Origin of the sequence: Erwinia sp. MYb375 (assembly GCF_037479175.1) — a bacterium.
GTDB classification, from domain to species: Bacteria; Pseudomonadota; Gammaproteobacteria; order Enterobacterales; family Enterobacteriaceae; genus Erwinia; species Erwinia rhapontici.
This window is the reverse complement of record NZ_JBBGZS010000011.1, coordinates 57,361-115,031: the sequence shown is the minus strand read 5'-3', so window position 1 is coordinate 115,031 and position 57,671 is coordinate 57,361. Positions and strand designations below refer to the sequence as shown.

General features: G+C 53.1%; 57 protein-coding genes, 6 tRNA genes and 1 pseudogene (2 of these 64 only partly in view). 41 read left to right on the top strand and 23 right to left on the bottom strand.

Features of this window, described 5'->3' with window-relative positions; all coding sequences use genetic code 11:
• Both pgm and seqA read right to left on the bottom strand, forming a co-directional pair.
• Positions 1 to 183: the 5' end (the start) of a phosphoglucomutase (alpha-D-glucose-1,6-bisphosphate-dependent) gene (gene pgm, locus WH279_RS02990; protein WP_200641565.1), read on the bottom strand. 1,458 nt of this gene lie to the left of the window's left edge; only the first 183 of its 1,641 coding nucleotides appear in the window; it begins with the start codon at positions 181 to 183; its stop codon lies off the left edge, out of view.
• A gap of 24 nt (positions 184 to 207) precedes the next feature.
• Positions 208 to 759 carry a replication initiation negative regulator SeqA gene (gene seqA, locus WH279_RS02985; RefSeq protein WP_339454973.1) on the bottom strand — a complete coding sequence of 184 codons (552 nt, stop codon included), beginning with the start codon at positions 757 to 759 and terminating at the stop codon, positions 208 to 210.
• A 261-nt stretch (positions 760 to 1,020) separates the two neighbouring features.
• On the opposite strand from seqA, the gene ybfF reads away from it, so the two are divergent.
• From ybfF to fur, 4 genes are all read left to right on the top strand, one after another.
• Positions 1,021 to 1,785: an esterase gene (ybfF, locus tag WH279_RS02980; RefSeq protein ID WP_339454972.1), complete on the top strand. Its 765-nt coding sequence runs from the start codon at positions 1,021 to 1,023 to the stop codon at positions 1,783 to 1,785.
• Positions 1,786 to 1,897: 112 nt separating this feature from the next.
• Positions 1,898 to 2,179, top strand: coding sequence for a LexA regulated protein (ybfE, locus tag WH279_RS02975; RefSeq protein WP_133845548.1), 282 nt, complete (start codon positions 1,898 to 1,900; stop codon positions 2,177 to 2,179).
• A 141-nt stretch (positions 2,180 to 2,320) separates the two neighbouring features.
• A complete protein-coding gene (gene fldA, locus WH279_RS02970) occupies positions 2,321 to 2,851 on the top strand; it encodes a flavodoxin FldA (protein ID WP_133845550.1) in 531 nt (176 codons plus the stop codon).
• A gap of 397 nt (positions 2,852 to 3,248) precedes the next feature.
• Positions 3,249 to 3,692, top strand: coding sequence for a ferric iron uptake transcriptional regulator (fur, locus tag WH279_RS02965; protein WP_062748415.1), 444 nt, complete (start codon positions 3,249 to 3,251; stop codon positions 3,690 to 3,692).
• Between the two features lie 104 nt (positions 3,693 to 3,796).
• On the opposite strand, the gene mtr is transcribed toward fur, so the two are convergent.
• The 3 genes from mtr to WH279_RS02950 all read right to left on the bottom strand — a co-directional run bounded on the left by mtr (position 3,797) and on the right by WH279_RS02950 (position 6,896).
• Complete coding sequence (mtr, locus tag WH279_RS02960) at positions 3,797 to 5,044, bottom strand: tryptophan permease (protein WP_339454971.1); 1,248 nt, start codon at positions 5,042 to 5,044, stop codon at positions 3,797 to 3,799.
• A gap of 116 nt (positions 5,045 to 5,160) precedes the next feature.
• A complete protein-coding gene (locus tag WH279_RS02955; protein WP_339454970.1) occupies positions 5,161 to 5,550 on the bottom strand; it encodes a hypothetical protein in 390 nt (129 codons plus the stop codon).
• On the bottom strand, positions 5,538 to 6,896 hold the full coding sequence (locus tag WH279_RS02950; RefSeq protein WP_339454969.1) for an MFS transporter: 1,359 nt from the start codon (positions 6,894 to 6,896) through the stop codon (positions 5,538 to 5,540). Before WH279_RS02950 ends, WH279_RS02955 begins: the two co-directional genes overlap by 13 nt.
• A 92-nt stretch (positions 6,897 to 6,988) precedes the next feature.
• On the opposite strand from WH279_RS02950, the gene WH279_RS02945 reads away from it, so the two are divergent.
• Positions 6,989 to 7,867, top strand: a complete 879-nt coding sequence (locus WH279_RS02945) for a LysR family transcriptional regulator (RefSeq protein WP_339454968.1) — start codon at positions 6,989 to 6,991, stop codon at positions 7,865 to 7,867.
• Between the two features lie 53 nt (positions 7,868 to 7,920).
• On the opposite strand, the gene glnS is transcribed toward WH279_RS02945, so the two are convergent.
• Both glnS and nagE read right to left on the bottom strand, forming a co-directional pair.
• Complete coding sequence (glnS, locus tag WH279_RS02940) at positions 7,921 to 9,588, bottom strand: glutamine--tRNA ligase (protein WP_133845560.1); 1,668 nt, start codon at positions 9,586 to 9,588, stop codon at positions 7,921 to 7,923.
• Positions 9,589 to 9,745: 157 nt separating this feature from the next.
• Positions 9,746 to 11,692: a PTS N-acetyl glucosamine transporter subunit IIABC gene (nagE, locus tag WH279_RS02935; RefSeq protein ID WP_339455223.1), complete on the bottom strand. Its 1,947-nt coding sequence runs from the start codon at positions 11,690 to 11,692 to the stop codon at positions 9,746 to 9,748.
• A 335-nt stretch (positions 11,693 to 12,027) separates the two neighbouring features.
• Here nagE and nagB point away from each other — a divergent pair, with 335 nt between their 5' ends.
• The 11 genes from nagB (at position 12,028) to WH279_RS02880 (ending at position 18,837) form a co-directional block, all read left to right on the top strand.
• A complete protein-coding gene (nagB, locus tag WH279_RS02930) occupies positions 12,028 to 12,828 on the top strand; it encodes a glucosamine-6-phosphate deaminase (RefSeq protein ID WP_200641556.1) in 801 nt (266 codons plus the stop codon).
• Between the two features lie 99 nt (positions 12,829 to 12,927).
• Positions 12,928 to 14,076 carry an N-acetylglucosamine-6-phosphate deacetylase gene (gene nagA / locus WH279_RS02925; RefSeq protein ID WP_339454967.1) on the top strand — a complete coding sequence of 383 codons (1,149 nt, stop codon included), beginning with the start codon at positions 12,928 to 12,930 and terminating at the stop codon, positions 14,074 to 14,076.
• 7 nt (positions 14,077 to 14,083) lie between these two features.
• Positions 14,084 to 15,304, top strand: coding sequence for a DNA-binding transcriptional regulator NagC (gene nagC / locus WH279_RS02920; RefSeq protein WP_200641554.1), 1,221 nt, complete (start codon positions 14,084 to 14,086; stop codon positions 15,302 to 15,304).
• 22 nt (positions 15,305 to 15,326) lie between these two features.
• Positions 15,327 to 16,079, top strand: a complete 753-nt coding sequence (locus WH279_RS02915) for an HAD-IIA family hydrolase (RefSeq protein ID WP_133845775.1) — start codon at positions 15,327 to 15,329, stop codon at positions 16,077 to 16,079.
• 261 nt (positions 16,080 to 16,340) lie between these two features.
• Positions 16,341 to 18,005, top strand: a complete 1,665-nt coding sequence (asnB, locus tag WH279_RS02910; protein ID WP_339454966.1) for an asparagine synthase B — start codon at positions 16,341 to 16,343, stop codon at positions 18,003 to 18,005.
• A 220-nt stretch (positions 18,006 to 18,225) separates the two neighbouring features.
• Positions 18,226 to 18,302, top strand: a tRNA-Met gene (locus WH279_RS02905).
• Between the two features lie 10 nt (positions 18,303 to 18,312).
• Positions 18,313 to 18,397 (top strand) — tRNA-Leu (locus tag WH279_RS02900).
• Between the two features lie 23 nt (positions 18,398 to 18,420).
• Positions 18,421 to 18,495, top strand: a tRNA-Gln gene (locus tag WH279_RS02895).
• 41 nt (positions 18,496 to 18,536) lie between these two features.
• Positions 18,537 to 18,613: transfer RNA gene (locus tag WH279_RS02890), tRNA-Met, on the top strand.
• A gap of 7 nt (positions 18,614 to 18,620) precedes the next feature.
• Positions 18,621 to 18,695 (top strand) — tRNA-Gln (locus tag WH279_RS02885).
• A 67-nt stretch (positions 18,696 to 18,762) separates the two neighbouring features.
• Positions 18,763 to 18,837: transfer RNA gene (locus tag WH279_RS02880), tRNA-Gln, on the top strand.
• Positions 18,838 to 18,939: 102 nt separating this feature from the next.
• Here WH279_RS02880 and ubiF read toward each other — a convergent pair.
• A complete protein-coding gene (gene ubiF / locus WH279_RS02875) occupies positions 18,940 to 20,118 on the bottom strand; it encodes a 3-demethoxyubiquinol 3-hydroxylase (RefSeq protein ID WP_339454965.1) in 1,179 nt (392 codons plus the stop codon).
• Positions 20,119 to 20,303: 185 nt separating this feature from the next.
• On the opposite strand from ubiF, the gene miaB reads away from it, so the two are divergent.
• The 9 genes from miaB to WH279_RS02830 all read left to right on the top strand — a co-directional run bounded on the left by miaB (position 20,304) and on the right by WH279_RS02830 (position 29,714).
• Positions 20,304 to 21,728, top strand: a complete 1,425-nt coding sequence (gene miaB, locus WH279_RS02870) for a tRNA (N6-isopentenyl adenosine(37)-C2)-methylthiotransferase MiaB (RefSeq protein ID WP_339454964.1) — start codon at positions 20,304 to 20,306, stop codon at positions 21,726 to 21,728.
• A 196-nt stretch (positions 21,729 to 21,924) separates the two neighbouring features.
• Positions 21,925 to 22,986, top strand: coding sequence for a PhoH family protein (locus WH279_RS02865; protein ID WP_339454963.1), 1,062 nt, complete (start codon positions 21,925 to 21,927; stop codon positions 22,984 to 22,986).
• Complete coding sequence (gene ybeY / locus WH279_RS02860) at positions 22,983 to 23,450, top strand: rRNA maturation RNase YbeY (protein WP_200641550.1); 468 nt, start codon at positions 22,983 to 22,985, stop codon at positions 23,448 to 23,450. Before WH279_RS02865 ends, ybeY begins: the two co-directional genes overlap by 4 nt.
• A gap of 128 nt (positions 23,451 to 23,578) precedes the next feature.
• Positions 23,579 to 24,457, top strand: a complete 879-nt coding sequence (gene corC / locus WH279_RS02855) for a CNNM family magnesium/cobalt transport protein CorC (protein ID WP_339454962.1) — start codon at positions 23,579 to 23,581, stop codon at positions 24,455 to 24,457.
• 7 nt (positions 24,458 to 24,464) lie between these two features.
• A complete protein-coding gene (gene lnt / locus WH279_RS02850; protein WP_339454961.1) occupies positions 24,465 to 26,000 on the top strand; it encodes an apolipoprotein N-acyltransferase in 1,536 nt (511 codons plus the stop codon).
• Positions 26,001 to 26,402: 402 nt separating this feature from the next.
• Positions 26,403 to 27,332 carry an amino acid ABC transporter substrate-binding protein gene (locus WH279_RS02845; RefSeq protein ID WP_339454960.1) on the top strand — a complete coding sequence of 310 codons (930 nt, stop codon included), beginning with the start codon at positions 26,403 to 26,405 and terminating at the stop codon, positions 27,330 to 27,332.
• 243 nt (positions 27,333 to 27,575) lie between these two features.
• A complete protein-coding gene (locus WH279_RS02840; RefSeq protein WP_133845584.1) occupies positions 27,576 to 28,307 on the top strand; it encodes an amino acid ABC transporter permease in 732 nt (243 codons plus the stop codon).
• A gap of 3 nt (positions 28,308 to 28,310) precedes the next feature.
• Positions 28,311 to 28,988, top strand: coding sequence for a glutamate/aspartate ABC transporter permease GltK (gltK, locus tag WH279_RS02835; RefSeq protein ID WP_062745345.1), 678 nt, complete (start codon positions 28,311 to 28,313; stop codon positions 28,986 to 28,988).
• Positions 28,989 to 29,714, top strand: a complete 726-nt coding sequence (locus tag WH279_RS02830) for an amino acid ABC transporter ATP-binding protein (protein WP_133845586.1) — start codon at positions 28,989 to 28,991, stop codon at positions 29,712 to 29,714.
• A gap of 85 nt (positions 29,715 to 29,799) precedes the next feature.
• Here WH279_RS02830 and WH279_RS02825 read toward each other — a convergent pair whose 3' ends face one another.
• On the bottom strand, positions 29,800 to 30,282 hold the full coding sequence (locus WH279_RS02825; protein ID WP_133845588.1) for a zinc ribbon-containing protein: 483 nt from the start codon (positions 30,280 to 30,282) through the stop codon (positions 29,800 to 29,802).
• A 216-nt stretch (positions 30,283 to 30,498) separates the two neighbouring features.
• Here WH279_RS02825 and leuS point away from each other — a divergent pair, with 216 nt between their 5' ends.
• From leuS to lipA, 13 genes are all read left to right on the top strand, one after another.
• On the top strand, positions 30,499 to 33,081 hold the full coding sequence (gene leuS, locus WH279_RS02820) for a leucine--tRNA ligase (RefSeq protein WP_339454959.1): 2,583 nt from the start codon (positions 30,499 to 30,501) through the stop codon (positions 33,079 to 33,081).
• Positions 33,082 to 33,095: 14 nt separating this feature from the next.
• Entirely contained in the window at positions 33,096 to 33,695 is a 600-nt protein-coding gene (gene lptE, locus WH279_RS02815; protein WP_339454958.1) for an LPS assembly lipoprotein LptE, read from the top strand.
• On the top strand, positions 33,692 to 34,723 hold the full coding sequence (holA, locus tag WH279_RS02810) for a DNA polymerase III subunit delta (RefSeq protein ID WP_200641544.1): 1,032 nt from the start codon (positions 33,692 to 33,694) through the stop codon (positions 34,721 to 34,723). The genes lptE and holA overlap by 4 nt, the downstream gene beginning before the upstream one ends.
• The gene (gene nadD / locus WH279_RS02805; RefSeq protein ID WP_339454957.1) at positions 34,716 to 35,372 is read left to right on the top strand and encodes a nicotinate-nucleotide adenylyltransferase; all 657 of its coding nucleotides are present in this window, start codon (positions 34,716 to 34,718) and stop codon (positions 35,370 to 35,372) included. Before holA ends, nadD begins: the two co-directional genes overlap by 8 nt.
• Before the next feature lie 133 nt (positions 35,373 to 35,505).
• Positions 35,506 to 35,823, top strand: a complete 318-nt coding sequence (gene rsfS, locus WH279_RS02800) for a ribosome silencing factor (RefSeq protein ID WP_062745328.1) — start codon at positions 35,506 to 35,508, stop codon at positions 35,821 to 35,823.
• 3 nt (positions 35,824 to 35,826) lie between these two features.
• Entirely contained in the window at positions 35,827 to 36,297 is a 471-nt protein-coding gene (gene rlmH / locus WH279_RS02795; RefSeq protein ID WP_339454956.1) for a 23S rRNA (pseudouridine(1915)-N(3))-methyltransferase RlmH, read from the top strand.
• A gap of 33 nt (positions 36,298 to 36,330) precedes the next feature.
• Entirely contained in the window at positions 36,331 to 38,235 is a 1,905-nt protein-coding gene (gene mrdA / locus WH279_RS02790) for a peptidoglycan DD-transpeptidase MrdA (RefSeq protein ID WP_339454955.1), read from the top strand.
• A gap of 6 nt (positions 38,236 to 38,241) precedes the next feature.
• A complete protein-coding gene (mrdB, locus tag WH279_RS02785; RefSeq protein WP_339454954.1) occupies positions 38,242 to 39,354 on the top strand; it encodes a peptidoglycan glycosyltransferase MrdB in 1,113 nt (370 codons plus the stop codon).
• A gap of 11 nt (positions 39,355 to 39,365) precedes the next feature.
• Entirely contained in the window at positions 39,366 to 40,523 is a 1,158-nt protein-coding gene (rlpA, locus tag WH279_RS02780) for an endolytic peptidoglycan transglycosylase RlpA (RefSeq protein WP_339454953.1), read from the top strand.
• A 99-nt stretch (positions 40,524 to 40,622) separates the two neighbouring features.
• The gene (gene dacA, locus WH279_RS02775) at positions 40,623 to 41,834 is read left to right on the top strand and encodes a D-alanyl-D-alanine carboxypeptidase DacA (protein ID WP_200641539.1); all 1,212 of its coding nucleotides are present in this window, start codon (positions 40,623 to 40,625) and stop codon (positions 41,832 to 41,834) included.
• 137 nt (positions 41,835 to 41,971) lie between these two features.
• Positions 41,972 to 42,235, top strand: coding sequence for a DUF493 family protein YbeD (gene ybeD / locus WH279_RS02770; RefSeq protein ID WP_062745316.1), 264 nt, complete (start codon positions 41,972 to 41,974; stop codon positions 42,233 to 42,235).
• Positions 42,236 to 42,309: 74 nt separating this feature from the next.
• Positions 42,310 to 42,978, top strand: a complete 669-nt coding sequence (gene lipB, locus WH279_RS02765; protein ID WP_445235214.1) for a lipoyl(octanoyl) transferase LipB — start codon at positions 42,310 to 42,312, stop codon at positions 42,976 to 42,978.
• A gap of 190 nt (positions 42,979 to 43,168) precedes the next feature.
• Positions 43,169 to 44,134 (top strand): lipoyl synthase, encoded by a 966-nt coding sequence (gene lipA, locus WH279_RS02760; protein ID WP_339454951.1) that lies wholly within the window; start codon positions 43,169 to 43,171, stop codon positions 44,132 to 44,134.
• Positions 44,135 to 44,192: 58 nt separating this feature from the next.
• Here the strand turns inward: lipA and tatE are convergent, their stop codons facing one another.
• The 12 genes and pseudogenes from tatE to ltnD all read right to left on the bottom strand — a co-directional run bounded on the left by tatE (position 44,193) and on the right by ltnD (position 53,307).
• A complete protein-coding gene (gene tatE / locus WH279_RS02755) occupies positions 44,193 to 44,396 on the bottom strand; it encodes a twin-arginine translocase subunit TatE (RefSeq protein ID WP_339454950.1) in 204 nt (67 codons plus the stop codon).
• Positions 44,397 to 44,521: 125 nt separating this feature from the next.
• A pseudogene (locus WH279_RS02750) lies at positions 44,522 to 44,614 on the bottom strand (ectoine/hydroxyectoine ABC transporter ATP-binding protein EhuA); the annotation flags it as partial.
• Positions 44,615 to 44,647: 33 nt separating this feature from the next.
• Entirely contained in the window at positions 44,648 to 45,451 is an 804-nt protein-coding gene (locus tag WH279_RS02745; RefSeq protein WP_339455222.1) for a deaminated glutathione amidase, read from the bottom strand.
• Positions 45,452 to 45,453: 2 nt separating this feature from the next.
• Entirely contained in the window at positions 45,454 to 45,879 is a 426-nt protein-coding gene (locus WH279_RS02740) for a GNAT family N-acetyltransferase (RefSeq protein WP_339454949.1), read from the bottom strand.
• 402 nt (positions 45,880 to 46,281) lie between these two features.
• Entirely contained in the window at positions 46,282 to 46,491 is a 210-nt protein-coding gene (cspE, locus tag WH279_RS02735) for a transcription antiterminator/RNA stability regulator CspE (protein ID WP_004156612.1), read from the bottom strand.
• Positions 46,492 to 46,641: 150 nt separating this feature from the next.
• Positions 46,642 to 47,211, bottom strand: a complete 570-nt coding sequence (gene pagP, locus WH279_RS02730; protein WP_339454948.1) for a lipid IV(A) palmitoyltransferase PagP — start codon at positions 47,209 to 47,211, stop codon at positions 46,642 to 46,644.
• An 837-nt stretch (positions 47,212 to 48,048) separates the two neighbouring features.
• Complete coding sequence (locus tag WH279_RS22700; protein ID WP_017346848.1) at positions 48,049 to 48,132, bottom strand: membrane protein; 84 nt, start codon at positions 48,130 to 48,132, stop codon at positions 48,049 to 48,051.
• Between the two features lie 97 nt (positions 48,133 to 48,229).
• Entirely contained in the window at positions 48,230 to 49,585 is a 1,356-nt protein-coding gene (locus WH279_RS02725) for a GntP family transporter (protein ID WP_339454947.1), read from the bottom strand.
• 146 nt (positions 49,586 to 49,731) lie between these two features.
• Complete coding sequence (locus tag WH279_RS02720) at positions 49,732 to 50,508, bottom strand: HPr family phosphocarrier protein (RefSeq protein ID WP_339454946.1); 777 nt, start codon at positions 50,506 to 50,508, stop codon at positions 49,732 to 49,734.
• 2 nt (positions 50,509 to 50,510) lie between these two features.
• Positions 50,511 to 51,134, bottom strand: a complete 624-nt coding sequence (gene otnC, locus WH279_RS02715) for a 3-oxo-tetronate 4-phosphate decarboxylase (protein WP_159337445.1) — start codon at positions 51,132 to 51,134, stop codon at positions 50,511 to 50,513.
• Positions 51,131 to 52,393: a 3-oxo-tetronate kinase gene (gene otnK, locus WH279_RS02710; RefSeq protein WP_339454945.1), complete on the bottom strand. Its 1,263-nt coding sequence runs from the start codon at positions 52,391 to 52,393 to the stop codon at positions 51,131 to 51,133. The genes otnC and otnK overlap by 4 nt, the downstream gene beginning before the upstream one ends.
• Positions 52,393 to 53,307 carry an L-threonate dehydrogenase gene (gene ltnD, locus WH279_RS02705; RefSeq protein ID WP_339454944.1) on the bottom strand — a complete coding sequence of 305 codons (915 nt, stop codon included), beginning with the start codon at positions 53,305 to 53,307 and terminating at the stop codon, positions 52,393 to 52,395. The genes otnK and ltnD overlap by 1 nt, the downstream gene beginning before the upstream one ends.
• A gap of 309 nt (positions 53,308 to 53,616) precedes the next feature.
• Here ltnD and ygbI point away from each other — a divergent pair, with 309 nt between their 5' ends.
• Together ygbI and WH279_RS02695 are read left to right on the top strand one after the other, a co-directional pair.
• Positions 53,617 to 54,378 carry a DNA-binding transcriptional repressor YgbI gene (gene ygbI / locus WH279_RS02700; RefSeq protein ID WP_339454943.1) on the top strand — a complete coding sequence of 254 codons (762 nt, stop codon included), beginning with the start codon at positions 53,617 to 53,619 and terminating at the stop codon, positions 54,376 to 54,378.
• Positions 54,379 to 54,553: 175 nt separating this feature from the next.
• Positions 54,554 to 54,799 carry a hypothetical protein gene (locus WH279_RS02695; protein ID WP_339454942.1) on the top strand — a complete coding sequence of 82 codons (246 nt, stop codon included), beginning with the start codon at positions 54,554 to 54,556 and terminating at the stop codon, positions 54,797 to 54,799.
• Between the two features lie 221 nt (positions 54,800 to 55,020).
• On the opposite strand, the gene WH279_RS02690 is transcribed toward WH279_RS02695, so the two are convergent.
• On the bottom strand, positions 55,021 to 56,130 hold the full coding sequence (locus WH279_RS02690; RefSeq protein WP_339454941.1) for a hypothetical protein: 1,110 nt from the start codon (positions 56,128 to 56,130) through the stop codon (positions 55,021 to 55,023).
• Positions 56,131 to 56,368: 238 nt separating this feature from the next.
• Here WH279_RS02690 and WH279_RS02685 point away from each other — a divergent pair, with 238 nt between their 5' ends.
• Positions 56,369 to 57,457: a malate/lactate/ureidoglycolate dehydrogenase gene (locus WH279_RS02685; RefSeq protein ID WP_339454940.1), complete on the top strand. Its 1,089-nt coding sequence runs from the start codon at positions 56,369 to 56,371 to the stop codon at positions 57,455 to 57,457.
• A gap of 25 nt (positions 57,458 to 57,482) precedes the next feature.
• Here WH279_RS02685 and WH279_RS02680 read toward each other — a convergent pair whose 3' ends face one another.
• Positions 57,483 to 57,671 carry the 3' portion of a LysE family translocator gene (locus tag WH279_RS02680; RefSeq protein ID WP_339454939.1) on the bottom strand. 435 nt of this gene lie beyond the right edge of the window, so 189 of the gene's 624 nt are visible here — the last part of the coding sequence; the start codon falls outside the window, past its right edge; it ends in the stop codon at positions 57,483 to 57,485.

Below are 57,671 nucleotides of genomic sequence, written 5' to 3'. Positions count from 1 at the left end.
AATGTGCGTCTCGTTGAAGCTATGACGGCCTGCGCTACCGCGATGGCCGGAAGTGCCAAATTTCACCGCATGCTCTGCGTTACCCAGTTCAGGCTGCAGGACATAATATTGAGATGTTAATTGTGCAACGTTAATCAAATCGCTCTGCTGGGCGGGTTGCCCGGCACGGGGGTGATTGGCCATTGGCGCTTCTCCCTGACGCTTCAGTTAGAGGGTACCGCAAACTTTCTCTGTCAGCTCCACCGGGAACTGCATCGACAACATAATGTGTTCCACCATGCTGCGCTTACGGTCAGTATTTGTGTTGGTGATCACCCAATACGGTGTGCCCGGAACATGCTGCGGCTTGGTATGGGTGCCATTCTCTACCAACGTTTGCTGGTTGCCCGCGAAGTAAACACGCGTACGACCTTGCAGAGACTCAGTCGCTGCGCCAAACGTTTTGGCATCCAGACTGTATAAAGTCGATAGAATCAGCATAAAGCGATTCACTGCGCGTTTCTGCTCTGCGTACTCGTCCGAAAGCAACAGTTCACGCACCGCACGAACACGATCCTGCGGTCGGGATTCAGATTTAATACCTGCAGCAGCAGGTTCTTTTGCTGCCGCAGCAGCAGAGGTATTCGCCGCCACAGGAGCAGTTTGACCCGCAGTGAACTTCAGCATACGGCGCAAAATATCGGATGCGCTTTCACCAATATGCTGAGTGTGGCTGGCAATATAACGGTATAGCTCTTCGTCGACTTCTATCGTTTTCATCTTTATCCAGTACGGTTGTTGCTAGTATCAGAACCGGTCTTTCGGGGACAACAATCCACGCAACCATCATGACGTTGAGCCGATCCAGTTCTAACATCAGGATTATAAAGTTAAATCCCGCCAGGGTGTAGCGCCAGACCCGTTTCAGGGCAAAAGTCGGAATATGCCGCAAAAAGATCATACCCGCTATTCGCGCCAGCGGCAGAAATTGTGGGATCCATGATACCCTAAGCCTTGGTGCCAACTGTAAGAACTTTCTCTATGAATTTGAATTTTCGCCTGCAATCTGAACAATCTGCCACTGACGGGCTTCCACTGGTATTGATCCACGGTCTGTTTGGTAGCCTGGACAACCTCGGCGTACTGGCCCGGGGATTAAAAGACGATCGTCGTTTGATTCAACTCGATGTCCGCAATCACGGTTTGTCTCCGCGTGCGCAACAGATGGATTATGCGTTAATGGCTCAGGATGTCCTGGACACCCTTGATGCGATGCAGGTCGATCGTTTCAGCGTGATCGGGCACTCGATGGGGGGGAAGATCGCCATGGCTATTACCGCGCTGGCACCCAGTCGTGGTGAGGAGATCGTGGTGATTGTTATCGCTCCTGTGGCCTACACCACGCGTCATCACGACGATATTTTTGCTGCACTGAATTCGGTGACTGAGGCCGGTATCACCACGCGCAGCGAAGCCACAGCCCTGATGCGTCAGATGATCAGCGAAGAAGGTGTGATCCAGTTTCTACTCAAATCGTTCCACGAGGGTGTTTGGCGTTTCAACGTCCCGGCGCTGCTGGCATGTTATGAAAACATCATTGGCTGGCAACCGTTGGCCCCCTGGTCACATCCTGTGCTGTTCATCCGTGGGGAACGTTCTCCCTATCTGGCCGACGCGCATCGCGAAGCACTGTTAACCCAGTTCCCGCAGGCGCGGGCCCATGTCATCACTGGCGCAGGGCATTGGGTACATGCTGAGAAACCCGATGCGGTATTACGTGCAATCCGACGTTTTTTAGCGCTGTGAAAACCATTTTCGCTGGGGTATGATGGCGCGCTAAAATTTTGCCGCTGCTGATTATCAGACGGCATAACGGCCCTATTCATCAGCAATCCAGCCTTTCAGTATTACGATTCCTATGGCAAAAGAGAACACGGACCGCACAACGATCGATCTGTTTGCAGATGAACGACGTCCGGGACGACCCAAGACTAATCCGCTGACGCGTGATGAGCAGTTGCGTATCAACAAACGCAATCAGCTCAAGCGCGATAAAGTGCGCGGCCTGAAGCGTGTCGAACTGAAAATGAACAGCGACGCGGTTGATGTCCTGAATCAGTTAGCTTTCGAGCGCAATATCAGCCGCAGCGAACTGATCGAAGAAATGCTGCTGGAACAGTTGCAACGTCATCCGTCCTGAGGGTTCGGATACCTTAGCACTCAGCGACAAAACCGGCAGCATTACTCATTTATCCGCTCACGACGGTCTGTTATCATTAGCGATATCTGCGAAAAAATCAGCAGTCACCATATCATTAAGATTCAAGAGGTTATTAAACTCATGGCACTCGTCGGCATTTTCTTTGGTAGCGATACAGGTAATACCGAAAACATTGCAAAAATGATCCAGAAGCAACTGGGGAAAGATGTTGCAGAAGTTCGTGATATTGCTAAAAGCAGCAAAGAAGACCTTGAAGCCTTTGATATTCTGCTGCTTGGCATCCCAACCTGGTACTACGGTGAAGCTCAGTGCGACTGGGATGACTTCTTCCCAACGCTGGAAGAAATTGACTTCAACGGTAAACTGGTTGCACTGTTTGGTTGCGGCGATCAGGAAGACTATTCCGAGTATTTCTGCGATGCAATGGGCACCATCCGCGACATCATTGAGCCGAACGGCGCTGTGATTGTGGGTCACTGGCCGAGCGAAGGTTACCATTTCGAAGCCTCGAAAGGCATGGCAGATGATAACCACTTCCTGGGCCTGGCCATTGATGAAGATCGCCAGCCAGAACTCACCAACGAACGCGTTGAAAAGTGGGTAAAACAAATTTTTGATGAACTTCAGCTTAAAGATATCATCGAAGCATAACCATAGCCGCTTGATGTGGGAGCTATCTCACATCAAGTAAGTGGTTTTTCCTATAGAAGTAATAGATACATGTTTGTAACTTTCATCTGCAAAACTGTACAATAACCCCATCGGTTACCCGCTTACTCAGCACCTGCCCCACTCTTTGAGGATGTGAGTCGCCCAAAGAGCGGTGAAGATGATGCAGATTGAAATGTTAACCCAACCTAATTCGGGCGTGCGCTTCCCTGGATGTAACGACACTTATCCTTACATCCCATGCGGTTTAAGGCACCCCTTATGGTTTTCATTTCGGAGTATCAGTTCTATACTGAGACGCACTCATCTTTTAGCGTCGACCGATGTTCAGGGCTTTTCAGCCACTAAGTGACTAGCAAAGTAACAGGACAATATCCGCATGACTGACAATAACACCGCATTAAAGAAGGCCGGCCTGAAAGTCACGCTTCCCCGACTGAAAATTCTGGAAGTGCTTCAGGAACCAGAGGGCCATCATGTCAGTGCGGAAGACTTGTACAAACGCCTGATTGATATGGGCGAAGAAATTGGTCTGGCCACGGTTTACCGCGTGCTGAACCAATTTGATGATGCGGGGATCGTTACCCGTCATAACTTTGAAGGCGGTAAATCCGTTTTCGAACTGACTCAGCAGCACCATCACGATCACCTGATCTGCCTGGACTGCGGTAAAGTTATTGAGTTCAGAGACGAATACATTGAGGAACGTCAGCGTGAAATCGCCACGCGTCACGGTATCAAACTGAGCAACCATAGCCTGTATCTTTATGGCCATTGTTCTCTGGGTGACTGCCGTGAAGACGAGACTCTGCACGACAAATAATCTGCACTGTTCAGTGTAAAAACCGGTGGCTTGCCACCGGTTTTTTTATGCCTGCGTTATAGCGATTCCTCCCGACTATAACGCTGTCCATCGGTCTCCAAAGGCTATCGCGTATAGAGCGGCAACCAGCCACCATATGAAAGCAACGAGACCACGGCATTCAATGCACCAAACAGCAGAACCAGCACAATCGGTGCCATCCCCCCCCTGACTCGCCACGTGGAAATGGCAAAACGCCGACGTGACTGCCAGGCCAGTAGCGCTGGCGTGACAACAGCCCAAAGTGTCGCGGCCAGGCCGGCATAACCGATCGCCAGCAGAAAACCGTTGGGCCAGATCATCGCGGCCGTTAGCGGCAGAATAAACGTCAGCAGCGTGGTTTTTAATCTTCCGGACGCGGAGTTATCCAGTTTAAATAAGTCGGCAAGGTAATCAAAAAAGCCGAGGCTGACACCGAGGAATGAACAGGCAACGGCGAAGTTAGAGAAGATATCCAGCAACAGATTCAGAGAGCGATTGTGCAGTACACCAGATAACGCCCCCACCAGCACGTCAATATTACCGCCTTGCGCAGCAATCGCTTTAAATTCGCTGCGGGGAATATTGCCCATCGTGCCGATGATCCAGATAAAGTAAATCATCAGAGCCAGCAGCGTGCCGTAAATCAGGCAACGGCTCACGCGGCCTGCATTCTTATGGTAGTAAGTCGTCAACCCGGCAATGTTGCCATGGTAGCCGAAGGAGGCCAGACAAAACGGCACCACTATCCAGAGATATCGCAGATAATCGCGATCGGCTCCCTGGCTGTCGAGCAGAATAGCCGGCTGAACATGCCACAGCAGGCCGCCAAAAATCATCAGAAAGGTGAGGATCTTCGCGCCGAGAAAAATCAGCGTCATCCGGCTGACAACCGCTGTTCCCAGCCAGATAAACAGCGCCACCAATAGTGTAAAGAGCAGCCCGGCCATACGCGCCGATATACCGACATTTAACTGGTTGAGGCTGTGCTGAATAATCGCGCCACTGGCAGAAATGTACGCATAGGTGAGGATCCCCAGAACAAAGACCACTGACAGACCGTTGATCAGGTTCCAGCCACGCCCAAGTAAATCGCGCGTGACCGTATCAAAACTCGCCCCGACGGGATAATGCAGGCTGGCTTCCAGGTACAGTAATCCGGACAGCAGCATACAGAACCAGGTCACGATCAGCAGCGCGGAGGACCAGGCAAACCAGGCACCGGACATCACCACTGGTAGCGAGAACATCCCGGCACCAATAATGGTGCCACTGATAATCAACGACCCCCAGAGTGTTGAAGGCAAACGAACAGCAGAAGCAGGTGTAGCCATGAAATCCCTTAGCGAATGCAATAAATAACATGCCATAAACCGGGATAATCCACTGGCTGAACGGCAAGAATGCCGCATAGTCTACACAGAATCACACTCGCGAACTAGTACAGTAATCAACTGACCACCATTGTTTCCTGCAAATAGCGCCAGCGAGGTGGCGTACAACCACAATCAATCACCGCCAGTGAAATACGGTGGGTATGATTATCCCCCTGCTGTTGTAGCTCGTGATACTGGATCGCCACTTCCTGGCCAAACTGAGAGATCACTTTGCAGTGTTCAATCGTGATAGCAACACCCTGCCGTTCGCCGACCAGACGAGTGAACAGCGCAGTCACCTCATCCATCGACAGACTTTTTCCGCTGGGCGCGACCATGACAAAATCGGGTTCAAAATGTCGCAACAGCTCAGGGACAAAGCTCCCGTCGCCGTGAAACACTTTCTCAATAAGCTGATGGAGTACAATGATACTTTCACAGGCTTTTTCGGTTAACGCTGACATACAACATCCTTATGACGGGCGTGGCGATAAATCATCCACAAGGGGAACAGGCCGGTAACTGCGGCAACAACAAAGACCTGATGATAAGACTGAGCAACAGAATAGTGGCGGCTCATCAACGTAAACAGCAGTGTAAAGAATGCTGCGCCGAGGCTGAATGAAAGCTGACGATTAATATTCCATATCACACTGGCCCGCGTCATCTGCTCATCGTGAAAATCAGTCAGAGCACTGGTCTGTGCCGTATTGGCACTGATTCCACCGCCAATCCCCATCAGCAGATAAGCCGCATTCAATAGCATCACCTGTTCGGGACTCTGTACCAGCGCCAGCAGCACGATGCCGCCTGCATGTAAGACCAACCCACAGCTGAACAGGGTCAGTGCGCCCAGACAATGGTAAAGACGACCACATACCAGCATCGCCACCAGTGCCCCGCCACCATACAGCAGCATAAATGCTCCACAGCGTTCGGCAGAAAAATGCAGGCACTGTTGCAGATAAAAAATGTTGAGCAGGTTCACACCGGTGAAGATGCCCGGCACGGCGTAGTAAATGACCACCGCCAGCTTTAGCCGGGAATTACGCAACAGGTTCAAATCAATCACCGCCTGGGGTTGACGATGGTAATGGCGCAAATAGCCGATAGCCAGGCCCAATGCGGCCAGCAGCCATAACGATGCAGAAATAAGAGACCCCGTCTCCGCAAGTTGCGACAACCCAAGCAGAACGGCAGCCAGCGCCAGGCACACCAGCAAAATGCCACGGATATCAGGCCGGACTGCCACCCGCGTTTCACGCCGCACCCACAGCGCGGCCAGCGCAGCGGCCATCAAGCTGAACGGAATATTGCACCAGAAAATCCAGCGCCATGAGAGGCTGTCGACAATCATGCCGCCCAGCAGCGGCGACAGTGCCGGCGCAATCAGCGCCACACTCATAATCAGGGTCGATATGGTTGCTCGTTCCTTGCCCTTAAACAGATTAAATGTCAGTGCCTGCCCCACCGGGATGAGCAACCCTCCCGCCATACCCTGCACAAAACGCCACATTACCAGCGTGATAAACGTATCTGCCAGACCGCAGCCCAGGGCAGCCAGGCTGAACAGCAGCATTGAGGCCACCAACACCCGGCGAGCACCATAGTGCCCGGCAAGCCAGCCGCTGATCGGGATAATCACCGTCAAGCCGAGAATATAGCTGTTGGCCACCCAGCCGAGCGAACCGCTGGAAATACTCAGTTCACCCGCCATCTGCGGCAGCGCAATCGCCGACATAAAAATATTAATACAATCAATAAAGAAGCCGAGCAGGAAAATTACTGCTATGCGGTAGCGATAGCTCATAGTCATACCTCCGGGCGCAGCATAGCGGCGATTGACCACAGAGATCGACTGGCATACAGTGAAAAGATTGTTCAATATAAGTAAACAATCCCATGCATGCTCAACTGGATAAAATTCACACTTTTTTTGCGGTCGTGGAAAGCGGCAGTTTTACCCGTGCCGCCGATAATCTCGGCTTAAGTAAGGCGATGGTCAGCATGCATATTAAGACACTGGAACAGGTACTCGGCGTCGCCCTGCTGACGCGCAATACCCGTAACCTGGCGCTGACAGAGAGCGGAAGCCAGCTCTACCAGGATTTTAAGGGGATCTTCTGCGATATCGACCTTGCCGTCAGTCGCATCACCGATGACAGCCAGCCGCTATCGGGGGAACTGCGTATCACCTCCACCTGGGAGTATGGCCAGCAGTTCCTGATGCCACCCGTAGCCCGTTTTTGCCAGCGTCACCCCGGTCTGACTCTGAGCTATAACGTCGGTGCCTCGCTTGACGACCTGGTGAGCAACAAACTGGATGTGGCAATCCGCCTCGGCACACTGCGCGACTCCTCGCTAAAGAGCCGCAAATTGGGGGAATACCGGATTGTACTGGTGGCTTCGCCGCTGCTGATGGCACGCTATCCGCTGCAACAGCTTAGCGAGGTGGCCACCCTGCCATGGATACACAACAGTAATCTCCCCCATCCCGGCCGCTGGCATTTCCAGTGCGGGCAGGATCGTTGTGACGTGAAAAGCGAAGCACGTTACAGCGCCAATTCTGCGCAGATTATGCGCCAGATGGCACTGGCCGGAATGGGCGTGGCGGTGCTGCCTGAATGGCTGGTGACAGACGATCTGGCCAGCGGAGAATTACAGCTTCTGTTCAATGACTGGCAGCTACCGGTACAGCCCGTCAGCGCTGTCTTTGCCACCCGCACCGCTCTGCCGCGTAAAACGCGGATGTTTATTGATTATCTGTGTGCCGAATTATAAGTAGCAGACGAAAAAAAGGCCGCATCGGCGGCCTTTTATCAGCAAATAGCGGCTTACTCGCCCACTTTTGCCCAGGTATCACGCAGGCCTACGGTGCGGTTAAACACCAGATTGCTGGCACTGGAATACACGCTATCGGCACAGAAATAACCTTCGCGCTCAAACTGATACGGCGCAGAGGCTTCCGCCTGCTGCATACCCGGCTCAACAAAGCCCTGGCGGATCACTAAAGAATCCGGGTTGATGCTGGCGAGGAAGTCTTCTGCCGCTGCCGGGTTCGGCACGCTGAACAGGCGATCATAAAGACGGAACTCCGCTGGCAGCGCATGAACAGCCGATACCCAGTGGATCACGCCCTTCACTTTACGGCCGTCAGCCGGATCTTTGCTCAGGGTATCCACATCGCAGGTACAGAACAGGCAGGTAATGTTGCCTTCGTCATCTTTCGCCACACGCTCAGCTTTGATCACGTAGGCGTTACGCAGGCGGACTTCTTTACCCAGCACCAGACGTTTGTACTGCTTGTTCGCTTCTTCACGGAAATCAGCGCGGTCGATATAGATCTCACGGCTGAACGGCACTTCACGTGTTCCCATTTCTGGCTTGTTCGGATGATTCGGCATGCTAATCATCTCGTCATGATGCGCAGGCAGGTTTTCAATCACCACTTTAACCGGATCCATCACCGCCATCGCGCGCGGTGCATTTTCGTTCAGGTCGTCACGAATACAGGATTCCAGCGCAGCCATCTCAACGATATTATCCTGTTTTGTCACGCCGATACGGCGGCAAAACTCACGGATAGATTCAGCACTGTAACCACGGCGACGCAGACCAGAAACAGTCAGCATGCGCGGATCGTCCCAGCCTTCCACCACATTCTCAGACACCAGCTGGCTCAATTTACGCTTAGACATAATGGCGTATTCGAGATTCAGACGGGAGAACTCATACTGACGCGGGTGAACGGGAATAGTGATGTTATCCAGCACCCAGTCGTACAGACGACGGTTGTCCTGGAACTCCAGCGTACACAGGGAGTGAGTAATGCCTTCCAGCGCATCCGAGATGCAGTGGGTGAAGTCGTACATCGGATAGATGCACCAGGCGTTACCGGTCTGATGATGTTCAGCAAATTTAATACGGTAAATCACCGGATCGCGCAGCACGATAAAGTTGGAAGCCATATCGATCTTGGCGCGTAAGCAGGCAGTGCCTTCGGCAAAGCCACCGGCACGCATTTTGGCAAACAGCGCCAGGTTCTCTTCCACACTGCGATCGCGGTAGGGGCTGTTTTTACCCGCTGACGTCAGGCTGCCACGGTATTCACGGATCTGCTCAGGCGACAGTTCGTCAACATAAGCCAGCCCTTTGGTGATCAGTTCCACAGCATAGTTATGCAGCTGTTCAAAATAATCAGATGAGTAGCGTACTTCACCGCTCCACGTGAAACCCAGCCATTGCACATCGCGCTTGATCGACTCAACAAACTCCAGATCTTCTTTCACCGGGTTGGTGTCATCGAAGCGCAGGTTGCACTGCCCCTGATAATCCTGCGCGATGCCAAAGTTCAGGCAGATCGATTTCGCATGACCAATATGCAGATAGCCATTCGGCTCAGGCGGGAAGCGGGTATGCACTGAGCTGTGCTTGCCGTTCGCCAGATCTTCGTCGATGATCTGACGAATAAAGTTAGTTGGGCGGGCTTCAGCCTCACTCATCTCAATTTCCTCAATAGTGCATGGCTTAAATTAGCTATGAAATAACGGAGTATGATCCACAAAGCAGAGAGGGGAAACAACCGTTTGTTGCGGGAATCACATAAAAAAAGGGCGGGAATCGCTTCCCGCCCTGTCACAGTCGCATCAGTCGACGGTGTTAGCCATTAATTTCAACGATTCGGGTCTCACCCGCTACCACGGTTTCACCGGCCAGCAGCGTTAATCCCGCGAAATCATCAATGTTGCTGATCACCACCGGACTGATCATCGAACGGGCATTCGCATTCAGGAAGACAAGGTCCATTTCCAGTACTGGCTGACCCGCCACTACCGTTGAGCCTTCTTCAGCCAGACGCGTAAACCCTTTCCCTTCCAGGGCGACCGTATCCAGCCCCATGTGCACTACAATTTCGACGCCGTTTTCAGTTTCAAGACAGAACGCATGGTTGGTATTGAAGATTTTCACCAGCGTACCGGAAGCCGGAGCGACAACGGTGCTGCCGGTTGGCAAGATGGCGAGGCCGTCGCCCACGGCTTTGCTGGCGAAGGCTTCATCAGGCACTTGGTCAATGGCAACAACCTTACCGCTAACCGGTGCAACCAGTGTACCGATCACCCTTTTAGCCGCATTCGGTATTGCCTGCGGAGCGGCGACTGGCGCAACAGGTTTCGGGCTCGCCGCTGCGGCAGCAACCGGGCCTTTGGCAATCTGCTTTTTCATCTCTTCGGCGATGGATTCTGCTTTCGCACCCACAATCACCTGAATGGTCTGCTTGTTCAGTTTCACCACCCCGGAAGCCCCCAGGCGTTTACACTGTGCATCATTCACCAGCGATGCATCTTTAACGGACAGACGCAGGCGAGTGATGCAGGCATCAATAACATTAAGGTTATCCGAGCCACCAATCGCACCAATATATTGGCGGGACAGGTCTGCCAGGCCCTCTTCGGTATTGCTGTTCGCTTCATCTTTTACCAGCAGGTCGCCTTCATCTTCGCGGCCTGGCGTTTTCAGATTGAGCATACGGATCACTGCGCTGAACAGAACGAAGTAGACCACAAAGGCCACCAGCCCCATCACCAGCAGCAACCACACATTCTGGCTGGCCGCAGGCAATTTATACATCAATACATAGTCGATGGCGCCCGCAGAGAAAGAGAACCCGGCATGAATACCCAGCGTTGTCGCCACAAACAGACTGATACCCGTCAGCAAGGCGTGGATCAGATACAGCATCGGTGCCAGGAACATAAACAGGAATTCCAGCGGCTCGGTCACCCCCGTCAGGAATGCGGTCACCGCAACAGAAAGCAGCATACCGCCAACCATTGGACGGCGTGCTTTCGGTGCAGCCAGATACATCGCCAGTGCAGCACCCGGCAGACCAAACATCATGATCGGGAAGAACCCGGACATAAACATCCCTGCCGTGCCGTCACCCGCATAGAAGCGGTTGATATCACCATGGACCACAGCACCGGCCGCATTGGTGAACTCACCAATCTGGAACCAGGCAATCGTGTTCAGTACCTGATGCAAACCGGTTGGGATCAGCAGACGGTTAACGAAACCGAAGATACCCGCACCGAAAGCCCCCTCAGAGACAATCCACTCACCGCCGGAATGAATTGCCGCCTGAACCGGAGGCCAGACATAACCAAACACCGCCGCCAGCACCAGACAGAAAAAGCCCGTCGCGATAGGTACGAAGCGTTTACCGCCAAAGAAGCTCAGGAAGTCAGGCAGTTTGATGTCAGCCCAGCGGTTGTAGGTCATACCGGCAATCAGGCCCGTGATAATCCCCGCCAGCACCCCCATATTGACCGTTGGGTTGATGGTCACCATCGCTTTGGTCAGAATAAAATAACCCACAGCACCAGCCAACGCGGCAGCACCGGCGTTGTCTTTAGACCAGGTCGACGCCACACCGATAGCAAAAATCAGTGCGAGGTTGTCAAAAATGGCCCCGCCGCCCTGTGCAATAAACGGCATATTGAGTAAATCAGGCTGGCCGAAGCGCAGCATCAGTGCAGCGACAGGCAGCACGGCTATTGGCAGCTGTAACGACCGCCCTAATCTTTGAAAGAATCCTAAAATATTCACCATTTCCCCCTATGAGACCCGTTAAGGCGGCAAAAACCGTCTGTTTTTTTTCACGGTTTTTTTTGTCAGCCCGACACTACACACCACGAAACGAAGTGTAAAAAAAAATTAATTCGCTTCGCAAATTAAATCGCCATATATGTGATTAAAATCACCTAAAAACGCATTATTCTTAGCATATGGCTGGTCAACAGCACAAACTTATTTTATGATTCGAAAAATCAAAGCGGACAAATCCCTCTGTTGCAAGATGGTAATCGCGTTACGCTTACCAGAACAACAACAGAGCACCGTTTTAACTTAATACCTAACTCTGCTTATATACGAGGTGCAACATGAGACTGATTCCTCTGGCAACACCAGCCCAGGTCGGAAAATGGGCGGCACGCCATATTGTTAATCGCATCAATGCGTTCAATCCTACTGCCGATCGTCCGTTTGTCCTGGGCTTACCCACTGGCGGCACACCGCTGGAAGCCTATAAACATCTTATTGATATGCACAAAGCGGGCCAGGTCAGCTTCAAGCATGTTGTGACCTTCAATATGGATGAATATGTCGGCCTGCCGAAAGAGCACCCGGAAAGTTACCACAGTTTTATGTATCGTAACTTTTTTGATCATGTTGATATTTCAAGTGAAAACATCAACCTTCTTAATGGTAATGCACCGGATATTGACGCAGAATGTCGCCAATATGAGGAAAAAATCCGTTCTTACGGCAAAATTCACCTGTTCATGGGTGGCGTAGGAAATGACGGACACATTGCCTTTAACGAACCCGCTTCCTCTCTGGCGTCTCGTACCCGTATTAAAACGCTGACTCACGATACCCGCATCGCCAACTCACGCTTCTTTGGTGGCGACGTCGACCAGGTGCCAAAATATGCCCTGACGGTGGGTGTGGGTACATTGCTGGATGCAGAAGAAGTGATGATTCTGGTCACGGGTCATCTGAAAGCTCAGGCGCTGCAAGCCGCAGTAGAAGGCAACGTGAATCATATGTGGACCATCAGCTGTTTGCAGCTGCACGCGAAAGCGGTCGTGGTGTGTGATGAACCCTCCACGATGGAGCTGAAGATGAAAACCGTGAAGTATTTCCGCGAGATGGAAGCTGGAAATATTAAAGATCTGTGATCATCCCTGGTCGCTGTCGTCATTTCAGACCGGTGCCAGCCGGAGGGTTAGCGCCCTGCCGGCAGGACAAGAAATATCAGGAAAGTCAGGAGAACTACTATGTACGCATTAACCCAGGGCCGCATCTATACAGGCCATAAAATCCTCGATCGGCATGCAGTCGTGGTTGCCAATGGCCTGATCGACCGTATCTGCCCGCTAGAGGATCTGCCCGCTGGCATTGAAACTCGTCAGGTCGGCGGTGCGATTATTGCCCCTGGCTTTATTGACCTGCAGCTGAATGGCTGCGGCGGCGTGCAGTTTAACGATGATATTTCAGCGATCAGCGTAGAAACCCTGCAAATCATGCAGAAAGCCAATGAGAAGTCAGGCTGCACCAGCTTTCTGCCTACGCTTATCACCAGCACCGATGAGCTGATGAAACGTGCCGTTGAAGTGATGCGTGCCTGGCTGGCGCAGAACAGCAACCAGGCGCTCGGCCTGCATCTGGAAGGCCCCTGGCTCAATCCGTTGAAAAAAGGCACCCACAATCCGGAGCTCATCCGTGCTCCGGATAATGCGCTGGTCGATTTCCTGTGTGCCAACGCCGATGTCATCAGTAAGATTACCCTCGCGCCAGAAAAAGTAGACGCCGCGGTTATTCGTCAACTGCGTGATGCCGGGATTATCATCTCTGCGGGCCATTCCCACGGTACTTATGACGAAGCGCTTGCCGGGATTGATGCCGGGGTCTCCTTTGCCACGCATTTATATAACGCTATGCCGACCACCAGCGGTCGTGAACCTGGATTAATCGGTGCGTTGTTTGATTCACCGGATGTCTGGTGCGGTATCATCGCCGACGGTTTACATGTCCATTACGCTAACATTCGCAATGCTAAACGAATCAAAGGCGACAAACTGATCCTCGTTACCGATGCCACGGCACCAGCGGGTGCTTCTATTGATCGGTTCATTTTTGCTGGTAAAACAATATACTATCGCAACGGGCTGTGTGTTGATGAGAACGGCACTCTGAGCGGATCTGCGCTAACTATGATTGAAGCTGTCGCAAACAGCGTCGAACACGTGGGCATTTCCCTTGACGAGGCGCTGCGTATGGCAACACTTTATCCGGCCCGCGCAATGGGGGTAGACACGCATTTAGGGTCAATTGAAGCCGGGAAAGTGGCTAATCTGACGGTGTTCACCCGCGATTACAAAATCACCCGGACCATCGTTAATGGTAACGAGGTCTTAAGCGAGTAGATATTTAATGACCACTGGCGGCCAGGCTCAAATTGGAAATGTTGATCTTGTTAAACAACTTAATGGTGCAGCCGTCTACCGGCTCATCGATCAGCAGGGCCCTATCTCACGAATCCAGATTGCCGAGCACAGTCAGCTCGCCCCCGCCAGTGTCACCAAGATCACGCGTCAGCTTATTGAGCGTGGTCTGATTAAAGAAGTTGACCAACAGGCTTCTACCGGGGGGCGCCGGGCGATTTCTATCATTACGGAAACCCGCGGATTTAATACCATTGGCGTGCGCCTTGGTCGCAACGATGCCACCGTCACCCTGTTTGATTTAAGCGGAAAATCGCTGGCGGAAGAGCACTACCCACTGCCCGAACGCACGCAGGAAACCCTCGAAAACGCGCTGTTTAAGGCCATTGCTGACTTTAGCGAGCTGCATCAGCGCAAGCTGCGCGAACTGATTGCGATCTCCGTCATTCTGCCAGGCCTGGTCGACCCGAAAAACGGCATTATTCGTTATATGCCACACATCAGCGTCAGCCACTGGCCGCTGGTCGCCAACCTGGAAAAACGATTCAATGTCACCAGTTTTGTCGGCCATGACATCCGTAGCCTGGCCCTGGCAGAGCACTATTTTGGCGCATCGCGCGATTGTGCTGACTCCATTTTGGTGCGTGTTCATCGGGGAACAGGTGCCGGGATTATTGCTAACGGTCAGATTTTCCTCGGCAGCAACGGCAACGTGGGTGAGCTGGGGCACATCCAGGTGGATCCGTTAGGCGAGCGTTGCCACTGCGGCAACTTTGGCTGTCTTGAAACTATCGCCGCCAACAGCGCCATTGAACATCGCGTGCGCCATCTGCTCACGCAGGGTTATCCCAGCAGCCTCACCCTTGATGATTGTCAGATTCAACTTATCTGCCGTGCCGCCAATCGCGGAGATGCGCTATCAACTGAAGTGATTGAACATGTTGGCCGTCACCTCGGCAAAGCGATCGCCATTGCCATTAATCTGTTCAATCCACAAAAAATTGTCATTGCCGGTGAAATTACGGAAGCAGATAAAGTGCTGCTGCCGGCAATTGAAGGCTGCATTAATACTCAGGCACTCAAAGCTTTCCGTAAAAATTTGCCCGTTGTACGCTCGGAGATCGACCACCGATCGGCCATTGGTGCTTTTGCACTGGTAAAACGCGCCATGCTCAACGGAATTCTGCTTCAGCGCCTGCTGGAAGGTTAATTGAATGATGGACTCTGAACGCATGACGATAAAGAACGTAATCTGTGATATCGACGGCGTGCTGATGCACGACAATACTGCCGTCCCCGGTGCGCGTGAGTTTTTACAACGCATCGTCGGCAATAATATGCCGCTGGTGGTGTTAACAAACTACCCTTCCCAAACCGCGATGGACCTGTCTAATCGCTTTGCCTCTGCCGGCATTGAACTGCCGGACAGCGTGTTCTATACCTCTGCCATGGCCACCGCCGACTTCCTGAAGCGTCAGGAAGGGAAGAAAGCCTATGTGGTCGGAGAGGGCGCGCTGATCCATGAGCTATACAAAGCCGGATTTACGATTACCGATATCAATCCTGACTTTGTTATCGTTGGAGAAACCCGTTCGTTTAACTGGGACATGATGCATAAAGCTGCCTTCTTCGTGGCCAATGGCGCACGATTCATCGCGACTAACCCGGACAGCCGTGGGCATGGCTTCTCACCAGCCTGTGGTGCGCTTTGCGCAGGCATCGAAAAAATATCCGGCCGTCAGCCTTTTTACGTCGGTAAACCCAGTCCGTGGATTATGCGTGCAGCACTGAATAAGATTCAGGCGCACTCAGAAGAAACGGTGATTGTGGGTGATAACCTGCGCACCGATATTCTTGCTGGCTTCCAGGCCGGGCTGGAAACCATTCTGGTTCTGTCGGGAGTCTCCAGCCTGAGTGACGTTGACGCGATGCCGTTCCGTCCTACCTGGATCTACCCTTCCGTTGCCGATATCGACATTATCTAGTTCGCTGCCCGGTCCGCCGGGCATCTCCCCCACGGTGTGCACTTCTTGTTCACTTTTCACCATTCATTATCGATTCATCAATAAAACTCTATTTAATTTGCATATCCACTAAGAATTCACCCTGGTCAACAGGCTATTTTTCACCTCATGACTAAATTACTTGCATCACCTCACTGGTTAGCGCATTTTCTTATACATCACGCGATATAGTCGCTTTAAACCAATATCATCACCGCAAGGTAAGTCGTTAGGGAGCTGTTTATGTGTTCTATTTTTGGTGTACTCGATCTGAAAAGCGATCCTGTTGAACTGCGCAAGAAAGCCCTGGAGCTTTCACGTCTGATGCGCCACCGTGGCCCGGACTGGTCCGGTGTTTATGCCGATGACAAAGCGATCCTCGTCCATGAACGTCTGTCGATCGTTGACGTTAACAACGGCGCACAGCCGCTGTACAACGCAGCGCATACCCACGTACTTGCGGTGAACGGTGAAATCTACAACCATCAGGCGCTGCGCGCTGAACTGAGCGATCGCTATGAGTTCCAGACTGAGTCTGACTGCGAAGTGATCCTCGCGCTGTATCAGGAAAAGGGCATCGACTTCCTCGATGACCTGCAAGGCATGTTCGCCTTCATCCTGTATGACAGCGTGAAAAACACCTGGTTAATCGGCCGTGACCATATCGGGATTATCCCGCTGTATATGGGCAACGACGAGCACGGTAACCTGTATGTCGCTTCCGAAATGAAAGCGTTGGTACCAGTGTGCCGTAGCATTAAAGAATTCCCTGCGGGAAGCTATCTGTCCAGCACCGATGGCGAGATCCGCCGCTACTGGCAGCGTGACTGGTTTGACTATGCCGCAGTAGAAGACAACGTCACTGATGCAGCGGCGTTGAAAAATGCACTTGAAGAGTCCGTTAAAAGCCATCTGATGTCAGATGTCCCTTATGGTGTACTGCTGTCCGGTGGCCTGGATTCTTCTATTATCTCTGCCGTGACCAAACGTTTTGCGGCGAAGCGCGTAGAAGATCAGGATAAGAGCGAAGCCTGGTGGCCACAGCTGCACTCCTTTGCCGTTGGCCTGGAAGGATCGCCGGACCTGACGGCGGCGAAAGCTGTGGCAGAACATCTGGGTACCGTGCACCACGAAATTCATTTCACCGTGCAGGAAGGTCTGGATGCGATTCGCGATGTGATTTACCACATCGAAACCTATGATGTGACCACCATCCGCGCGTCTACGCCAATGTACCTGATGTCACGTAAAATCAAGGCAATGGGCATTAAGATGGTGCTGTCCGGTGAAGGTGCTGACGAAGTGTTCGGCGGCTACCTTTACTTCCATAAAGCGCCGAACGCCCGTGAATTCCACGAAGAGAACGTGCGTAAACTGCATGCGCTGCATATGTTTGACTGTGCTCGCGCTAACAAGGCGATGTCAGCCTGGGGCGTGGAAGCGCGTGTACCGTTCCTGGATAAAAAATTCCTGGATGTGGCAATGCGCATCAACCCACAGGACAAAATGTGTGGCAGCAACGGTAAAATGGAGAAACACATCCTGCGTGAGTGTTTTGAATCTTACCTGCCAGCCAGCGTCGCATGGCGCCAGAAAGAGCAGTTCTCTGATGGTGTGGGCTACAGCTGGATTGATACGCTGAAAGAAGTGGCTGCAGAGCAGATCAGCGATCAACAGCTGCAAACCGCCCACTTCCGTTTCGCGTACAACACGCCAACGTCTAAAGAAGCGTATTTGTACCGTGAAATCTTTGAAGAGCTGTTCCCGCTGCCAAGCGCAGCAGAATGCGTCCCTGGCGGCCCATCAGTGGCCTGTTCGTCTGCTAAGGCAATAGAATGGGATGAAGCGTTCAAAAACATGGACGATCCATCAGGTCGCGCCGTAGGTGTGCACCAGTCCGCCTACTAATACGTTCTGGTAAATCACCGCTAACGGGCCCTTGTGGCCCGTTTTTATTTAGCCGTTGCGTCTGTTAGCATCAGAATTCGTTGATTTTATCGTCATCCTGCTCACAAGGCAGTCAAACAACACGATTGTGACAAAAAACGGGAAAAAACTTGTTGACGCTTTTAGGCCAACTCCGCATAATGCGCCCCGCAACGCCGCAGAAGGTTACGCGAAAAAAGAAGGCTACTTAGCTCAGCTGGTTAGAGCACAGCACTCATAATGCTGGGGTCACAGGTTCGATTCCCGTAGTAGCCACCATCTTTTTTGCGCGGGAGTGGCGAAATTGGTAGACGCACCAGATTTAGGTTCTGGCGCCGCAAGGTGTGCGAGTTCAAGTCTCGCCTCCCGCACCATTTCCATAAGCGGTTTGCACGGATGGGGTATCGCCAAGCGGTAAGGCACCGGTTTTTGATACCGGCATTCCCTGGTTCGAATCCAGGTACCCCAGCCATTTTTTTAGAAGTATGTTAGTATTGTAAAGCAGTAAAATTAGGCTACTTAGCTCAGCTGGTTAGAGCACAGCACTCATAATGCTGGGGTCACAGGTTCGATTCCCGTAGTAGCCACCAATTTTATTGGGGTGTCGCCAAGTGGTAAGGCTCTGGTTTCTGATACCAGCATTCCGGGGTTCGAATCCCTGCACCCCAGCCATATAAAGACGGCTGGTAGTACGAGTCGCAAAGAAGAAGACGCCTGGTTCGCCAGTCGCATAAAAAATTGGGGTGTCGCCAAGCGGTAAGGCACTGGTTTCTGATACCAGCATTCCGGGGTTCGAATCCCTGCACCCCAGCCATAAAGTAAAAAAGCCTGCGCAAGCGGGCTTTTTTACGTCTGTAGAAAATCCAAACCAACGATCATGCAGGGGTTGACCTTCTGTTCCGGTCACCCCGCAATCTTACAACCCCAATGCGTACTTCAGCGCCTGCCGTTTTAACACACCAGAATGCTGCGCCACTATCAGCCCCAGATTACGCACCACTTTAAGCGGCGCAGACTGATTACTGAAGGCGAAATAGAACAGGTCCATACCACTTTGCATCAGCAGGTTATCTTTCTGTCGTTTACGCTGGTAACGCTGTAATACCGCCGTCGACGCCCAATCCTCTGCCCGCAGACGCGATTCGCTTAATACACTGATTAATGCATCAACATCACGGTATCCCAGGTTTACGCCCTGTCCGGCCAGCGGATTAATGGTGTGCGCTGCATCCCCCACCAGCGCCAGGCCAGGGAGAACATAACGCGTGGCGTGGCGACGAACCAGCGGGAAGGATCCGGCCGCAAACGGCGTAACCAGGCCGAGACGTGCCGGGAAATGCGCCTGAATCTCTTTTTGCAGCTGTGGCATTGTCATCGCCTGATGTTGGCTAATACGCGCCGGGCTGTCGTACCACACCAGTGACGCCCAACGGTCGAACAGCGGCAGGAAAGCACGCGGCCCCTCTGGTGTAAACTGCTGCCAGGTGGTATCCCCGGCATCCTGTTCACAGCGAACGCTGATTAGCATACAGGACTGAGCATAGTTCCAGCCGTGAATACCAATCCCCGCTAACTGACGTACCTGAGAATTGGCACCATCGGCCCCCACTACCAGCCTGGCGGTGACGGTCTCACCGCTCTCCAACGCCAATTGCCAGCCACCGTTAACTTGCTGTAAATCGCGCAGGCGGGCCGGGCATAACAGCGCCACCTCCTGTTGTTGCAAACGCTGCCACAGCGCACGCTGCAATACGCTGTTTTCAACCATATAACCGAGCTCAGGTAAGCCGAGCGATTCAGCATCGAATCCGACATGCGCGGCCTGCCACTCCCAGGTCTCCAGCTTACGATAAGGTACGCAGCGCATACCGAGCACCGCAGGCCAGACATCCAGCTGCTTCAGCAGTGCAACAGAGGCCGCACCAATGGCCGAAATTCGCACGTCAGGGGGGCTGGCTGCATCAACCGCGGCCGGTGCCGCCTGCTCCAGTACCGCGACCTGAAAACCCTGCTGTGCCAGCCCACTTGCCAGCGCAGCGCCCACCATGCCGCCTCCGACAATGGCCACATCCACTTTATGTTTTTTTTCCGTCATTTTTTTTCCTTCTCCGGCCGTATCACGCGTGCTGTGCAGCTACACCTCACCGGCAGAATTCTGTTATCCTGATCGTTCGTAAGTGTACCGGATTTTTCTGTGACATTCAGAACACCGGCCTCACTGGCAGCGAAGCACTACAATACGCGCCCCGCACTCCTTTCTGCATGACAAATGGCAAGTCGATGACAAAAAAACTACATATTAAAACCTGGGGCTGTCAGATGAATGAGTATGACTCATCCAAAATGGCAGACCTGTTAAACAGCACTCATGGTTATACCCTGACCGATGCGGCAGAAGATGCCGATGTCCTGCTGCTCAACACCTGTTCGATTCGTGAAAAGGCCCAGGAAAAAGTTTTCGCTTTGCTTGGCCGCTGGAGAAAACTGAAGGAATCAAATCCCGATGTAATTATCGGCGTCGGCGGCTGTGTGGCGTCACAGGAAGGCGATCAGCTGCGCCAGCGCGCCAGCTGTGTGGATATTGTTTTTGGCCCGCAGACCCTGCATCGTTTGCCGGAGATGATTAATACGGTGCGTGGCACGAAAAGCCCGGTCGTGGGTGTCAGCTTCCCGGAAATCGAAAAATTTTACCGCATGCCCGAGCCGCGTGCTGATGGGCCGACCGCATTTGTCTCGATCATGGAAGGCTGCAATAAATACTGCACCTTCTGCGTGGTGCCTTATACGCGCGGTGAGGAAGTCAGCCGCCCTTCGGATGATATTCTGTTCGAGATCGCCCAACTGGCCGCACAGGGCGTGCGTGAAGTGAACCTATTGGGTCAGAACGTCAATGCGTATCGCGGTGAGACGTTCGACGGCGGCATCTGCTCATTCGCTGAACTACTGCGCCTGGTTGCCGCCATTGATGGTATTGACCGCATTCGCTTTACCACCAGCCACCCTATCGAATTTACCGACGATATCATTGATGTCTACCGCGACACACCAGAGCTGGTGAGCTTCCTGCACCTGCCGGTACAAAGCGGTGCCGACCGCATCCTGACGTTGATGAAGCGTGCGCACACGGCGCTGGAATACAAAGCGATTATTCGCAAGCTGGTCGCTGCCCGCCCGGATATCCAAATCAGCTCTGACTTTATCATCGGTTTTCCTGGCGAAACGCAGGCAGACTTCGAGCAGACCATGAAATTGGTCGGTGAAATCAATTTCGACACCAGCTACAGCTTTATCTATTCAGCCCGCCCGGGAACGCCCGCTGCCGATCTGCCGGATGATGTCTCCGACGATGAGAAAAAACAGCGCCTCTATATTTTGCAGGATCGCCTTAATCAGCAGGTGATGGCCTGGAGCCGTCGTAAGCTTGGCACTGTGCAACGCATTCTCGTCGAAGGCACCTCACGTAAAAATGTGATGGAGCTGTCCGGCCGTACTGCATGTAATCGCGTGGTGAATTTTGAAGGCTCGCCAGAACACATTGGCAAATTCGTTGATGTAGACATCGTCGATGTCTATGCTAACTCACTACGCGGCATTTTTGTTCGTGGTGAAGATCAAATGGACCTGCGCAGCATCGAAACTCCAGCCTCCGTCATTGCGCGTACGCGTAAAGAGAACGAACTGGGCGTCGGCACCTTCCAACCTTGATCCCTCAATAATGCGGCGAGCCTTCCGGGTTCGCCGTATGATTTCATTGCGTTACACTTGCTTTCTGAAAGACGCGCCCAAATATCCACTCAGACGCTTGCAGCTTTATGTGCTGCCATAAATAATTCGTTTATGGCGCTGAAGCCGGACAGTCATCCATTTCTCAACCTGGCCCTGTGTGACCCAAAGGATTAGTTTGAATATTGAAACACGTGAAGTAACGCTGGAACCTATTGATAACGCGCGGCTGCTGAGCCTGTGCGGCCCATTTGATGACAATATCAAACAGCTGGAACGCCGACTGGGTATTGAGATCAACCGCCGTGAAAACGCCTTTAAGCTGGTGGGACGTGCGCTGAGCGTTCATGCTGGCGTAGACATTCTGCGTCATCTTTATGTGGATACCGCACCAGTACGTGGCCATATCCCGGATATCGACCCGGAACAGATTCATCTGGCTATCAAAGAGAGCGGCGTGCTTGAACAGACCGCCGACAGCGTGCCCGAGTTCGGTAAAGCGATTCATATTAAAACCAACCGCGGCGTGATCAAACCGCGGACGCCAAACCAGGCGCAGTATGTCGCCAACATTCTCGACCATGATGTCACATTTGGTATTGGCCCTGCGGGAACCGGTAAAACGTATCTGGCGGTCGCGGCCGCGGTGGATGCCCTGGAGCGCCAGGAGATCCGTCGCATTATGCTGACCCGTCCTGCGGTTGAGGCCGGTGAAAAACTCGGCTTCCTGCCCGGGGACCTCAGCCAGAAGGTAGACCCCTACCTGCGCCCTCTGTACGACGCACTGTTCGAGATGCTGGGCTTTGAACGCGTTGAGAAGCTGATCGAACGTAACGTAATTGAAGTGGCACCGCTGGCCTATATGCGCGGCCGTACACTGAACGATGCATTTATCATTCTCGATGAAAGTCAGAACACCACCATTGAACAGATGAAGATGTTCCTGACGCGTATTGGATTTAACTCGAAAGCGGTGATCACCGGTGATGTGACGCAGATTGACCTGCCACGTAACCTGAAATCCGGCCTGCGCCATGCTATTGAGGTGCTGTCCGATGTGGATGAACTGAGTTTTAACTTCTTCCACAGTGAAGACGTGGTGCGCCACCCTGTCGTTGCGCGCATTGTCGTTGCCTATGAAGCCTGGGAAGCTGCCGACCAAAAACGGCGAGATACCCAGGCAGAAGAACGGAAACGTGAAGCTCTGGCTGCCCAGCAAGCTTCACAGGAGAACAAATGAGTAATGTTATTCTGGACCTGCAACTCGCCTGTGAAAGCGAGCAGGGTCTGCCGGTTGAAGCCGATTTTCAACGCTGGCTGGAGGCGGTACTGCCGCAGTTCCAGCCAGAAAGCGAAGTCACTATCCGTCTGGTTGATGAAGCGGAAAGCCGTGAGTTAAACCACACCTATCGCGCGAAAGACAAGCCGACTAACGTGCTGTCCTTCCCATTTGAAGCCCCTCCGGGCATCGAACTTCCCCTGCTGGGCGATTTGATTATCTGTCGCCAGGTGGTGGAAGCGGAAGCCGCCGATCAGGAAAAAACACTTGAGGCCCACTGGGCGCACATGGTGATCCACGGTAGCCTGCATCTGTTAGGTTATGATCACATTGAAGATGACGAAGCCGAAGAGATGGAATCGCTGGAGACCGAGATAATGCTTGCTCTTGGCTATCCCGATCCGTACATTTCGGAGAAAGAATAAGTACCTGGCTTGTATCGCCTGAAAATGAAGGCCACTGCGGCTTTAGATGACAGATTTGTACAAGCCATCACGCCTGCCCCAACTGGGGCAGCCGATTTTATTGATAGAGAGACAAACTCAAAAACGCCATGAGCGATGACCATTCACAAAACAATGACAGTCCCAGTACCAAAAAGGGATTTTTTACGCTGATTCTCAACCAATTGTTCCACGGTGAGCCGAAAAACCGCGATGACCTGCTGGAGTTGATCCGTGATTCTGAACAGAATGACCTGATCGACCCGGATACCAGGGACATGCTGGAAGGTGTGATGGATATCGCCGAACAGCGTGTACGCGACATCATGATCCCTCGCTCTCAGATGGTCACGCTCAAGCGTAACCAGACGCTGGAAGAGTGCCTGGCGGTGATTATTGAGTCTGCCCACTCGCGTTTCCCGGTGATCAGCGAAGACAAGGACCATGTTGAAGGCATCCTGATGGCCAAGGACCTGCTGCCATTTATGAGCAGTGAGTCCGAGCCGTTCAGTATGGAAAAGGTACTGCGTCAAGCGGTGGTGGTGCCGGAAAGTAAGCGTGTCGACCGGATGCTGAAAGAGTTCCGTTCACAGCGCTATCATATGGCTATTGTGATTGATGAATTTGGTGGCGTGTCCGGCCTGGTGACTATCGAGGATATCCTTGAGCTGATCGTCGGTGAAATTGAAGATGAGTATGACGATGAAGAAGATCGCGATATTCGTCAGCTCAGTCGCCACACTTACACCATTCGCGCCCTGACGCCGATCGAAGATTTCAACGAAGTCTTCAATACCCACTTCAGCGATGAAGAGGTGGATACCATCGGCGGCCTGGTGATGCAGGGCTTTGGCCATCTGCCGGCACGGGGTGAAAGCATTGAGATCGATGGCTACCAGTTTAAAGTCGCGATGGCAGACAGCCGCCGTATTATTCAGGTCCATGTCAAAATCCCGGAAAATTCGCCGCAACCGACTCTGGAAGAGTAACCGACTTATGGCACTTGCCTTATTCTGCCAGCGCCAGCGGGTTCGCCTGCTTTTAGCGCTTATCACGGGTGCCGTTGGCACCCTTTCTTTCTCCCCCTATGATTTCTGGCCTGCAGCACTCGTTTCTCTGATGGGCTTACAGGCCCTGACGTTAAACCGTACCACGCGTCAGGCAAGCGCCATCGGCTTTGTCTGGGGCATGGGACTGTTTGGTAGCGGCATAAACTGGGTATACGTCAGCATTGCCACCTTCGGCGGAATGCCTGGCCCGGTCAATGTGTTCCTTGTGATCCTGCTGGCAGCCTGGCTGTCGCTCTACACCCTGTTGTTTGCCGCTCTGCTCAACCGCCTGAGCCCGAAAGCCACGCTGCTGCGCCTGGCGCTGGCAGCTCCGGTGCTGTGGCAAATGACGGAGTTCCTGCGCGGCTGGGTACTGACCGGTTTCCCGTGGTTGCAGTTTGGCTACAGCCAGATTAATGGCCCGCTGAAAGGCCTGGCGCCGTTACTGGGTGTGGAAGGCATCACCTTCCTGCTGATGATTATCGCCGGCCTGGCGGTGTATGCCGTACTGAAACGCCGTCTGGCTGTTGGCGTCGCCGCCCTGGCATTACTGCTGCTCCCCTGGCCACTGCGTCAGATCAGTTGGTTCCAGCCTTTACCTGAGCGGGCAGTGGATGTGGCGCTGGTACAGGGCAATATTGAACAATCGATGAAGTGGGATCCGGATCAGCTGGTAAATACGCTGAAGACCTATACCGCGCTCAGCCGTCCGTTTGTAGGAAAAGCGCCGATCATCATCTGGCCAGAGTCGGCAATTCCTGACCTGGAAACTCGCCAGCAGCCGTTCCTGAAAGCCGTGGATGAACAACTACGTGCGGGAGGCAGTAGCCTGGTGACCGGCATTGTTGACTCACGCCTCGAGGGCAATCGCTACCACGACTACAACTCCATCATCGTGCTGGGCGGACCGCAGCCTTACAACTATTTCAACAAGAACCGCTATCAGAAGAACCATCTGGTGCCCTTTGGTGAGTTTGTTCCGTTGGAAACTCTGCTGCGTCCACTGGCACCGTTATTCGATCTGCCGATGTCCTCCTTTAGTCGGGGTGACTACGTGCAACCACAGCTCCAGGTTGCGGGTTACAATCTGACAGCCGCCATCTGCTACGAAATCGTACTGGGCCAGCAGGTGCGTGACAACTTCAGGCCGGATACCAACTTCCTGCTGACGATCTCGAACGATGCCTGGTTCGGTCACTCCATTGGCCCGTGGCAGCATCTGCAAATGGCGCGTATGCGTGCACTGGAACTCGGCCGCCCACTGCTGCGCAGCACCAATAACGGTGTGACAGCAGTGGTGAATGCTGACGGTGAGATTGCACAGATTATTCCGCAGTTCAAAGCGGAAGTGCTGGCAGCCAAAGTCACGCCGACGACCGGGCTGACACCTTATGCCCGAATCGGCAACTGGGGTATCTGGGCTATCTCATTATTATTTGCCCTTGCTGGTGTCCTCTGCGCCTGGCGTTCACGCCGTTCATAACGCCCTCCGGGCGAGGCATGCCTCGCCCGTGCATTTTTACAGCGCCCCCCAACAGCTTATGCTGCATTTCTGTTAAAAAACCGCCGTTGGCACGATGATTGCAAAATATTTCCGTGAAACGTGTGTCAGCCCGATAGCAAGTCGCTACGAAATCGTTCGTGCACCGTCATGGCGCAGATACTGCACCTGTGCGAAGCATTGCCGAAAGAATCGCACTTAATTGGTGCGGGGTGCATCGCAAAAAAAGAAACTTTTCCGCATCAACCTATTAACATTCAGCTATGTTATGGGGGAATGACACCGCTTTCGCTGTGAATAAAACAGATAACTAGCAGGAAATACACACATCACATCACGTCGGCGTGGGTTTATTTAGCGCCACAACTGCAAAGGAGTTGGAACATGAAATTACGGAAACTGGGGCTTTGCCTTGCACTGGCAGGATTCGCCTCTGGTATCGCTCACGCTGAGGACGCAAAACCACAGGCCGCAGCTGATGCACAACAGCAAGCATCGACTCTGGAAAAGATTGCTAAAAACGGCGTGATCGTCGTTGGCCACCGTGAATCCTCCGTCCCGTTCTCCTACTATGACAACCAGCAAAAAGTTGTGGGTTACTCTCAGGATTATTCCAACGCGATTGTTGAAGCTATCAAGAAAAAGCTGAACAAACCGGACCTTCAAGTCAAAATGCTGCCGATTACCTCGCAGAACCGTATTCCGCTGTTGCAGAACGGCACCTACGATTTTGAATGTGGCTCCACGACCAATAACCTTGAGCGTCAGAAACAGGCCAGCTTCTCCGACAGCATCTTCGTCGTGGGTACGCGCCTGCTGGTGAAAAAAGGCGGCGCGATTAAAGACTTCGCCGATTTGAAAGGCAAAAGTGTTGTTGTGACTTCAGGTACCACGTCAGAGATTCTGCTGAACAAGCTGAACGACGAGAAGAAACTCGGCATGCGTATCATCAGTGCAAAAGATCACGGTGACTCTTTCCGTACCCTGGAAAGTGGCCGCGCTGTTGCGTTTATGATGGATGATGCTCTGCTGGCAGGCGAACGTGCTAAGGCGAAAAAACCGGCTAACTGGGAAATTCTTGGCACCCCACAGTCTCACGAAGCTTACGGCTGTATGCTGAGAAAAGGTGATGGCGAGTTTAAAAAACTGATGGACGACACGATTGCCCAGGCACAAACGTCTGGCGAAGCGACTAAGTGGTTCGACAAATGGTTTAAACAACCTATCCCACCAAAAAATATGACGATGGACTTTGACCTGTCTGACGACATGAAGGCATTGTTCAAAGCGCCTAACGACAAGGCAATGAATTAACAAAGAAAAAACACGCACTGATTCGCGTGTCAACAGGGCGGTACGCTGCCCTACGATTGTTGAACACAGGCTCGGACAGACACAGTCAGGCGGACAGGGCTTAAGTCCTGGCGCCTGACGAAGATGCAAACCGGTCGTTCCCCGGTGCGCATATCAAAAGACTCTCCCGAAACAGGGAGAATCTTTGAGCCTCTCATCAATCTTCAGGGTAGCGGTCGCTACCCTTTTTTTCCGGAGTCTTTTATGTCTATTGATTGGAACTGGGGAATATTCCTGCAAGAGGCCCCATTCGGTAATACAACCTATCTTGGTTGGCTGTGGTCCGGTTTTCAGGTCACCATCGCCGTCTCCGTTTGTGCCTGGATTATCGCCCTGTTAGTCGGTTCCCTGTTCGGTATTTTACGAACCGTGCCTAACCGTCTGCTTTCAGGTCTTGGCACCTGCTACGTTGAGTTGTTCCGTAACGTGCCGCTGATCGTGCAATTCTTTATCTGGTATCTGGTGGTGCCGGAGCTGCTGCCGGAAGGTCTCGGCATGTGGTTTAAATCGGAAATCGATCCGAACATCCAGTTCTTCACCTGCTCAGTGCTGTGCCTCGGTCTGTTCACCGCCGCCCGTGTTTGTGAACAGGTTCGTGCCGCCATTCAGTCACTCCCCAGCGGCCAAAAAAATGCCGGCCTGGCCATGGGGCTGACGCTGCCACAAACCTATCGCTACGTGTTGCTGCCTAACGCCTACCGCGTGATTGTGCCGCCGATGACCTCGGAGATGCTCAACCTGGTCAAAAACTCAGCCATTGCTTCCACCATCGGGCTGGTTGATATGGCGGCTCAGGCGGGAAAACTGCTGGACTACTCCGCACACGCCTATGAATCTTTCACGGCAATTACCCTCGCCTACATCGCTATCAACGCGGTGATCATGCTGCTGATGGGACTGGTTGAACGTAAAGTCCGCTTACCGGGGGGCAAATAAACAATGTATGAATTTGACTGGAGTACCATCGTCCCCAATCTGCCTTACCTGTGGGCAGGGATGGTTGTTACGCTGAAAATCACCGTGACGGCGGTTATTTTTGGCATCATCTGGGGCACCTTGCTGGCGGTCATGCGCCTGTCATCCTTCAAACCTATCAGCTGGTTCGCCAAGATCTACGTCAACCTGTTCCGCTCCGTTCCGCTGGTGATGGTGTTGCTGTGGTTCTACCTGGTGGTGCCCAGCTTCCTGCAGCAAGTGCTGGGGCTGTCGCCAAAGACAGATATCCGCCTGATCTCTGCGATGGTGGCCTTCTCGCTATTCGAAGCTGCTTATTACTCAGAAATCATCCGTGCGGGTATTCTGAGCATTGCTCGTGGTCAGGGTAGCGCTGCACTGGCACTGGGTATGACGCAGTGGCAATCGATGCGGTTAATCATCCTGCCTCAGGCGTTTCGCGCCATGGTGCCGCTGCTGCTTACCCAGGGCATTGTTTTATTCCAGGACACCTCGCTGGTCTATGTTCTGAGCCTGGCGGACTTCTTCCGTACTGCCGATACCATCGGTGTGAATAACGGTACTGAGATTGAAATGGTGCTGTTTGCCGGTGCGATTTACTTCGTTATCAGCCTTAGCGCTTCGCTGTTGGTCAGCTATTTAAAGAAAAAAAGGACTGCGTAAATGATTACCCTGAAAAATGTTTCTAAGTGGTATGGTCACTTTCAGGTGCTGACCGACTGCTCAACCGAAGTCAAAAAAGGTGAAGTGGTGGTGGTGTGTGGTCCTTCAGGTTCAGGGAAGTCGACGCTGATCAAAACGGTGAACGGTCTTGAGCCTATCCAAAAAGGGCTGATTGAAGTGAATGGCACCCCCGTCAACGACAAGAAGACCAACCTTGCCCAACTGCGTTCTAAAGTTGGCATGGTGTTTCAGCATTTTGAGCTGTTCCCACATCTGTCGATCGTCGAGAACCTGACACTGGCACAGGTAAAAGTCCTGAAACGTAATAAAGAAGAAGCGCGTCAGAAAGGGCTTAAGCTACTCGAGCGCGTTGGCCTGTCCGCCCATGCCAATAAGTTCCCTGGACAGCTCTCCGGTGGTCAGCAGCAACGTGTAGCAATTGCCCGCGCGCTGTGTATGGATCCTATCGCCATGTTGTTCGACGAACCCACTTCAGCGCTGGACCCGGAAATGATCAATGAAGTGCTGGACGTCATGGTCGAACTGGCGAATGAAGGCATGACAATGATGGTGGTGACGCACGAAATGGGCTTCGCCCGTAAAGTGGCCAACCGGGTGATCTTTATGGATGAAGGAAAGATTGTCGAAGATTCACCGAAGGATGAGTTCTTCAACAATCCACAGTCTGAGCGTGCTAAAGACTTCCTGGCGAAGATTCTGCATTAATCCGTAGGGAGCCAGGTATGCCTGGCTCTGGGTCGGGCATGCCCGACCCCTACATTAATCCGTTGTGCCATTGTCCTGCGTTCATTTATGGCTCAAAGGGCTGACGTACAAACTGGTCATGACTGCACTCCGGGCAACGTTTCAGAACCTCGGGTGTGTAAATCGCCCGCGTATACTGACAGTTCTCACACACCAGATTGCCCAATCCCACCACTTCACCGCTTTGATAGACGCCATGATGGTTAAGGTCCTGGAAGACTTCGCGCCACTCAAGCTGACTCTTATCGGTAATATCAGCCAGCTCTTTCCACAGGCTCTGACGGATAACCCGCATAAACACGCTATCGCTTAATTCTTCCTGGTTCTCCGCATAGCTGCGGGCAAACTCTTCCAGGTCACGACGAACGGCACGGCTGACTTCATCAATTTCGCTACGGGTCAATTCCCCCCTGTTTTGCATGCGCTGTCGGGCACTCTCCACCAGGGTATCGATGTCACGTTCCCCGCGCTCCAGGCGTTGAGTCAGAGAAGACACCAGCTCGCGATAATACTGAGCAACCTTGTTCATAGACACTCCTTATTGATAACGAAAGCGTTTCTCCTCATTCTAGTTGCTGATGGCAAATACCCACATTTTCGCACTAAAATTTGCCGCCGCGCTTCCAGCTTGCAGAGAAATGCCCCCCGGCAGGACGCTTACTGTTGTTGCCTCGGGGCCGAATCAGCTATGCTATGCGGATCTGAACGAATACGAAAAAATTGATACAAAGGATTACTGGCTACTATGCAAGAGCAATATCGCCCGGAAGAGATAGAATCCCATGTTCAGCAGCAATGGGATAACAAGCAAACGTTCAAAGTGACCGAAGAAGAAGGTAAAGAGAAGTACTACTGCCTCTCCATGCTGCCCTATCCTTCTGGCCGCCTGCACATGGGCCACGTACGTAACTATACTATTGGCGATGTGATCTCCCGCTATCAGCGCATGCTGGGTAAAAACGTCTTACAGCCCATCGGTTGGGATGCATTCGGCCTGCCCGCTGAAGGAGCCGCAGTAAAAAACAACACTGCGCCTGCGCCATGGACTTACTCCAATATCGACTACATGAAGAACCAGCTTAAACTGCTGGGCTTCGGCTACGACTGGAACCGTGAACTGGCGACCTGTCAGCCAGAATACTATCGCTGGGAACAGTGGTTCTTTACCAAGCTGTATGAAAAAGGCCTGGTTTACAAAAAGACCTCCGCGGTTAACTGGTGTCCACACGATCTGACCGTTCTGGCTAACGAGCAGGTCATCGATGGCTGCTGCTGGCGTTGTGATACCAAAGTTGAACGTAAAGAGATCCCACAGTGGTTTGTGAAAATCACTGATTATGCCGACGAACTGCTGAATGACCTCGACACGCTGGAAAGCTGGCCTGAGCAGGTTAAAACCATGCAGCGTAACTGGATTGGCCGCTCTGAAGGCGTGGAAATCGAGTTTGATGTCAGTAACAGCCAGGAAAAGCTACGTGTGTACACCACGCGTCCTGACACGTTCATGGGCGTTACGTACCTCGCTGTGGCAGCAGGCCATCCTCTGGCTGCACAAGCAGCAGCAAGCAACCCAGCGCTGGCTGACTTTATAGCTGAGTGCCGTAACACCAAGGTTGCTGAAGCAGAAATGGCAACCATGGAGAAAAAAGGCATGGCCACCGGCCTGTACGCGCAACACCCGCTGACGGGTGAGGACGTGCCGGTATGGGTCGCTAACTTCGTGCTGATGGAATACGGCACAGGCGCCGTGATGGCCGTTCCTGGCCACGACCAGCGCGACTGGGAGTTCGCCACTAAATACGACCTGCATATCAAACCGGTTATCCTGGCCGCAGACGGCAGCGCACCGGACCTGAGCGAAGCGGCAATGACCGAAAAAGGCACGCTGTTTAACTCTGGTGAGTTTGACGGTTTGTCTTATGAAGAAGGCTTCAACGCCATCGCGACGAAACTGGCCGATAAAGGCGTCGGTGAACGTAAAGTGAACTACCGCCTGCGCGACTGGGGTGTGTCTCGTCAGCGTTACTGGGGCGCCCCGATCCCAATGGTCACCCTGGAAGATGGCACCGTTATGCCAACCCCGGAAGACCAGCTGCCGGTGATCCTGCCGGAAGACGTGGTGATGGATGGCATTACCAGCCCGATTAAAGCCGATCCTGAATGGGCAAAGACCACCGTCAACGGCCAGCCTGCGCTGCGTGAAACCGACACCTTTGACACCTTTATGGAATCCTCATGGTATTACGCGCGTTATACCTGCCCGGATTACGATAAAGGCATGCTGGACCCGGCTGCCGCCAACTACTGGCTGCCAGTGGACCAATATGTTGGCGGCATTGAACACGCCATCATGCACCTGCTTTATTTCCGTTTCTTCCATAAACTGCTGCGTGATGCAGGGTTGGTGAACTCGGATGAACCCGCAAAACGCCTGCTGTGTCAGGGAATGGTACTGGCAGACGCCTTCTATTATCTCGGCACCAGCGGAGAACGTAACTGGGTTTCACCGGTTGACGTGACCGTTGAGCGTGATGAGAAGGGCCGTATCACCAAAGCCAGCGATGCCGAAGGCCATGAGCTGGTGTATGCCGGCATGAGCAAAATGTCGAAGTCGAAAAACAACGGCATCGACCCGCAGATCATGGTCGAGCGTTACGGTGCAGATACCGTTCGCCTGTTTATGATGTTTGCTTCACCAGCAGAAATGACGCTGGAATGGCAGGAATCCGGCGTGGAAGGGGCTAACCGCTTCCTGAAACGTGTCTGGAAGCTGGCGTTCGAACACACAGAAAAAGGCGCAACAGTTGCCCTGAACGTTGATGAACTCAACGACGATCAAAAAAGCCTGCGTCGTGACTTGCATAAAACCATCAGTAAAGTGTCTGATGATATCGGCCGTCGTCAGACCTTCAACACCGCGATTGCGGCAATTATGGAGCTGATGAACAAACTGGCACGCGCCCCGCAGGAGAGCGAACAGGATCGTGCGCTGATGCAGGAAGCGCTGCTGGCCGTAGTACGTATGCTTAACCCGTTTACGCCGCACGCCAGCTTCGTGCTGTGGCAGGCGCTGGGTGGTGCTGGTGATATTGACAACGCACCGTGGCCGCAGGCAGACGACGCTGCGATGGTGGAAGATTCACTGCTGGTTGTGGTACAGGTTAACGGCAAGGTGCGCGGTAAAATCACCGTTCCCGCTGACGCTAATCAAGAACAGGTGCAGGCTCGCGCTGCGCAGGAGCATCTGGTGGCCAAATATCTCGATGGCGTCACCATTCGTAAAGTGATTTACGTACCGGGCAAGCTGCTTAACCTGGTCGTTGGCTGATGTCTGGAGGAATCGTGCGACATCCTATAGTCTCTCTGTTACTCAGCCTGGCGGTGTTGATCACCGCCGGTTGTGGTTACCATCTGCGCGGCACCACTTCGGTGCCGCCGGAAATGAAAACCTTGATTCTCGATACCGCTGACCCGTACGGTCCGCTGACGCGCGAGGTGCGTGAGCAGTTAAGACTGAACGATGTCAATATTATTGATAATCCGCAAGAGCGTACCGATGTCCCTTCCCTGCGCCTGATGGGGGAAACTCGGGGTCGCGATACCGCCTCTATTTTCCAGGACGGGAAAACAGCTGAGTATTCAATGATGATGACCATCAATGCTCAGGTACTGGTGCCCAATAAAGGCATCTATCCAATCAGCGCCACGGTATATCGTTCATTCTTCGATAACCCGCTGGCAGCGTTGGCCAAAGACTCTGAACAGCAGATCATTGTCAATGAAATGCGAACTCAGGCCGTGCAGCAGTTGGTGCGCAAGCTTCTCACCGTGCATGCGGCTGAGAACGATGCGTCAATCAATACGCTTGGCAATACCCCTTCAGCAGTCGACCGTTTGCCAACTGACCCGGGCAGTATGTCGGACAGTTCTTACACACGATGATCAGGATTTACCCTGAACAGCTAGGCGCGCAACTCCGGGAGGGGCTGCGCGCCTGTTATTTATTGAGTGGTAATGAACCGCTGCTGCTGCAGGAAGCACAGGATGAGATTCGCGCCGCCGCCCAGCAGCAGGGCTTTACCGAACACTTCAGTGTCACACTGGAAGCGGGCACCGACTGGCAGGATATTTTTGCCATCTGCCAGGCGCTCAGTCTGTTTTCCAGCCGCCAGACGCTGCAACTGACGCTGCCAGAAAATGGCCCCAATGCCGCGACAGGTGAACAACTGCTCACCCTGTCAACGCTGCTGCACAGCGATATTCTGCTGGTGCTGCGAGCCGCTAAACTGACCAAAGCGCAGGAAAACAGCGCCTGGTATAAAGCGCTCAGCGCAAAAGGTGCGGTGGTTCCCTGCCAGACGCCGGAACAGGCGCAACTGCCGCGCTGGGTGTCTGCACGCGCCAAAAAGCATCAACTCACGCTGGATGATGCCGCTAATCAGCTGTTGTGTTACTGCTACGAAGGCAATCTGCTGGCCTTGTCGCAGGCCCTGGAGCGGCTGTCGCTGCTGTGGCCGGACGGAAAGCTGACGCTACCCCGGGTTGAGCAGGCGGTAAACGATGCCGCGCACTTTACCCCTTTCCACTGGGTAGACGCCCTGCTGGCAGGGAAAAGCAAGCGCGCCCTGCACATCCTGCACCAGATGCATTCAGAAGATAGCGAGCCGGTGATCCTGATGCGAACCCTGCAACGCGATCTGTTGCTGCTGGTGACGTTACAGCGACAAATGGCACAGACGCCGCTCCGCACGCTGTTCGATCAGCATCGTGTCTGGCAGAACCGCCGTACGCTGTTCAGCGATGCATTACAGCGCCTGAGTGCCATGCAACTCGCCCAGGCGGTACGGCTGCTAACGCAGATTGAGTTAACACTGAAGCAGGATTACGGCCAGTCCGTTTGGTCTGAGCTGGAAACCCTGGTGCTGATGTTATGCCATCCGTCATTCCCGGCGAGTTTTTGTGATGTCTGATCGCTACGCGCTCCATGCCCTGTTCGGCGGCACATTTGACCCGATTCATTACGGTCACCTGAAACCAGCAGAAGCACTGGCCCAACTCACCGGACTGGAAAAAGTGACGTTACTGCCGAACAACGTCCCCCCACATCGCCCGCAGCCGGAAGCGACATCAGAACAGCGTGTGGCGATGGTAAAACTGGCGATTAGCGATAACCCGCTGTTTGACCTTGATCTGCGGGAAATGCAGCGCGACACGCCGTCTTATACTATCGACACGCTGGCAGCCCTGCGTCGTGAACGCGGTGACCGACAGCCACTCGCCTTTATCATTGGTCAGGATTCCCTGCTCACCTTACACAAATGGCATCGCTGGCAGGATTTACTGTCGCTTTGCCATCTGCTGGTCTGTCAGCGACCCAGCTATCGCAGTGAAATGGAGACACCTGAGCTACAACGCTGGCTTGATCGTCATCTGACAACGCAGCCACAGGTGCTGCAACAATCCCCTGCCGGTAACATTCTTCTGGCTGAAACACCGCTGATTGATATTTCCGCCACGGAAATCCGCGCGCGCCGCCATCGGGGCGAGTCGGATGTCGACCTGCTGCCCCCGGCAGTTAGCGACTACATCGATCGCGAGGGTTTATATCGTAACCTCTAACAGCGTGATATACTGCGCCGCTCAAATTTTCAGGGCGTAAGCCCCGCAAACACACAATGTTACGGTTATCATTTCAGCTCACGTGGCTTATATGAGATAACCCATCAGACTTAAAATCCCAAGGGGGAACCTTTTGCAAGGTCAAGCACTCCAAGACTTCGTCATTGATAAATGTGACGATTTAAAAGCTCAGGACATCATTGCTATCGACGTTCAGGGCAAATCAAGCATCACCAGCTGCATGGTTATCTGCACCGGTACTTCAACACGTCATCTGGTTTCAATCGCAGAACACGTGGTACAGGAAGCCAAGCTGATCGGTCTGGATGCATTTCGAGTGAACAGCCGTGCCCCAAGTGACTGGGTAGTGGTTGATCTCGGTGAAGTCATCGTTCACGTGATGGAAGCTGAGAGCCGCAAGCTCTACGAACTGGAAAAGCTCTGGAGTTAAACCGTGAAGCTTCAACTGGTCGCCGTCGGCACCAAAATGCCTGACTGGGTACAAACTGGTTTTATGGAATATCTGCGGCGTTTTCCCAAAGATATGCCCTTTGAACTGGTTGAAGTGCCCGCCGGAAAGCGCGGTAAAAATGCGGATATCAAACGCATTCTGGAAAAAGAAGGCGAACTGATGCTGGCCGCCTCAGGAAAAGGCAACCGCATCGTCACGCTGGATATACCCGGCCAGCCGTGGGAAACCCCGCAGCTTGCCAGCCAGTTGGAACGCTGGAAGCAGGATGGCCGTGATGTCAGCCTGTTTATTGGCGGACCGGAAGGCTTGTCACCCGCCTGCAAGGCTGCGGCGGAACAAAGCTGGTCACTCTCAGCGCTAACCCTGCCCCATCCGCTGGTACGCGTATTGGTTGCAGAGAGTTTATATCGTGCATGGAGCATTACTGCGAATCATCCTTATCACCGCGAATAGCGAATAAGGCTAACCGGACTGACAAAGCAGCGGATGAAATTACAACGTAACTCCTTTCGTGACTACACCGCAGAGCAGACACTGTTTGTTCGCAGGGCTCTGATTGCATTTTTTGGCATTATCACACTTTCCGGTGTTCTGGTGGCCAATCTGTACCACCTGCAAATCATCCGCTTTGATGACTACAGCACGCGCTCCAATGAAAACCGCATCAAACTGGTTCCTGTCGCCCCGAGTCGCGGTATTATTTACGATCGTAATGGCATCCCGCTGGCGCTTAACCGCACCATTTATCAGCTTGAGCTGATGCCAGAAAAAGTGGAGAACCTGCAGCAGACGTTGCAGGAACTTAAACCGATTATCGATCTCACCGATGACGACATAGAAGCCTTTCAAAAAGAGCGTAAACGCTCGCGTCGCTTTACCTCTATCGCCGTGAAAACCAGCCTGAACGATGTCCAGGTGGCGCGTTTCGCCGTGAACCAATATCGCTTCCCCGGCGCTGAAGTCAAAGGCTACCAGCGTCGCTATTATCCCTACGGATCTGCCCTGACCCATGTACTGGGTTACGTGTCTAAAATTAACGACCGTGACGTCGAGCGCCTCGACAAAGAGGGTAAATGGCCGAACTATGCCGCCACCCATGATATCGGTAAGCTGGGTATTGAACGCTACTACGAAGATGTATTGCACGGTAAAACCGGCTACGAAGAAGTGGAAGTGAACAACCGTGGCCGCGTGATCCGCCAGTTGCATGAGCAATCACCCCAGGCCGGGCGTGATATCTATCTGACTATCGACCTTAAACTTCAGCAATATATTGAAACCTTGCTGGCGGGTAGCCGTGCCGCAGTGGTGGTGACGGATCCACGTAATGGCGAAATCCTGTCGATGGTTTCCATGCCAAGCTATGATCCGAATCTGTTTGTCGACGGTATCTCCAGTAAAGATTACAACGGCTTGCTGCATGACGAAAACCGCCCATTGATTAATCGTGCGACCCAGGGAGCCTACCCTCCTGCCTCGACGGTGAAACCGTATATTGCGGTCTCCGCCCTGACGGCAGGTGTTATTACTCGCAATACCAGCCTTTTCGACCCCGGCTGGTGGCAACTGCCCGGTTCTGAAAAGCGCTTCCGTGACTGGAAACGCTGGGGGCATGGTCGTCTGAATGTCACCAAATCGCTGGAAGAGTCTGCCGATACCTTCTTCTACCAGGTCGCCTATGATATGGGCATTGACCGTCTGGGCGAATGGATGAGCAAATTAGGTTATGGTCATCTTTCGGGCATCGATCTGATCGAAGAAACCCCGGGTAACATGCCCACGCGCGAATGGAAAATGAAGCGCTTTAAGAAACCCTGGTACCAGGGCGACACCATTCCGGTGGGCATCGGCCAGGGTTACTGGACCGCGACACCAGTGCAGATGAACAAAGCGCTGATGATCCTGATTAACGACGGTGTGATTAAAACGCCACACCTGATGATGGACACCATGCAAGGTTCGGTGAAAGTGCCATGGCGTCAGCCACCGGCTCCGCCTATCGCGGATATTCACACCGGATACTGGGAAATTGCGAAAGACGGAATGTATGGCGTTGCGAACCGTCCAAACGGTACGGCGCGTAAAAGCTTTGACGATGCGCCCTATAAAATTGCCGCCAAGTCCGGTACCGCGCAGGTATTTGGCCTGAAAGCGAACGAAACCTACAACGCCCACAAACTGACTGAGCGCCTGCGTGACCATAAACTGATGACCGCGTTTGCGCCTTATGACCACCCTCGCGTGGCCGTCAGTATTATTCTCGAAAACGGCGGCGCAGGCCCGGCAGTCGGTACGATCATGCGCCAGATACTCGACCATATTATTCTTGGCGATAACAATACCAACCTGCCTGACGCTGCACCAACGCCGCCAGGCTATGAAGGCGAATAACCGGTTATGAATGATAGCCATCAGAAACGGACAATCTGGACTCGCATCCACGTTGATCCTCTATTTTGCCTCATCATTACCGCGCTGCTGATCTACAGCGCGCTGGTGATGTGGAGTGCCAGCGGCCAGGATCCCGGCATGATGGAGCGCAAGCTCGGTCAGATCGCTATGGGCGTGATTGTCATGCTGGTGATGGCGCAGATCCCACCGCGCGTCTACGAAGGCTGGGCACCCTATCTGTATATTGTCTGCGTGATCCTGCTGATTGCGGTCGATGCGTTCGGTCATATCAGTAAAGGCGCACAGCGCTGGCTGGATCTCGGCGTGGTACGATTCCAGCCATCGGAAATCGCTAAAATAGCCGTACCGCTGATGGTGGCGCGCTTTATTAACCGTGATGTCTGCCCGCCTACGCTGAAAAATACCGCTATCGCGCTGGTACTGATCTTTATGCCGACCCTGCTGGTGGCCGCACAGCCCGATCTGGGAACGTCGATCCTGATTGCCGCATCCGGGCTTTTTGTCCTTTTCCTGTCTGGCATGAGCTGGAAACTGATCGCTGTTGCGGTGCTGCTGGTCGCTGCGTTTATCCCGATCCTGTGGTTCTTCCTGATGCACGACTATCAGCGCGATCGCGTGATGATGTTGCTGGACCCGGAAACTGACCCGTTGGGCGCGGGTTACCATATTATTCAATCGAAGATAGCCATCGGCTCTGGTGGCCTGCGTGGGAAGGGCTGGCTACATGGAACTCAGTCGCAGCTGGAGTTTTTACCCGAGCGTCATACGGACTTTATTTTCGCTGTCCTTGCGGAAGAATTAGGATTAGTCGGGGTGCTGGTTCTGCTGATACTCTACGTGCTGCTGATTATGCGCGGCCTGATGATGGCCGCCCGCGCGCAGACAACCTTTGGTCGCGTGATGGCTGGCGGTATGATGCTGATCTTCTTTGTTTATGTTTTTGTTAACATTGGCATGGTCAGCGGCATTCTGCCCGTTGTTGGGGTACCGTTACCGCTGGTCAGCTACGGGGGGTCCGCGCTGATCGTCCTGATGGCCGGGTTCGGGATCATTATGTCGATTCACACCCATCGAAAACTGTTGTCGAAGAGCGTTTAAGAGGCATAAACATGCGTAAGGATTGGCTTTGGATTGCCCTGGCTTCAGCACTGCTGGCGGCCTGTACTACTGACAGCGACCAGCAGGCGCCCGTCACCCAACAGCAAGCGACCTATAACGGGCCGGTGGTTGAAATTGGCGGTGCGGAACCTCGCTATGAACCGATTAATCCCGGCACCAGCCAGGATTACTCGGTCAACGGCAAAAATTATAAAATTGTCAAAGACCCATCGAACTTCAGTCAGGTTGGTCTGGCTGCCTGGTATGGCGAAGAAGCCAGCGGCAATCGTACTGCAACGGGCGAAACCTTCGATCCGAACGCCATGACGGCCGCACACCCGACGCTACCTCTGCCCAGCTACGTCCGTGTGACCAACATCGCCAATGGCCGCATGATTGTGGTGCGCGTCAACGATCGTGGCCCTTACACGCCAGGCCGTATTATTGACCTGTCCCGTGCGGCAGGCGACCGCCTGAATATCTCCAATAACAGCAAAGTCCGCGTTGATTACATTGCTGTCGCACCGGATGGCAGCCTGTCAGGCCCGGGGACGGTTGGCACCACCGTGGCGAAACAAAGCTATGCGCTGCCCTCGCGCCCGGAGATTGGTGGCGGAATGACAATGGGCGGTGCTGCTGCGTCCCCACCGATGATGTCATCACCACCATCACAGCCCGCACAATACTCCAGCCCGCAACCACAGGAAATGGAACAGCAACAGTCACGTCCGGTGGATAACAGCTCGCTGAACAGTGATAACACTATGGGCGCTCCCGTGCGCAGCAGTGGTTTCCTTGGCGCAGCACAACCCTTACCGGGCGGCGTACTGGAAAGCAGTGAACCCGTCGCGGCAACACCTTCCGCTTCTTCAGCCCCTGCTGCTGTCGCGGCCCCAACCGCAGCGGGGATTTCACGCCCTGCAACAGGTGCCACCGGCAATTATGTGGTGCAGGTTGGCGCACTGAGCGATGGCCCACGCGCACGCCAGCTCGCCACCAGTTTGGGCAAACAGTTCGGCGTTCCCGGCTCAGTAGACAGCCGTGGCAATGTGTATCGCGTTCAGCTTGGTCGTTTCACTTCGCGCCAGCAGGCCGCCGCATTACAGCAGCGACTGGCGAGTGAAGCACAGCAACAATCGTTTATTACTGTCGCACCTGACGCAATGTAATTCTCTACTGACCCGCCAGATTTGGCGGGTCGTGGCAGGATGATTTTGTTATAGTGAGTCACTTTTTTTAACCTAGCCCATGGATGTTGTCGTCCTTACATGAACACTCTGAAGCCATCCCGACTGCTCAAACGCCTGACTACAGGCACGCTTATTGCCCTCAGCCTCAATGTTGTCGCTTATGCTGACGACCTGAACATCAAGACAATGATCCCCGGCGTACCGGAAATTGATGCTGAAGCCTATATCCTGATCGATTACAACTCCGGGAAAGTCCTGGCTGAGAAGAATGCCGATGCGCGGCGTGACCCGGCGAGTCTGACAAAAATGATGACCAGCTATGTCATCGGCCAGGCGGTCAAAGCCGGTAAAATCCATCAGGATGATATCGTCACCGTCGGGAAAGATGCCTGGGCAACTGGCAACCCCGTTTTCAAAGGCTCGTCTCTGATGTTCCTGAAGCCTGGCGACCGCGTACCGGTCTCTCAGCTGACGCGCGGTATCGTACTGCAATCAGGCAATGATGCCTGTGTGGCCATGGCCGACTATGTTGCCGGCAGTCAGGATGCGTTCGTGGGCCTGATGAACAACTACGTGAAAGCGCTGGGCCTGCAAAACACCCACTTCCAGACGGTCCACGGTCTGGACGCTGAAGGGCAGTACAGCTCGGCGCGCGATATGGCGCTGATTGGCCGCTCACTGATCCGTGATGTGCCGGACGAATACGCCGTTTATCACGAGAAAGAGTTCACCTTTAATAATATTCGCCAGACCAACCGTAACGGTTTGTTGTGGGATACCAGCCTCAACGTTGATGGTATTAAAACCGGCCACACCGATGCGGCAGGTTATAACCTGGTGGCCTCAGCAACCGAAGGCCAGATGCGTTTGATCTCCACCGTGATGGGCGGCCACACCTACAAAGGGCGTGAAACCGAGAGTAAGAAATTGCTGACCTGGGGCTTCCGCTTCTTCGAAACAGTGGCACCACTGAAAGCCGGGAAAGAGTTTGCCTCTGAGCCGGTGTGGTTTGGTAACAGCGATCGTGTGCAGCTGGGCGTGGAAAAAGATGTGTTCCTGACCATCCCTCGTGGCCGCATGAAAGACCTGAAAGCCAGCTATACCCTTAGCAATACCGAGCTGCATGCTCCCTTGCAGAAAAACCAGGTCGTCGGCAGCATCAACTTCCAGTTGGATGGCAAAACTATTGAACAGCACCCGCTGGTGGTGCTGAATGATATGCCAGAAGGCGGCTTCTTTGGCCGCATCATTGACTATATCAAACTGATGTTCCACCACTGGTTCGGTTAACCACAGATCCGGGTTGGGCATGCCCAACCCCTACGCGATCGCCCACTACTTGAAATTATTCTGCAATATCCCCATATTGTGAGTATCTGTGAACTCCCGCTACGGCGGGAGTCCTTGTTGGTGTCACCGGAGTCCATATGAAAACCAATCTTAAAGAACTGCTCGAATTCCCCACCTCTTTTACCTATAAAGTGATGGGTCTGGCACAGCCGGAGCTGGTCGATCAAGTGGTTGAAGTGGTGCAGCGTCATGCACCAGGTGACTACTCTCCGGATGTAAAACCAAGCAGCAAAGGCAATTATCATTCGGTGTCGATTACCATCACCGCAACCCACATCGAACAGGTCGAAACCCTGTATGACGAGTTGGGTAAAATTGAAATTGTCCGCATGGTGCTGTAACCCTGACGTTGGCGGGGCAAGCTAGCTCTTGCCCTGTGCCAACGTTATACTGTTCCCCTCGTTACCCAACCGGATTGTCCGTTTTGCCTCACACTAGCCTGATTATCCGCCAACTCGGCATGCAGCCCTGGGCGCCTGTTTCTCTCGCCATGCATCAGTTCACCGACCAGCGTGACGATAATACGCCGGATGAGATCTGGCTGGTGGAACACCCCCCGGTGTTTACTCAGGGGCAGGCAGGAAAAAGCGAACACCTGTTAATGCCCGGCGATATTCCAGTCATGCAGAGCGATCGTGGCGGCCAGGTGACTTATCATGGCCCCGGCCAGCAGATCATGTATGTGATGGTGAATCTGAAGCGCCGTAAAACGGGCGTACGCCAGTTGGTTACCGCCCTTGAACAAACGGTGATCGATACACTGGCCCATTTTTCCGTCACGGCCAATGCGCGCCCCGATGCCCCTGGTGTCTATGTTAACGGTAAAAAAATCTGCTCATTAGGGCTGCGGATCCGCAACGGCTGCTCTTTTCATGGACTGGCGCTGAATATCGATATGGATTTAACCCCCTTCCTGCGCATTAACCCCTGTGGCTATGCCGGAATGGAGATGACGCAGCTGGCGGCACTCACTGCCTCTGTGACGCCTGACGATATCCAGCCATTGCTGATCAAAAATTTTGCCCTTCAACTGGCAATAACTGACGTTTCCTGGAGCGAAAGTACTGAACTCCCGCTAAGATAGGGAGCAAATGCGCATGTTGCTTTACAATTCTGCAACGCTTTCTCGCACTGGCAGGCTGAATCTGCTGCGAGGAGATGATATAATTTTTGCGCTTTATCAAAAAAAGTTGAAAATCACCAACTCATTGAGTGTTAGCGGCTGTTTTGTATACGAATAGATTGCCGCAATCCAACCTGGAACCTGCAAGAATATGAGTAAACCGATCGTGATGGAACGCGGTGTTAAATACCGCGACGCAGACAAAATGGCACTGATCCCGGTGAAAACCGTGATGACCGAGCGTACGGAGATTTTACGTAAGCCAGACTGGATGCGTATTAAACTTCCTGCCGATTCCAGCCGTATTCAGGGCATCAAAGCCGCGATGCGTAAAAATGGTCTGCACTCCGTTTGCGAAGAGGCTTCCTGCCCTAACCTGTCTGAATGTTTTAACCACGGAACGGCCACCTTTATGATTCTGGGTGCCATTTGTACACGCCGCTGCCCGTTCTGCGATGTGGCCCACGGCCGCCCGGTAACACCTGATGCCAACGAACCCGGCAAACTGGCACAGACCATCGCTGATATGGCACTGCGCTACGTGGTGATCACCTCGGTTGACCGTGATGACCTGCGCGATGGCGGAGCACAGCACTTTGCTGACTGTATCCGTGCTATCCGTGAAAAAAGCCCCACGATTAAAATCGAAACCCTGGTGCCTGATTTCCGTGGTCGTATGGACCGCGCACTGGAAATTCTGATTGATACACCACCGGATGTGTTTAACCACAACCTGGAAAACGTGCCACGCGTTTACCGCCAGGTCCGTCCGGGTGCTAACTATGACTGGTCACTGAAATTGCTGGAACGCTTTAAAGAAGCTCATCCGGACGTGCCGACCAAGTCAGGTCTGATGGTGGGATTAGGCGAAACTAACGCAGAAATCGTTGAAGTGATGCGTGATCTGCGTCGCCACGGCGTGACCATGCTGACTCTCGGGCAGTATCTGTCGCCAAGCCGCCATCATTTACCCGTACAGCGCTATGTCAGCCCTGCTGAGTTCGACGAAATGAAAGAAGCCGCAATGGATATGGGCTTCACCCATGCAGCCTGCGGCCCGTTCGTACGTTCGTCATACCATGCTGACCTCCAGGCGAAAGGCTTAGAAGTAAAGTAATCCTCGTGCCCGGAACAAAAAAACGGATGACAATGTCATCCGTTTTTTTTGAGCAGCGTTACTCTTTGTGTGAGATCTGCCCGGCGCTTTTTTCTTCTGACGCGGCTTTCTGCGCGGAAGAATCATCGTCATTCATGGCCTTCTTAAATCCCTTAATGGCCGAACCTAAATCCCCGCCCAGGGTCCGCAGCTTTTTGGTTCCGAATAACAGGACGATTAACGCGCCAACAATCAGCAGTTTGGCGAGACTAAAACCTTCCATACTTACCTTCTTTGATTTATCTGACCGTCACAACGGTCGGTAACAGGTGTGTATTAACGCGCTGATGGCGTGAAAATACAACTGCAATCTGTAACAGAATATGCGCTGTATTAGCGTAATCCCTGTCAGATAAAGCGGCTCAGAAAAGCCTGCGTACATGGGTGTTGGGGATTCACCAGAACCTCCTCCGACGCCCCCTGCTCAACCACGCCTTCCCCAGCATCAGCGCCAGCGTAATAGCGTTTTTTTCATTATTGACTCCCCCCGCCATCAAGTTCAGGGCGGGCAAAGCGACGATTCGCTAACACCGGCAATGCGCGACGCGCATCGGCAATACGCTGTGGGTCGATCTCGGCAAACACCAGTGCCGGGCCTTCTGCGGCTTTGGCGATCGCCACACCGAGCGGATCAACGACCAGACTGTTGCCAATATTGCGCGGACCGCATTCGCCCACTGCTGCCATATAGCAGGTATTTTCCAGCGCACGAGCGGTGACCAGCACCTCCCAGTGCATCTCCTTCAGTGGCCCGCGCACCCACGCAGCGGGCAGCACCAGCAGGTCGGCACCGTCCAGTACCAGGCGACGAGCCAGCTCCGGGAAACGCACGTCATAGCAGGTCATCAATCCAACCTTAAGCCCGTCAACATCTACCAGCGGGGGTATCCGGTCGCCAGCACTCACATTACGTGACTCCTGCACGGCGAAAGCATCATACAGATGCAGCTTGTCATAGCGGGCGATAATCTCTCCGCCACGGAGAACGACCAGCACATTCAGCACGCGACCATCATCAGCCGGCACATGCAGGGTCAGCACCGTCGTCAGCGTATTACCACGACTGACGGCCAATAGCTGGCACAGGAAGGGACCATCCAGCTTTTGTGCGGATTTTACTGCCAGATCCGGGTCGGCAATATCCCTTGCCAGCACCGCTTCCGGCAGCACTAACAGACGCGCTCCCTGTTGCTGTGCCTGCTGCATAAAACCCACACAGGTCTGTGCATTGTCCTGCCACTCACGGCTGACCGCAAACTGCCCTAAAGCGACTTTCATCATCAGCCCAGCTCTTTAATATGGTAACGAGGGGATTCTTTGTAGCCCTCACGGGCATAAAACGCATTCGCTTTTTCACGCCGTTCATGGCAGTGCACCTCTACCCGGTCACAGCCACGCTCCATTGCCAGCTGCTCTGCATATTGTAACAACTGCTGCCCGGCCCCTTTGCTGCGCTCACCTTCGGCAATGCAGAAATAGCTGATACGGGCAAAATCTCCTGCCAGCGCAAGCTGTGGAATAAAATGCAGTGACAAAAACCCCAGTACCGTATTTCCCTGTTCAGCAATAAGAAGCCGCTCAGTCTCATCGATGATCAGTTGGGCAAGTCTGCGTTCAATAAAAGGCGCGGTATCCGCATATCCCAGTTCTGTTAACAATGCGCTGAGGGCAAAAGCATCTTTCGATTCAGCCAGACGAATATTCATGGTCATTCTCCGCAATATGCCAACGAGCCGGATAAAACAGGTGAAAACTTCTGCCTATGTTTATAGCTGTAGCAAGGCGGTCCCTGCAAGGAGCCAGATCACAGGGTAATGTTACAAAAGCTATTTAGTGTAAGGATCCCCGTCATTATGGCGTGCAATCCCCTATTTTAATGTTTCCTTAATAATCGCACGGCACACTGGTCATCATTCAGCCAACAGAGATGATCGCCATGAACTTTATCCCCCGCCATAAAAATGAGTATCTTGCCGTGCTGCTGGCCTGTACTGCGACCGTTGCCTGGCTGATGCAGTATTTCAACACCTAGAGGCGTACTGTGCCCCCGGATCGCAGGCGAAAAAAAACCCGCCATTGGCGGGTTTTTAAAAATTCTGTCTGATAACTTAAATAGCGGCAACGTTAGCAGCAGATGGGCCTTTGGCACCGTTGGTGATTTCGAACTCTACACGCTGACCTTCAGCCAGAGTTTTGAAACCATTGCTCTGGATGGCAGAGAAGTGTACGAACACGTCTTTGCTACCATCTTCAGGAGTAATGAAACCGAATCCTTTGGACTCATTAAACCACTTAACGCTACCTTTGATCTTAGACATCTATATTACCTTTACATGAAAAATGGACACTAAACTGTGTCGGGGGTTAGTACAGCAATTGCCAAGGCTTTTGTCCAGTAGCCGAGGACGAAAAAGTGATAAATATCGCCTTTTTTTACCCGACATCATTTTTACGACAAACCCCGGAGATTAAAACTGCCAGCGCAGCCAGGCGAAGAAAACATTGCCGTTATTGTAAGTTCCTGGAATGTAAGTCATCTGAAAAGTTGCCCGCCCATAGCCGACGGAGGCCAGCGGCAGCACCAGTGGGATCGGGATATAGTTCCAGTTATCACGCATTGTTACCCCGGCGGTATAACCCAGACCAAGGCGGAAATCAGGGTCATTTAGCGGTCGCCAGGTTTTCTCCCAGCCATAACCGCCAAACGGTTCCCACTTATTATAGGAGTCCTTAAATGCCATCAGATAGATGCCATTCCAGTTACCCTTTTCGTCATAACGTGAAACACCGCCACCCGCGCCCCAGGGACGTTCATTGTACCGGTCGGTTTTCTCTTTGTCGTAAGTCCAGCGGTTATGCCAGGTGATAGCAGGAACATAAAGATCGACAGTTTGTGGTTCATTCCATGTCTGGCTAACGTTATCCCTGAAGGAATGCCAGGTATCAGCAATCCCATCTCCCAGGGTTGCCGCATGCGCACTGCTCAGAGTCAGCCCACTGAGCAGGGTCGACAGTAATAAGACTGGTTTTGTGTTCACGATAAATTCACTGCTCCCTGGATGATCGCTATATGCAACATCCTCAACGTTAGTCAGAAACCCTGACCAAATGCATTACCCGTTCTGGTAATAATTATAAATGAAACACTTAAACACTCCATTAATCACCGAAATACATCCCATCAGTAAAAAGAGCGCTCCCGATTTTTCACATTATAAAACATCGGGGTAGGTAAGAAAAAATATAATTTAGCTGAGAAAATATCACATCAGGAAAGCGCGTAAACTTCAGCCCTCACCTTTCCCAAAAAGAGAAAAAAACCTTCACAGCGCTAATCAATCTATGAAAATTAGATGAGATTTACTTGATGAAAGTCATTGTACCGTGAATGAATTGACTGTTTTTATCCTCAATACTTCGAAAAAATTGATAAACAGAACGTAAAAACGACAAAAATCATACTATTAGCCCCTTAATGCCCATCGCTAATTAATAAATTTTATTTATAGATCTCTCGGAGATTTTTGATAAGATAATTCTCATTAATAGCACTCAGGAAGAGTAGAGGTTGTGAAAATGCTAAGGTGTGGCAAGTGCGGAAGTTCAAAATTTATATTCACGACGCGCAATGATAGTGCCGAATATCACGGAGCTGCTTGTGCCGTCTGCCATAAGCGTCTGAATCGACATGATACCTGTATCCGTTCTGCGGAATCGGTTTCAGTATGGACAACGACGAAGGGCGATAAGCACGCCGAATGCTACTTCACGGATAAGCCCTTGCGTGGGTGATATTGAAGGAATGACGTGGAGTACGGGGCCAGCAAACTGCTGACCGCCGTGTTAAAACGGAATAATACTGACTCTACGTACCGTTAGAAAATAAGCTTGAATACACCGGTAATGGTCAGCAGACCCACAATAAAGATGATCGCAATAATCCAGAGAATAATTTTCATTCCATGCCCTCTTCTCATAAAAAAAGTCACTACAACGTAGTGACTTAAGTATAGAAGAAGATTGACGCTTCGCGTGGTCAACCCGCTCAGGCAGAAACTACAGCACCAGCGACAGCATCCAAACCAGCGCAAAACCGGTCACTCCCATCGCCGTTGTCAGCACCGTCCAGGTTCTCAGACCGTCGGCAACCGACAGACCAAGATAACGCGTCACCACCCAGAATCCGGCATCATTCACATGCGACAGCCCTAAGCCACCGAAACAGGCAGACAGGGTGACCAGCACCAGTTGTGTATCACTCAACCCGGTGACCGCCTGCGTCAGCAGGCCACTGGTCGTCAGAATGGCGACGGTCGCCGATCCCTGCGAGGCACGCAGTGCCAGCGACAGGATAAAAGCAGCGGGAATCAACGGCAGATGGATAGTTTCCAGCGACAGTGCCAACGCTTTACCCACACCGGATTCCACCAGCACCTTACCAAACGCCCCCCCTGCCCCCGCCACCAGAATCACCCCAGCCGAACTCGGAATAGCACGATCCAGCAGTTCGCTGAGCTTTTCTTTGCTCCAGCCACGGCGCAGCCCGAGCAACCAGGCAGAAAGCGCCAGTGCGATCAGTAATGCAATGGCCGGCGTCCCCACCAGCGTCAGGAACTGGCGCAGGCTGTTGCCTTCCGGCAGCACGCTGTGTGCCAGTGTACCCACGACAATCAGGACAATCGGCACCACAATGAGCGATGAAATCATCCAGGCACCCGGTGGCAATTCCTGATTCTGACGCGGGCTACTTTCCGGTTTCGCCAGTTGAAGCTGCTCCAGGACATCCAGGGACAAATGATACTGACGACGGTTCATCACTTTCGCGACAAAATAACCCACCACACCGACCGGAATCGATACAGCGATACCCAGCAACATCAACCAGCCCATATCAGACCCTAACAACCCCGCTGCCGCCGCCGCCCCCGGATGAGTCGGCAATGCGACGTGCACGGTTAACATCACCCCCGCCATCGGCAAACCATATTTTAGCGGAGAGACGCGCGCCACTTTGGTGAAACCGTAAATCAGCGGGATAACAATGATGAACCCGACTTCGAAGAAGACCGGTATCCCGAGGATAAACGCCGCCATGGTCAGTGCGGCGACGGTGCGTTTGACTCCCAGCGTATGGGTAAACCGCTGTGCCAGCGACTCCGCCCCGCCGGACGATTCAATGATTGCACCCAGCATCGCGCCCAGCACGATAATAATGGTAATCGAGCCGAGCAGCCCGCCCATACCGGAAACAATCACCTTCATAATGTTATCGGCAGGTATACCGGTCGAGATCGCCACTAACAGGCTGACGACCAGCAGAGCAACAAACGGATGAACTTTGGCTTTAATCACCAGCAGCAGCAGGATCAGCACGCTGGCAACAGCAATGGTTAATAACAGGGCAGTAGACATCTTTGCAGCCTCGTAGGGTTTTATGTTTTACGCAGTGCTCTACAGCACCGTTTTATTTCATTTTCCCCGGCTTTACCGCCTGATTCAGGCAGCAAAAAGCCAGCGCTGCGCGCCAGAACACGCAGCGTTCATCACAATACGTCCTGTTATTTAAAGGCGTTAAACCAGCCCAGCCCTTCCAGCGTGGTTGTACGTGGGAAATACTCGCAGCCAATCCAGCCGGTATATCCGCTACGATCGAGCAGGTCGAACAGCCACGGATAGTTAATTTCACCCTCGTCCGGTTCATGACGATCCGGTGCGGAAGCAATCTGGATATGCTGATACTGCCCGATATAGTCAGTAATCAGATGGCTCAGGTTGCCATCTACCAACTGCGCATGGAACAGATCGAGCTGGCTGAACACGCCTGGGCGGTCGATACGTTTGATGATATCCAGCACCTGATACTGGCTGGAATAGAGATAATTGGGTTTCGTCTTTGGATTCAACGCTTCCAGCAAAACACGCACGCCATGCGGAGCAAAGCGCTCTGCGGCATAGCGCACGTTATCGATGAAAGTGCGGCAGTAAGCCTCACGGTCAGCCCCTTCCGGCACCACCGACGCCATGATATGAACCTGGCGGCAATTCAGCGCCAGCGCATACTCCAGCGCCCGATCGATATCTTTGCGGGCATCCACTTCACGGCCGGGGATTGCAGAAACACCCCACTCACCCGCCGCTGTATTACCGGGCGCCGTATTGAACAGCACCAGTTCCAGATGATTGCGGGTTAACGCCTGCTTTAACGTATCGGCGTCGTATTCATAGGGAAAAAGAAACTCTACCCCATGAAAACCGGCTTCAGCTGCGGCATCAAAACGCGCCAAAAATGGCAGTTCGTTAAACAGGGTGGACAGATTGGCAGCAAATTTAGGCATGTTCAGCTCCGTAATTCAGCCACTTCGTCATCATTAAGATAACGAATCGGGCGGTCGCCCAGCGTAAAGATCAGTCGGGCAGTCTCTTCGAGTTCTTCGGTATTATCAGCGGCTTCACGCAGGGTTTTCCCCACCACCACCGGACCATGATTCGCCAGCAGAAACGCCTTGTAGTGCGGGGCCAGTTTCGCCAGGTCCTCTCCCAGGCGCTCATCACCCGGGCGATAATAAGGCACCACGGGGACATCGCCCACGCGCATCACCACATACGGCGTGAATGGGCGAATACAGTTTTTCGTGTCCAGCCCTTCCAGGCAGGAGAGCGCAGTAAGATACAGGCAGTGCAGGTGAACAATCGCCCCACATGCCGGATTATTCAGATAAATAGCGCGATGAAAGCTGATCTCTTTCGACGGTTTATCACCGCCAATCCACTCTCCTTCCGGGGTCACTTTCGATAGCCTTTCTGCGACCAGCTCACCCAGGCAGGAGCCGGTGGGCGTCGCCAGCAACGTACCATCTTCCAGTCGCATAGACAGATTCCCGGCTGAGCCCGTGGCATAGCCACGCTGGAAAAACGATGCGCCCAGCCGGACCATCTCTTCACGTGCTTGTTGTTCAGTCATACTACGAACTCCGTTTGTGCGCGGGCAAAAAAGTTTTCATCGCCGAAATTACCGGATTTCAGCGCCAGCGAAACGGGCTGCCCGACGGCGCGCACCCAGGGCACGCCTGGCGAAATCACCGGGCCGATATGAAATGCATCAATGCCTAACGTCTGCGCTACCACGCCGGAGGTTTCCCCTCCTGCCACGATAAAACGCTGCCAGCCACGCTGTTGCAGCTCACGCACCACAGCGGCAAACAACTGCTCAACGGCTTCACTGCTGTGCGCGGCGCCATACTGCTGTTGAATACGTTGCAGGGTTTCAGGGTCAGAAGTCGCGAACAGCAACGGGGCCAGTGCATCTGATTCGTGCTGCACCACCCAGTCGCACAGTTCGCTGGCGTAACGGGCGCGCTCATGCAGCGCACGTTCCACATCAATCGCTGCGGCTGCAGCCTGCTGGCGATAACGCGCCACCTGGCGGTTGGTCATGGTCGAGCAGGAACCGGACAGCACTACTGCGCGCTCGCCCTGTGGCGCTCCCGCAGCCTGAGCACGTGCACTATCGTGCCCGGAACTGGCCCACTGACGCGCCAGGCCGATTGCCAGCCCTGAGCCGCCCGTCACCAGGCGGCGATCGCGCAGCGCTTCTCCCTGGGTCAGCAGATGCTGCTCATTCAGCGCATCCAGCACCACATACTGCACGCCTTGCTGTGCCAGTTCCTCCAGGGCCTGACACACCGCATCAGCTCCCTGATCCAGCGTCTGACTGTTAATCAATCCCGCTTTACCGCTGGCCTGCGCTTCCATCAGCCGTAGCAGATTGCTGTCAGTCATCGGCGTCACCGGATGATGACGCATACCAGAATCGGACAGCAGCTGATCCATAACAAAAAGATGCCCCTGATACACCGTGCGACCATTCACCGGCAGTGACGGAGAGATAATGGTTTGTGACTCACCCAGTGCCGCCAGCAGCGCATCGGTGACCGGGCCAATATTCCCGCGTGATGTACTGTCAAAAGTGGAGCAGTATTTAAAATAAAAACGTTCGCACCCCTGCTGCTGTAACCAGGCCAGCGCCTGTAACGAATCAGACACCGCCTTCTCCGCTGCACAAGATCGCGACTTCAGACTGACAACAATGGCATCAGCCTGTGACGACAGTGGCTCTGCTGGCACACCATTGACCTGCACGGTAGACATGCCGTTCTGTACCAGGAAACTGGCAATATCGGTCGCCCCGGTAAAATCATCCGCAATCACACCCAGACGCATTATTTCGGCTCCTGTTTTACGGGCAGCGTAATGCCGCTGAAAATCTTAATCACTGCGCTGTCATCTTCGCGGCCGAAGCCCGCGTTACTGGCAGAGGTAAACATATTGAATGCCGTGGACGCCAGCGGCAGTGGGAAATGCAGCGCTTTCGCCGTGTCAGCCACCAGGCCAAGATCTTTAACAAAGATATCGACTGCCGATTTCGGTGAATAATCGCCGTCAACCACATGACGCATACGGTTTTCAAACATCCAGGAGTTGCCCGCGGCGTTGGTCACCACGTCATACATGGTATCCAGTGGAATACCGGCGCGGGCGGCCAGTGCCATCGCTTCTGCGCCTGCGGCAATATGCACACCGGCCAGCAACTGGTGAATGATCTTCACCGTCGAACCAAGACCAATCTCGCTGCCGATGCGATAAACTTTTCCCGCTACCGCGTCCAGCACGGGCTGTAACCGCTCAAATGCCTCATCACTACCGGAAGCCATCACGGTCATTTCACCGGTTGCCGCTTTCGCTGCCCCACCGGATACCGGAGCATCGAGCATGATTAACTGGTGGGCGGCCAGCTGTTGTTCAATCGCCTGTGCATCCTGAGAAGAGATCGTCGAAGAGACCATCACCACGGTGCCAGGCTTTAAGCGTGACGCCAGTCCGTGCTCCGCAAACAAAATCTGTTTCACCTGGACGGCATTCACCACCAGCAGCAGCACTGCATCAAGCTGGGCCGCGAAGTCACTGGCCGAGTTCTCCGCCGCCTGCGCACCGCTGTCGCGCAGTGTTTGCAGAGCCTGTGGGTTAAGATCCACGCCCCAGGTTTTCAGGCCCGCTTTGATACAGGACTGCGCAGCTCCCATCCCCATAGAACCGAGGCCGACGACACAAACCGACATTGATGTTGCCTTAGACATACGCACTCCGTGTTAATTTTGGTGATTATTTGTTTTGATATGTGAAGTATAGGCGCTTTTATCGGCACTTTTGGTGACGTGTATCACAACAATTAACCGTAAAAAAGGAAGGAATAACAAGAATTAACACCGCAGCACGATAACCGTGATATAAAAATACTCATTTAAATTCATAAAGATAAAAACAAAACCATCGATATATGGGAAGGAAAACGTCTTCTTTCCGTGATAAATTGATAAAAATTGTGGTGCAGACGCCGGGTACGCTCCTTTACACTCTGTTCACGCCCTCACTCAACAGGAATAATGATGATCCCGGTAGAACGACATCAACAAATATTAACGCTGGTACAGGAGCGGGGAGTCGTGAGCATTGCTGAACTGACTGAACGTCTGGCCGTGTCGCACATGACCATTCGCCGCGATCTGCAAAAGCTGGAAGAGCAGGGAGCCGTGTTACTGGTGTCAGGCGGTGTCCGTTCCACAGAACGCCTCTCCACCGAGCCGACGCATCTGGATAAAACCAGTATGTTCAGCCTGGAAAAACAGACCATTGGTGCCGCCGCCGCCCGCCATATTCCGCGTAACAGCTGCATCTACCTCGATGCCGGTACCACCACGCTGGCGCTGGCACGCGAACTGGGCATCCGTGACGACCTGCTGATCATTACTAACGATTTTGTCATTGCCAATTTCCTGATCGACACCAGCCAGTGCCGGATGATCCACACTGGCGGTACACTGTGCCGCGACAATCGTTCCTGCGTGGGGGATGCGGCTGCTCAGGCGCTGCGCGGCCTGTCGGTAGACATCGCATTTATCTCCGCCTCCTGCTGGGGAATGCGTGGCACCTTCACGCCGGATGAAGAAAAAATCGCCGTCAAGCGCGCCGTCAGTGAAGTCAGCCGCAAGCGTGTACTGCTGGCTGATAGCTCAAAGTACAACAAAATTGCCACCTTTCTCGCCCTGCCACTGACACAGTTTGACAGCATCATCACTGACCCACACCTGCCTGCTGCCGCGCGTCAGGAACTGGCTACGCTCGAACTTGACGTCATCCTTGCGGGTTAACGACTGACAGATAATGCCCTCCAACATTCATAAAAATTTAGCGACCGCGATCACGGTCTTTCACTTCTTTACGTTCAGGACTTAGAGGATCGCGCGCAGCGTAGCTAGACTTATTCAGGTCATTTTATGGACTCACTTGCTACCCTTTCCCCTGAAAATGTTACAAGGAGATCTTATGAGCACAATAAACACCTGCATGGGTCGTTACAGTCTGACCGCGAAGAATACGGGCGATCATATTAAAGGATCGATTGCGATCAACGATGAAGGTGGTGGTCAGCTGACCGCACACGAATTTAATGAGCACTATCTGGATGATGTGATCAATAACGTTATCTTTCCTGTCACAGGGGGTAACCGGGTGATCACCAGCGCCCTGCGCGAACAGATGGTTAAAGCCGGTTTTGAACAACCGCATTAGGCTGGTATTGATGCGACCGTGAAGCACATTGTGCGATTTCGCTATATTTATTAGAGTCTGCTTCACATTTTGACTATCAATCGGTATTTCCGATCGATCACTACAGATCGATCTGTATAATCACTTATATTTACTGTGGGATTGATGCGATGATTTATTGCCGTAATTATTATGGCAAAGTCAGATGAATAGCTTTAGTTGCCCACTTTACGTGGGCTTTTTTATAATGCTGGTGGGGATGACGGGTTCTCTTCTGGCACAGAAGTGGCCGATGCTTCCCTCTCCTTTTTGCTGCGGCTGCGTAAACTCTGTCGTACAAGGAAAACGGGTGCGGCCAGCAGCAGCAGCAGACTGCCTGACATCCCGCAGATCACCAGACTCACCAGCCCTAACCAACCCCCACCCGCCGTCACGCCCGCTGCCACCAGCGATAGCAGGAAAAAGAACATCAGAGTCATCGTCACTGGCCAGAGATTCACGATGTCCATCTCGCTCAGCGCCATTTTCACCGGCTTAGCCGCCAGCAGCGCCTCCTGTTCTTCCACTTCTATTTTCTGTTGCAGTGCCTGTAAATCCACGCAGGGTGCGACAAAATCCTCGGCGGGTTGAGGATGATGTAACTCGTCGAAAATACGTTCTGTGGAGGGAAACGTGTGAGGCCAGACGGCGCTATGCACACCATAGCTGCTCAGCGCTGGCAGCGTAATACGCGGCCACTGAATCGCCTGTAAATAGCGATCATTCAGTACCACCCAGCTCTGTCGGCTGTTACCGCGGGTAACATGGTAAAGCTTGAAACGGTCGGCAGGCGGATAGGAAAGATACGTTACCCGCGCCGTAATAAACGGAATATGCCGTTGTCGGCAATAATTCACCCGGCTCTGTCCCTGTACCGCCAACAACACAGCCAGAGCGGAAATAAAATAGTAAGAGGTACTCTCGGCAGCATGTGGGCCATTCAGATGCTCAAGCAACTTCTCTTCGCTGTTAGCGCTGAGATGATCGGGCCACCAGCGCCAGCTTCGGCCAATCACCCGCTCGGTCGGCACCTGATAGATCCCCATTGGCTCGGTTTCTGAAGGCAGGATAGCAAAGGGGAGAATTTTACTGAAAAAAGTCAGCGCATCGTCCGGGCCATTCCATTCGCCGCTGGCTTCCAGACCATGCAGGTTAGCCGTCAGCTCACCCCAGCCGACTTTCCCCAGCATATCAATCTTATATTTGGTATCTGCCAGCCGTTTACCCAGCAACAGCATCTCACGCGAAATCGCAGACAGATCCAGTAAAGGAATACTGCCAGTGCTGTTGGGTTCTGTGTGTTCACTTTCCATACGGCTGTTTTACCCCAGGCGGCGTGTATCCGAGCAAAAAAATTTGGCTTTAGTTAAAAAAGTCAATACATATCAATGCAATAGTATACTTAGCAACCGATGAAATTAGCAATATACCGAACAGGGATGTCGCGATATTCATCGAAATAAAAGCCTGAAATGCAGAAAAATTAAACGGACAAAGACCAATTATTCGTTTAAAAATAAGCAGTAACCTTCATTATTTTAAGGAAAAAAAATGAGCCAGATTCAGGGTGACATTCACATTAATCACGCCATTTTGCAGCAAATGGTGCAGAGTCTGTGGCAGTACGCAGGCAGCAGCAAGCAGGAAGCACAACGCGTCGCCGAGCATCTGGTGGCAGCGAACCTTGCCGGGCATGATTCTCACGGCGTTGGGATGATCCCAAGTTATATGCTCTCAAAATCCCAGGGACATCTGCAGCAAAACCAGCAGCTCAGGATCGCTAAAGACGCCGGGGCGGTGCTCACCGTCGATGGCGGCCAGGGCTTTGGCCAGGTGATGGCCGCTGAGGCGATGGATCTGGCGATTGCGCGTACCCAGAAACTGGGGATGTGTGCCATCGCATTGCGTAACTCGCACCATATTGGGCGCATTGGTCACTGGGCGGAGCAGTGCGCACGCGCCGGTTTTATCTCCTTTCATTTCGTCAACGTTGTTGGCGATCCGATGGTTGCGCCTTTTAACGGCAGTGACCGCCGCTTCGGTACTAACCCATTTTGCGCCATCTTCCCGCGCCCCGGCCAGCCACCGCTGCTGCTTGATTTCGCCACCAGTGGCATTGCCTACGGTAAAACCCGCGTTGCCTGGAACAAAGGTGTCAACGTCCCGCCTGGCTATTTGATCGATCATCAAGGGCAGCCGGACATTGATCCTGCGGTGATGCATGAAGCGCCATTTGGTTCCCTTCTGGCCTTTGGCCTGCATAAAGGCTATGCGCTGGCGGTGATGTGCGAAATCCTCGGTGGAGCGCTTTCCGGTGGGCAAACGACCCACCCACAGTCACTGAAAAATACCAGTGACGCTATCTTTAACTGCATGACCACCGTGGTACTTGACCCGGCAGCGTTTGACGCACCGGACATGCAGCAGGAAGCGGAAGCCTTTATTGCCTGGACGAAAGCCTCACCGCAGGCGGGTGACAATGCAATCCTGGTCCCGGGTGAGTGGGAGGAAGCACAGCGCGCCGAACGCCGCCTGCACGGTATTCCGATCGATGCCAATAGCTGGCAGCAAATTTGCCAGGCGGCGCGTGATGCCGGAATGCCGGACAGTGAGCTGGCCGGTTATCAGCCTCAGGCATAAGGCACGCCGGAGGCCAGGTGGGCAGTTAACGTGAAAACAGCAGCTTCACGCCCGCCGCCGTGAAAAACAGCGCGAAAATGCCTTCAATACTGCGGCGGCATTTCTGATAACCCCGGCTCATCGCCGGGGTCGAGAACAACAGCGCGTAGCTGCTGAACACCATTATCCCCAGTAACGCACAACCACCGACAATCAACGGCAGTATGGAAGGGGC

Coding starts and splice junctions, on each gene's coding strand:
- seqA (WP_339454973.1), bottom strand. CDS start 759: ATGAAAACGATAGAAGTCGACGAAGAGCTATACCGTTATATTGCCAGC.
- ybfF (WP_339454972.1), top strand. CDS start 1,021: ATGAATTTGAATTTTCGCCTGCAATCTGAACAATCTGCCACTGACGGG.
- ybfE (WP_133845548.1), top strand. CDS start 1,898: ATGGCAAAAGAGAACACGGACCGCACAACGATCGATCTGTTTGCAGAT.
- fldA (WP_133845550.1), top strand. CDS start 2,321: ATGGCACTCGTCGGCATTTTCTTTGGTAGCGATACAGGTAATACCGAA.
- fur (WP_062748415.1), top strand. CDS start 3,249: ATGACTGACAATAACACCGCATTAAAGAAGGCCGGCCTGAAAGTCACG.
- mtr (WP_339454971.1), bottom strand. CDS start 5,044: ATGGCTACACCTGCTTCTGCTGTTCGTTTGCCTTCAACACTCTGGGGG.
- WH279_RS02955 (WP_339454970.1), bottom strand. CDS start 5,550: ATGTCAGCGTTAACCGAAAAAGCCTGTGAAAGTATCATTGTACTCCAT.
- WH279_RS02950 (WP_339454969.1), bottom strand. CDS start 6,896: ATGAGCTATCGCTACCGCATAGCAGTAATTTTCCTGCTCGGCTTCTTT.
- WH279_RS02945 (WP_339454968.1), top strand. CDS start 6,989: ATGCATGCTCAACTGGATAAAATTCACACTTTTTTTGCGGTCGTGGAA.
- glnS (WP_133845560.1), bottom strand. CDS start 9,588: ATGAGTGAGGCTGAAGCCCGCCCAACTAACTTTATTCGTCAGATCATC.
- nagB (WP_200641556.1), top strand. CDS start 12,028: ATGAGACTGATTCCTCTGGCAACACCAGCCCAGGTCGGAAAATGGGCG.
- nagA (WP_339454967.1), top strand. CDS start 12,928: ATGTACGCATTAACCCAGGGCCGCATCTATACAGGCCATAAAATCCTC.
- nagC (WP_200641554.1), top strand. CDS start 14,084: ATGACCACTGGCGGCCAGGCTCAAATTGGAAATGTTGATCTTGTTAAA.
- WH279_RS02915 (WP_133845775.1), top strand. CDS start 15,327: ATGACGATAAAGAACGTAATCTGTGATATCGACGGCGTGCTGATGCAC.
- asnB (WP_339454966.1), top strand. CDS start 16,341: ATGTGTTCTATTTTTGGTGTACTCGATCTGAAAAGCGATCCTGTTGAA.
- ubiF (WP_339454965.1), bottom strand. CDS start 20,118: ATGACGGAAAAAAAACATAAAGTGGATGTGGCCATTGTCGGAGGCGGC.
- miaB (WP_339454964.1), top strand. CDS start 20,304: ATGACAAAAAAACTACATATTAAAACCTGGGGCTGTCAGATGAATGAG.
- ybeY (WP_200641550.1), top strand. CDS start 22,983: ATGAGTAATGTTATTCTGGACCTGCAACTCGCCTGTGAAAGCGAGCAG.
- corC (WP_339454962.1), top strand. CDS start 23,579: ATGAGCGATGACCATTCACAAAACAATGACAGTCCCAGTACCAAAAAG.
- lnt (WP_339454961.1), top strand. CDS start 24,465: ATGGCACTTGCCTTATTCTGCCAGCGCCAGCGGGTTCGCCTGCTTTTA.
- WH279_RS02845 (WP_339454960.1), top strand. CDS start 26,403: ATGAAATTACGGAAACTGGGGCTTTGCCTTGCACTGGCAGGATTCGCC.
- WH279_RS02840 (WP_133845584.1), top strand. CDS start 27,576: ATGTCTATTGATTGGAACTGGGGAATATTCCTGCAAGAGGCCCCATTC.
- gltK (WP_062745345.1), top strand. CDS start 28,311: ATGTATGAATTTGACTGGAGTACCATCGTCCCCAATCTGCCTTACCTG.
- WH279_RS02830 (WP_133845586.1), top strand. CDS start 28,989: ATGATTACCCTGAAAAATGTTTCTAAGTGGTATGGTCACTTTCAGGTG.
- WH279_RS02825 (WP_133845588.1), bottom strand. CDS start 30,282: ATGAACAAGGTTGCTCAGTATTATCGCGAGCTGGTGTCTTCTCTGACT.
- leuS (WP_339454959.1), top strand. CDS start 30,499: ATGCAAGAGCAATATCGCCCGGAAGAGATAGAATCCCATGTTCAGCAG.
- holA (WP_200641544.1), top strand. CDS start 33,692: ATGATCAGGATTTACCCTGAACAGCTAGGCGCGCAACTCCGGGAGGGG.
- nadD (WP_339454957.1), top strand. CDS start 34,716: ATGTCTGATCGCTACGCGCTCCATGCCCTGTTCGGCGGCACATTTGAC.
- mrdA (WP_339454955.1), top strand. CDS start 36,331: ATGAAATTACAACGTAACTCCTTTCGTGACTACACCGCAGAGCAGACA.
- mrdB (WP_339454954.1), top strand. CDS start 38,242: ATGAATGATAGCCATCAGAAACGGACAATCTGGACTCGCATCCACGTT.
- rlpA (WP_339454953.1), top strand. CDS start 39,366: ATGCGTAAGGATTGGCTTTGGATTGCCCTGGCTTCAGCACTGCTGGCG.
- dacA (WP_200641539.1), top strand. CDS start 40,623: ATGAACACTCTGAAGCCATCCCGACTGCTCAAACGCCTGACTACAGGC.
- ybeD (WP_062745316.1), top strand. CDS start 41,972: ATGAAAACCAATCTTAAAGAACTGCTCGAATTCCCCACCTCTTTTACC.
- lipA (WP_339454951.1), top strand. CDS start 43,169: ATGAGTAAACCGATCGTGATGGAACGCGGTGTTAAATACCGCGACGCA.
- tatE (WP_339454950.1), bottom strand. CDS start 44,396: ATGGAAGGTTTTAGTCTCGCCAAACTGCTGATTGTTGGCGCGTTAATC.
- WH279_RS02745 (WP_339455222.1), bottom strand. CDS start 45,451: ATGAAAGTCGCTTTAGGGCAGTTTGCGGTCAGCCGTGAGTGGCAGGAC.
- WH279_RS02740 (WP_339454949.1), bottom strand. CDS start 45,879: ATGAATATTCGTCTGGCTGAATCGAAAGATGCTTTTGCCCTCAGCGCA.
- cspE (WP_004156612.1), bottom strand. CDS start 46,491: ATGTCTAAGATCAAAGGTAGCGTTAAGTGGTTTAATGAGTCCAAAGGA.
- WH279_RS22700 (WP_017346848.1), bottom strand. CDS start 48,132: ATGAAAATTATTCTCTGGATTATTGCGATCATCTTTATTGTGGGTCTG.
- WH279_RS02725 (WP_339454947.1), bottom strand. CDS start 49,585: ATGTCTACTGCCCTGTTATTAACCATTGCTGTTGCCAGCGTGCTGATC.
- WH279_RS02720 (WP_339454946.1), bottom strand. CDS start 50,508: ATGCCTAAATTTGCTGCCAATCTGTCCACCCTGTTTAACGAACTGCCA.
- otnC (WP_159337445.1), bottom strand. CDS start 51,134: ATGACTGAACAACAAGCACGTGAAGAGATGGTCCGGCTGGGCGCATCG.
- otnK (WP_339454945.1), bottom strand. CDS start 52,393: ATGCGTCTGGGTGTGATTGCGGATGATTTTACCGGGGCGACCGATATT.
- ltnD (WP_339454944.1), bottom strand. CDS start 53,307: ATGTCTAAGGCAACATCAATGTCGGTTTGTGTCGTCGGCCTCGGTTCT.
- ygbI (WP_339454943.1), top strand. CDS start 53,617: ATGATCCCGGTAGAACGACATCAACAAATATTAACGCTGGTACAGGAG.
- WH279_RS02695 (WP_339454942.1), top strand. CDS start 54,554: ATGAGCACAATAAACACCTGCATGGGTCGTTACAGTCTGACCGCGAAG.
- WH279_RS02690 (WP_339454941.1), bottom strand. CDS start 56,130: ATGGAAAGTGAACACACAGAACCCAACAGCACTGGCAGTATTCCTTTA.
- WH279_RS02685 (WP_339454940.1), top strand. CDS start 56,369: ATGAGCCAGATTCAGGGTGACATTCACATTAATCACGCCATTTTGCAG.